This window comes from Pseudomonas sp. Irchel 3H7, assembly GCF_900187605.1.
Classification (GTDB): Bacteria; Pseudomonadota; Gammaproteobacteria; order Pseudomonadales; family Pseudomonadaceae; genus Aquipseudomonas.
In genome coordinates this window covers 57,672-115,342 of the sequence record NZ_FYEA01000015.1, presented here as the reverse complement: position 1 = coordinate 115,342, position 57,671 = coordinate 57,672, and the positions used below count along the sequence as shown (strand labels likewise).

General features: G+C 57.6%; 48 protein-coding genes, 3 tRNA genes, 1 other RNA gene and 1 pseudogene (2 of these 53 cut by a window edge). 15 read left to right on the top strand and 38 right to left on the bottom strand.

The annotated features are described in order from the left end of the window. The 3 genes from ampE to CKW38_RS25985 all read right to left on the bottom strand — a co-directional run. Positions 1-692, bottom strand: the 5' portion of a protein-coding gene (gene ampE / locus CKW38_RS25995; RefSeq protein WP_007915275.1) for a regulatory signaling modulator protein AmpE. The gene continues 148 nt to the left of window position 1, outside the view; only the first 692 of its 840 coding nucleotides appear in the window; the start codon lies at positions 690-692; the stop codon falls past the left edge of the window. After that, complete coding sequence (ampD, locus tag CKW38_RS25990; RefSeq protein ID WP_007915273.1) at positions 689-1,249, bottom strand: 1,6-anhydro-N-acetylmuramyl-L-alanine amidase AmpD; 561 nt, start codon at positions 1,247-1,249, stop codon at positions 689-691. The genes ampE and ampD overlap by 4 nt, the downstream gene beginning before the upstream one ends. A gap of 64 nt (positions 1,250-1,313) precedes the next feature. Beyond that, complete coding sequence (locus tag CKW38_RS25985) at positions 1,314-3,494, bottom strand: DUF1631 domain-containing protein (RefSeq protein WP_095114219.1); 2,181 nt, start codon at positions 3,492-3,494, stop codon at positions 1,314-1,316. A gap of 389 nt (positions 3,495-3,883) precedes the next feature. On the opposite strand from CKW38_RS25985, the gene nadC reads away from it, so the two are divergent. Continuing rightward, entirely contained in the window at positions 3,884-4,732 is an 849-nt protein-coding gene (gene nadC, locus CKW38_RS25980; protein WP_007915269.1) for a carboxylating nicotinate-nucleotide diphosphorylase, read from the top strand. Between the two features lie 51 nt (positions 4,733-4,783). Here nadC and CKW38_RS25975 read toward each other — a convergent pair whose 3' ends face one another. Further along, positions 4,784-5,083 (bottom strand): DUF6388 family protein, encoded by a 300-nt coding sequence (locus CKW38_RS25975; RefSeq protein ID WP_095114218.1) that lies wholly within the window; start codon positions 5,081-5,083, stop codon positions 4,784-4,786. Between the two features lie 275 nt (positions 5,084-5,358). Here CKW38_RS25975 and CKW38_RS25970 point away from each other — a divergent pair, with 275 nt between their 5' ends. Further along, positions 5,359-5,853: a hypothetical protein gene (locus CKW38_RS25970; protein ID WP_007915265.1), complete on the top strand. Its 495-nt coding sequence runs from the start codon at positions 5,359-5,361 to the stop codon at positions 5,851-5,853. Positions 5,854-5,994: 141 nt separating this feature from the next. Here CKW38_RS25970 and CKW38_RS25965 read toward each other — a convergent pair whose 3' ends face one another. The 17 genes from CKW38_RS25965 to rlmE all read right to left on the bottom strand — a co-directional run bounded on the left by CKW38_RS25965 (position 5,995) and on the right by rlmE (position 23,087). Continuing rightward, complete coding sequence (locus tag CKW38_RS25965; RefSeq protein WP_095114217.1) at positions 5,995-7,158, bottom strand: acyltransferase; 1,164 nt, start codon at positions 7,156-7,158, stop codon at positions 5,995-5,997. A 396-nt stretch (positions 7,159-7,554) separates the two neighbouring features. Further along, a tRNA-Thr gene (locus CKW38_RS25960) sits at positions 7,555-7,630 on the bottom strand. A 129-nt stretch (positions 7,631-7,759) separates the two neighbouring features. After that, entirely contained in the window at positions 7,760-9,865 is a 2,106-nt protein-coding gene (pnp, locus tag CKW38_RS25955; RefSeq protein WP_007915263.1) for a polyribonucleotide nucleotidyltransferase, read from the bottom strand. Between the two features lie 193 nt (positions 9,866-10,058). Continuing rightward, positions 10,059-10,328, bottom strand: a complete 270-nt coding sequence (gene rpsO / locus CKW38_RS25950) for a 30S ribosomal protein S15 (RefSeq protein ID WP_003177875.1) — start codon at positions 10,326-10,328, stop codon at positions 10,059-10,061. Positions 10,329-10,470: 142 nt separating this feature from the next. Next, on the bottom strand, positions 10,471-11,388 hold the full coding sequence (truB, locus tag CKW38_RS25945; protein ID WP_007915261.1) for a tRNA pseudouridine(55) synthase TruB: 918 nt from the start codon (positions 11,386-11,388) through the stop codon (positions 10,471-10,473). Positions 11,389-11,392: 4 nt separating this feature from the next. Continuing rightward, positions 11,393-11,794: a 30S ribosome-binding factor RbfA gene (gene rbfA, locus CKW38_RS25940; RefSeq protein WP_007915259.1), complete on the bottom strand. Its 402-nt coding sequence runs from the start codon at positions 11,792-11,794 to the stop codon at positions 11,393-11,395. 160 nt (positions 11,795-11,954) lie between these two features. Continuing rightward, positions 11,955-14,486, bottom strand: a complete 2,532-nt coding sequence (infB, locus tag CKW38_RS25935) for a translation initiation factor IF-2 (protein ID WP_007915253.1) — start codon at positions 14,484-14,486, stop codon at positions 11,955-11,957. Between the two features lie 27 nt (positions 14,487-14,513). Next, complete coding sequence (gene nusA, locus CKW38_RS25930; protein WP_007915252.1) at positions 14,514-15,995, bottom strand: transcription termination factor NusA; 1,482 nt, start codon at positions 15,993-15,995, stop codon at positions 14,514-14,516. A 47-nt stretch (positions 15,996-16,042) separates the two neighbouring features. After that, the gene (rimP, locus tag CKW38_RS25925; RefSeq protein WP_007915250.1) at positions 16,043-16,501 is read right to left on the bottom strand and encodes a ribosome maturation factor RimP; all 459 of its coding nucleotides are present in this window, start codon (positions 16,499-16,501) and stop codon (positions 16,043-16,045) included. Between the two features lie 139 nt (positions 16,502-16,640). Continuing rightward, a tRNA-Met gene (locus tag CKW38_RS25920) sits at positions 16,641-16,717 on the bottom strand. Positions 16,718-16,814: 97 nt separating this feature from the next. Beyond that, positions 16,815-16,900: transfer RNA gene (locus tag CKW38_RS25915), tRNA-Leu, on the bottom strand. Between the two features lie 21 nt (positions 16,901-16,921). Continuing rightward, positions 16,922-17,308 (bottom strand): preprotein translocase subunit SecG, encoded by a 387-nt coding sequence (secG, locus tag CKW38_RS25910; RefSeq protein WP_016986497.1) that lies wholly within the window; start codon positions 17,306-17,308, stop codon positions 16,922-16,924. Between the two features lie 4 nt (positions 17,309-17,312). Beyond that, a complete protein-coding gene (tpiA, locus tag CKW38_RS25905; RefSeq protein WP_007915248.1) occupies positions 17,313-18,068 on the bottom strand; it encodes a triose-phosphate isomerase in 756 nt (251 codons plus the stop codon). Positions 18,069-18,133: 65 nt separating this feature from the next. Beyond that, complete coding sequence (gene glmM, locus CKW38_RS25900; RefSeq protein WP_064119464.1) at positions 18,134-19,471, bottom strand: phosphoglucosamine mutase; 1,338 nt, start codon at positions 19,469-19,471, stop codon at positions 18,134-18,136. Positions 19,472-19,487: 16 nt separating this feature from the next. Then, positions 19,488-20,339, bottom strand: coding sequence for a dihydropteroate synthase (gene folP, locus CKW38_RS25895; RefSeq protein WP_095114216.1), 852 nt, complete (start codon positions 20,337-20,339; stop codon positions 19,488-19,490). Positions 20,340-20,347: 8 nt separating this feature from the next. Beyond that, on the bottom strand, positions 20,348-22,255 hold the full coding sequence (gene ftsH / locus CKW38_RS25890) for an ATP-dependent zinc metalloprotease FtsH (protein ID WP_016986501.1): 1,908 nt from the start codon (positions 22,253-22,255) through the stop codon (positions 20,348-20,350). Between the two features lie 202 nt (positions 22,256-22,457). Next, positions 22,458-23,087: a 23S rRNA (uridine(2552)-2'-O)-methyltransferase RlmE gene (gene rlmE, locus CKW38_RS25885; RefSeq protein WP_007915237.1), complete on the bottom strand. Its 630-nt coding sequence runs from the start codon at positions 23,085-23,087 to the stop codon at positions 22,458-22,460. Between the two features lie 101 nt (positions 23,088-23,188). On the opposite strand from rlmE, the gene CKW38_RS25880 reads away from it, so the two are divergent. Further along, the gene (locus tag CKW38_RS25880; protein ID WP_007915235.1) at positions 23,189-23,497 is read left to right on the top strand and encodes a YhbY family RNA-binding protein; all 309 of its coding nucleotides are present in this window, start codon (positions 23,189-23,191) and stop codon (positions 23,495-23,497) included. Positions 23,498-23,506: 9 nt separating this feature from the next. Here CKW38_RS25880 and CKW38_RS25875 read toward each other — a convergent pair whose 3' ends face one another. From CKW38_RS25875 to grpE, 8 genes are all read right to left on the bottom strand, one after another. Continuing rightward, positions 23,507-23,911 carry a hypothetical protein gene (locus CKW38_RS25875; RefSeq protein WP_007915233.1) on the bottom strand — a complete coding sequence of 135 codons (405 nt, stop codon included), beginning with the start codon at positions 23,909-23,911 and terminating at the stop codon, positions 23,507-23,509. A 28-nt stretch (positions 23,912-23,939) separates the two neighbouring features. After that, complete coding sequence (gene greA / locus CKW38_RS25870) at positions 23,940-24,416, bottom strand: transcription elongation factor GreA (RefSeq protein ID WP_003221530.1); 477 nt, start codon at positions 24,414-24,416, stop codon at positions 23,940-23,942. Next, entirely contained in the window at positions 24,413-27,634 is a 3,222-nt protein-coding gene (gene carB / locus CKW38_RS25865; protein ID WP_007915231.1) for a carbamoyl-phosphate synthase large subunit, read from the bottom strand. The genes greA and carB overlap by 4 nt, the downstream gene beginning before the upstream one ends. Positions 27,635-27,760: 126 nt before the next feature. After that, positions 27,761-28,897, bottom strand: a complete 1,137-nt coding sequence (carA, locus tag CKW38_RS25860; RefSeq protein ID WP_007915228.1) for a glutamine-hydrolyzing carbamoyl-phosphate synthase small subunit — start codon at positions 28,895-28,897, stop codon at positions 27,761-27,763. A gap of 257 nt (positions 28,898-29,154) precedes the next feature. Then, the gene (dapB, locus tag CKW38_RS25855; protein ID WP_007915223.1) at positions 29,155-29,961 is read right to left on the bottom strand and encodes a 4-hydroxy-tetrahydrodipicolinate reductase; all 807 of its coding nucleotides are present in this window, start codon (positions 29,959-29,961) and stop codon (positions 29,155-29,157) included. A gap of 9 nt (positions 29,962-29,970) precedes the next feature. Then, positions 29,971-31,095 (bottom strand): molecular chaperone DnaJ, encoded by a 1,125-nt coding sequence (gene dnaJ, locus CKW38_RS25850; protein ID WP_007915222.1) that lies wholly within the window; start codon positions 31,093-31,095, stop codon positions 29,971-29,973. Positions 31,096-31,392: 297 nt separating this feature from the next. Continuing rightward, the gene (gene dnaK, locus CKW38_RS25845) at positions 31,393-33,309 is read right to left on the bottom strand and encodes a molecular chaperone DnaK (RefSeq protein WP_007915221.1); all 1,917 of its coding nucleotides are present in this window, start codon (positions 33,307-33,309) and stop codon (positions 31,393-31,395) included. Between the two features lie 102 nt (positions 33,310-33,411). Beyond that, on the bottom strand, positions 33,412-33,978 hold the full coding sequence (grpE, locus tag CKW38_RS25840) for a nucleotide exchange factor GrpE (RefSeq protein ID WP_007915219.1): 567 nt from the start codon (positions 33,976-33,978) through the stop codon (positions 33,412-33,414). Positions 33,979-34,219: 241 nt separating this feature from the next. Between grpE and recN the strand changes: the two genes are divergently transcribed. Next, complete coding sequence (recN, locus tag CKW38_RS25835) at positions 34,220-35,893, top strand: DNA repair protein RecN (protein ID WP_007915217.1); 1,674 nt, start codon at positions 34,220-34,222, stop codon at positions 35,891-35,893. A 75-nt stretch (positions 35,894-35,968) separates the two neighbouring features. Here the strand turns inward: recN and fur are convergent, their stop codons facing one another. Next, positions 35,969-36,373 carry a ferric iron uptake transcriptional regulator gene (gene fur / locus CKW38_RS25830; protein ID WP_007915216.1) on the bottom strand — a complete coding sequence of 135 codons (405 nt, stop codon included), beginning with the start codon at positions 36,371-36,373 and terminating at the stop codon, positions 35,969-35,971. Positions 36,374-36,470: 97 nt separating this feature from the next. Between fur and CKW38_RS25825 the strand changes: the two genes are divergently transcribed. Then, the gene (locus CKW38_RS25825; RefSeq protein ID WP_007915215.1) at positions 36,471-36,998 is read left to right on the top strand and encodes an outer membrane protein assembly factor BamE; all 528 of its coding nucleotides are present in this window, start codon (positions 36,471-36,473) and stop codon (positions 36,996-36,998) included. Positions 36,999-37,058: 60 nt separating this feature from the next. Here the strand turns inward: CKW38_RS25825 and CKW38_RS25820 are convergent, their stop codons facing one another. From CKW38_RS25820 to CKW38_RS25810, 3 genes are read right to left on the bottom strand one after another with little or no spacing between them, the layout of a single operon-like run. Next, positions 37,059-37,373 (bottom strand): RnfH family protein, encoded by a 315-nt coding sequence (locus CKW38_RS25820; RefSeq protein ID WP_095114215.1) that lies wholly within the window; start codon positions 37,371-37,373, stop codon positions 37,059-37,061. Further along, on the bottom strand, positions 37,366-37,800 hold the full coding sequence (locus tag CKW38_RS25815) for a type II toxin-antitoxin system RatA family toxin (protein ID WP_007915213.1): 435 nt from the start codon (positions 37,798-37,800) through the stop codon (positions 37,366-37,368). Before CKW38_RS25815 ends, CKW38_RS25820 begins: the two co-directional genes overlap by 8 nt. Before the next feature lie 7 nt (positions 37,801-37,807). After that, positions 37,808-39,211, bottom strand: coding sequence for a sodium-dependent transporter (locus CKW38_RS25810; RefSeq protein ID WP_007915211.1), 1,404 nt, complete (start codon positions 39,209-39,211; stop codon positions 37,808-37,810). 119 nt (positions 39,212-39,330) lie between these two features. On the opposite strand from CKW38_RS25810, the gene smpB reads away from it, so the two are divergent. After that, entirely contained in the window at positions 39,331-39,813 is a 483-nt protein-coding gene (gene smpB, locus CKW38_RS25805) for an SsrA-binding protein SmpB (RefSeq protein ID WP_007915208.1), read from the top strand. A 120-nt stretch (positions 39,814-39,933) separates the two neighbouring features. Here the strand turns inward: smpB and CKW38_RS25800 are convergent, their stop codons facing one another. Then, positions 39,934-40,701: an FCD domain-containing protein gene (locus CKW38_RS25800; protein ID WP_095114214.1), complete on the bottom strand. Its 768-nt coding sequence runs from the start codon at positions 40,699-40,701 to the stop codon at positions 39,934-39,936. Positions 40,702-40,963: 262 nt separating this feature from the next. Between CKW38_RS25800 and CKW38_RS25795 the strand changes: the two genes are divergently transcribed. The 8 genes and pseudogenes from CKW38_RS25795 (at position 40,964) to CKW38_RS25760 (ending at position 50,899) form a co-directional block, all read left to right on the top strand. Further along, a complete protein-coding gene (locus tag CKW38_RS25795) occupies positions 40,964-42,658 on the top strand; it encodes a lactate permease LctP family transporter (protein WP_007915204.1) in 1,695 nt (564 codons plus the stop codon). A gap of 150 nt (positions 42,659-42,808) precedes the next feature. Beyond that, the gene (locus CKW38_RS25790; protein WP_095114213.1) at positions 42,809-43,633 is read left to right on the top strand and encodes a (Fe-S)-binding protein; all 825 of its coding nucleotides are present in this window, start codon (positions 42,809-42,811) and stop codon (positions 43,631-43,633) included. Continuing rightward, positions 43,630-45,084 (top strand): LutB/LldF family L-lactate oxidation iron-sulfur protein, encoded by a 1,455-nt coding sequence (locus tag CKW38_RS25785; RefSeq protein WP_007915200.1) that lies wholly within the window; start codon positions 43,630-43,632, stop codon positions 45,082-45,084. The genes CKW38_RS25790 and CKW38_RS25785 overlap by 4 nt, the downstream gene beginning before the upstream one ends. After that, positions 45,084-45,755, top strand: coding sequence for a lactate utilization protein (locus CKW38_RS25780; protein ID WP_095114212.1), 672 nt, complete (start codon positions 45,084-45,086; stop codon positions 45,753-45,755). Before CKW38_RS25785 ends, CKW38_RS25780 begins: the two co-directional genes overlap by 1 nt. Then, complete coding sequence (locus CKW38_RS25775; protein WP_095114211.1) at positions 45,752-48,562, top strand: FAD-binding and (Fe-S)-binding domain-containing protein; 2,811 nt, start codon at positions 45,752-45,754, stop codon at positions 48,560-48,562. The genes CKW38_RS25780 and CKW38_RS25775 overlap by 4 nt, the downstream gene beginning before the upstream one ends. A 130-nt stretch (positions 48,563-48,692) precedes the next feature. Beyond that, complete coding sequence (locus tag CKW38_RS25770; RefSeq protein ID WP_064387864.1) at positions 48,693-48,971, top strand: hypothetical protein; 279 nt, start codon at positions 48,693-48,695, stop codon at positions 48,969-48,971. A 96-nt stretch (positions 48,972-49,067) separates the two neighbouring features. Beyond that, positions 49,068-49,456, top strand: a transfer-messenger RNA (tmRNA) gene (gene ssrA, locus CKW38_RS25765). Between the two features lie 187 nt (positions 49,457-49,643). Next, a pseudogene (locus CKW38_RS25760) lies at positions 49,644-50,899 on the top strand (integrase domain-containing protein). 167 nt (positions 50,900-51,066) lie between these two features. On the opposite strand, the gene CKW38_RS30475 reads toward CKW38_RS25760, so the two are convergent. From CKW38_RS30475 to CKW38_RS25740, 4 genes are read right to left on the bottom strand one after another with little or no spacing between them, the layout of a single operon-like run. Next, the gene (locus tag CKW38_RS30475; protein WP_052965702.1) at positions 51,067-51,336 is read right to left on the bottom strand and encodes a hypothetical protein; all 270 of its coding nucleotides are present in this window, start codon (positions 51,334-51,336) and stop codon (positions 51,067-51,069) included. Then, positions 51,333-52,313, bottom strand: coding sequence for an integrase domain-containing protein (locus CKW38_RS25750; RefSeq protein WP_095114210.1), 981 nt, complete (start codon positions 52,311-52,313; stop codon positions 51,333-51,335). The genes CKW38_RS30475 and CKW38_RS25750 overlap by 4 nt, the downstream gene beginning before the upstream one ends. After that, a complete protein-coding gene (locus CKW38_RS25745) occupies positions 52,297-52,650 on the bottom strand; it encodes a hypothetical protein (protein ID WP_095114209.1) in 354 nt (117 codons plus the stop codon). The genes CKW38_RS25750 and CKW38_RS25745 overlap by 17 nt, the downstream gene beginning before the upstream one ends. Beyond that, the gene (locus CKW38_RS25740) at positions 52,634-54,043 is read right to left on the bottom strand and encodes a YfjI family protein (protein WP_095114208.1); all 1,410 of its coding nucleotides are present in this window, start codon (positions 54,041-54,043) and stop codon (positions 52,634-52,636) included. The genes CKW38_RS25745 and CKW38_RS25740 overlap by 17 nt, the downstream gene beginning before the upstream one ends. Positions 54,044-55,938: 1,895 nt before the next feature. On the opposite strand from CKW38_RS25740, the gene CKW38_RS25735 reads away from it, so the two are divergent. Beyond that, on the top strand, positions 55,939-57,671 hold the 5' portion of the coding sequence (locus tag CKW38_RS25735) for an NACHT domain-containing NTPase (RefSeq protein ID WP_256588450.1). It continues 2,821 nt past the right edge of the window; the window shows 1,733 of its 4,554 coding nt (coding positions 1-1,733); it begins with the start codon at positions 55,939-55,941; the stop codon falls past the right edge of the window.

Below are 57,671 nucleotides of genomic sequence, written 5' to 3'. Positions count from 1 at the left end.
TTGATCAGTTGCGCCGCGCTGATGTTCCAGTTGAGCAATTCATGCAGCATCACCCGACTGACCGCGACAAAGTTGCCGACCAGCGCCAGACTCGCGGCCAGCAAGCGTACCGGCAGCCAGTCAAAGGCATGCCGCAGTTGCGCGGCACGCTCGACCAATGCCGGGTTCTGCCCGTGTTCCTGCGCCAGCGCCAACAGGCGATACGCCAATGCCGCCACCGGGCCGAGCACGAAATACCAGAAGATCACCGCAAAAAAGCTCTGATAAGCCTGCCACAGCAGATGCCCCTGCACGCTTTCAAGCAACTGCTCGCCGCTGTCGGCGCAAATGTTCAGATCGCGTTTGGCCACATGTGCCGCCGCTTGCAGATCCTCGCGACGCCAGGCATCGCGAAACGGCCCAAGGCCGCCAAGCAAGTCGCCGCGCCCCAGGCTGTAAATCACCACCAGCAAATGCACCGGCAACGCCAGCAAGCCGTAGGCCACCGGTTCCAGCACCACTAGCAACAGCGCCAGCAACGCCACCGGAAACAGCACCAGAATCGTCAGCACCAGCCAGGGCTGTTTGGCCAGCCGCGCGCTGGTTTCGAGTTTGTTCAGTTCGCGGATCCATCCGCCATCGCGTTGAACCCGATGGCGCAGGGCCGAAAACTTCTCGATCCACAACGCCAGCAGTAACACCAGAAAACTCATTGTCCTTCCTCTTGTGCCAGGGCTGCGCGATAACGCGCCCAGTCGAATGCCGGGCCAGGATCGGTCTTACGCCCGGGTGCTATATCGCTGTGCCCACAAATGCGGGCGCCGGTGATGGCCGGAAATGCGCTTTGCAATTGGCGGGTCAACGCCGTCAACGCCTGATACTGCGCGTCGGTGAACGGTAGATCATCAGTGCCTTCGAGCTCGATGCCCACGGAAAAATCGTTACAGGTTTCCCGTCCTTCGAAGACCGACACGCCGGCATGCCACGCCCGCTCAAGACAGGAGACAAACTGGGTGACCTTGCCGTCACGTTCAATCAGAAAATGCGCCGAGACGCGCAGGTCAGCGATCCCTGCAAAGTAGGGGTGTTCGGTGACATCCAGACGATTCTGGAAAAACTCCTGCACCTTGCCCGTGGCAAACTGCGCCGGCGGCAGGCTGATGTTGTGAATGACCAACAGGGAAATTTCGCCCGCCGGGCGTTCATTGAAGTTGGGCGATGGGCAGACCTGCACCCCGTGACACCACCCGCTAGCGGGATCCAACTGCATACCGATTCCTTCAACGCCGACTGTGTAGGCGCCCAGTATGCCGCGATCAGCCCCCGGCGTGCGATCACTTGCCGCGATTGAGTCGCCGCAGATTGCCCAGCACCGACTCCAGCGCGCGGTCGAACAGCAAGGTGTCATCCAGCGCACGTACCGCGCCGCGCTCGAATTCCACGGCCAGCGCGCTGCGGCTGCGCTCCAGCACCTTCATGCCGGTGCGATCGACAAATACATACTTGCCGGTGGCTTCGATGATGGCCGCCAGTTTGCAGCGCAGACTGTGTTCATCGTCTTCCTGAAACGCCACCCAACTGCCCAGGCGCAGTTGCTCGACCTGGCGCAGACCGGCGGCATCGTGGGGCAAGCGTACCGACGTCAATGCCATGCTGCTGTCGTCGGCGGTTTGCAGCACGATCTGCTGCGACACCTCGATCATGGGCGCGGCCTGATCAGCCGCAACGGAACGCTCCAGCACCTGCACATGCAGGGCTTCCAGTTCACTGAAAAACTCGCTGGTGGCAAAGGGGTCAAACGCCGAACTGCTCAGACCATCACGCAGCGACTTGAGCAACCCCGGCACCAGTGCCAGCAAGCGCAAGCTGGATTCAGCGTCTTCATGACGCTGCACACTCCAGATCAATTGCGCCATGGTCTGCACATCGGCCTGCCATTCGGCTGACTGATCACCATGCTTGAGGCACGTCAACAGCAATACTTTGCTCCAGGCGTCCTGTACGAAGGTGACCACGGACGGTGGAAGTACTTTACCCAGCAGCGCTTGATTCAACGCCCGCTCGACCCGGCGCCGCGCCAGCTCGGTTTTCGCTCGCCCCTCTTCGGCGTCACGCAGGCGCTGTTCAAGCAACTCGCTGCGGCGGCGCTCATCGCTGGTGAAGGCGAGAAAATCAGCCAGTAACTCGGAGAAAATCGCCGGATCATCGACAAAATCGGTCAGCAGACGCTGCACCACTTGTTCGATACGCAGGTACAAGCTGTCGCGCGCCTCACCGTCGCAGCCGCCCCAGCCCATGGCCGCCTCGGCGATTTCGTTGAGCAGGCGCCGCGCCGGATGACTGCTGCGGCTGAAGAAACTCTTGTCGAGCACCGCGACCTTGAGCATCGGGATCTGCAACCGGGCGATCAGCGCCTTAAGCGAATCCGGCACATTGCGGTCTTCAAGAATGCAGTCGAAGACCATGGCAATCAGATTGATCACGTCTTCGTCCGCATCGCCCACGATCCGCGATTTGCCACTTCTGACGCTGACCCGGGTCAGCAGTTGTTCGAGCTGATTGCGCAGATCGAAGTCATCCTGAGCCGCCAGCGTCGGCACGTACTGTTGCAAGTGCGAGAGCAGGCGCAGCAGGTCGCGAGTGGAAATCGGCTGCGCCGCAACGCTGGATTCCAGCGTCGGCGCGACACTGCCACGGACGTGCGCGAGCAGTTGCTGCAGTGCGGCGAAAACCTCCTGCACGCCTTCGTCGACGGGCGGCGTGTCGTCGCTTTCATCGCTGTTCACATTGGCGATCGCACGATCAATCGCACGGCGCGCCGGGGCCGCTTTCAGCTCGGGCAACACTCCGGTGGCGAGCAGCAATTGATTGGCTTCGGCGTAAAGCTGCTCGGTGTCGGTCAAGACATAACGCTCGAAGAGTTTGAGCAGGATCAGCTTGACCTTGATCTCCACGCCCAGGTTTCGCCCGGCCAGCAGGAAAAACTCGCAAAGCATCGCCGGGCCAAGCGGGTTGTGTTGATCGTCGAGGGTGTTGCCGAGCAGCGCGTTAAGCCGCGCGGTCAGTTGATCGAGCGCGAAGCCGTCACGCTTGAGTACGCGACCGACCATGGTCTCGACCGCCACGCTGCGCTCCATGTCGTCGCTGCGGGGGGCCAACTCGTCGTATATCAAGGCATGGGGCAGCGTGTTGTGCGTGGGATCGTATTGCGTCAGACCGACGAAGGCTTCGAAGAATTGCTCAAGAAAGCCGCGCTCGATGTTTTTACGCTTGAGGCGCAGGTCGCGCATGGCTTCGAAAAAGATGTTCTGCTCAATGTCGTTGCGCGCCCGGTCGGCCATTTCAAACAGTGTGTCGTCGGCGTTATCGAACAGTTCCTGCAAACCGTGACGCAGTTGCTGGGCAGCCTTGTCGCGAACCTGAAGCAGAATCACAGGCAGGCGGGCGAGCGGCGAATGATTCGCCTGATCGGTAGCAGCCTTGTGCAAAGGCACTACTTTCCCGTCGTTGTGCATCCAAGCCTCCTGAAACGGTGATTCGTTCGGTCACTTTCAACATAAGCCTCCTGTGGGAGCGAGCTTGCTCGCGAAGGCGATCTGTCAGTGACATTGTTGGTGACTGACACTGCGCTTTCGCGAGCAAGCTCGCTCCCACAGGTCTCAACAACTTTGGCCGCTCTGCACGTCAAAGCTATGACGTCAAATGCAAGGCGAATTATCTTTCATAACTTGCACCCGGCGCCATAGCCGTCAGGGTTTCCCCTATACCGCCCCTTTCAGTGACCACGCCTGGCCGGTTTTGCTCAAAGAAAATCGACCGGATGCAGGCTGCCACGCGCGTTCTCGCCTTGGGTTGGCTCGCGCCATGCCCCTATAATCGAACCACTTTGTTTGTGGAGCCCGTTATGCCGAATCTACGTCTCGCCGATTTGACCGCCGAAATCGAAGCCAACGTGCGCCGTGCGTTGCTCGAAGACATCGGCAGCGGCGACATTACCGCGCAACTGATCCCGGCCGAACGCCTGGCCAAAGCCACCATCATCACTCGCGACGCGGCTGTCATCTGCGGCACCGCTTGGGTCGATGCAGTGTTTCGCCAGCTTGATCCGCGGGTCGCGGTGCACTGGCAAGTGATCGATGGCGAGCGGGTAAAGCCCAATCAACCGCTATTTCATCTGGAAGGCCCGGCCCGTTCGCTGCTGACCGGTGAACGCAGTGCGCTGAACTTCCTGCAACTGCTGTCCGGTGTGGCCACGCGCGCGCAGTACCTGGCCGATTTCGTCGGCACCACTCAGGTCAAGTTGCTCGACACCCGAAAAACCCTGCCAGGCCTGCGGCTGGCGCAGAAATACGCGGTGACCTGCGGTGGCTGCCACAACCATCGCATCGGTCTGTACGACGCGTTCCTGATCAAGGAAAACCACATCGCCGCCAGCGGTGGCATCCCGCAGGCCATTGCCGCCGCGCACAAGATTGCGCCGGGCAAACCGGTGGAAGTCGAAGTGGAAAGTCTGGAGGAGCTGAAAGAGGCACTGGCCGCCGGCGCCGACATCATCATGCTCGACGAACTGAGCCTGGATGACATGCGCGAAGCCGTGCGCCTGAACGGCGGCAAGGCGAAACTGGAAGCCAGCGGCGGCATCAACGAAAGCACACTGCTGCCGATCGCCGAAACCGGGGTGGACTACATCTCGATCGGCGCGATGACCAAGGATGTCAAAGCGGTGGACCTGTCGATGCGCTTGAGCCTCTGAAGGATTCACGCAATAAAAAACGCCAGCCCGGTTGAGGCTGGCGTTTTTGTTTCAGACCACCAGATTATTCATCTCGCAGTACTCGTCCCACTCGACACCCAGCACTTCGGCCGCCTCTTTGTGCAGCACAAGGCGCTGTGCCTCGAACTCCTGCGGCGTGCTCGTGTACTTGAGTGTCAGCTCCCACGGCTGCAGGCCCTGGGCTTCGGCTTCGTCTTCGAAGGCCCACTGAATCTGATCTTTCTGATCATCGGGACTGAGATCCTTGATCTCTTCCTTCAGGTCCGGTACGTCCAGAATGTACTTTTCCAGCGCTTGTTCGTGACGTTGCTCTTGAGTTAATTCGGTCATGGCGTTCTCGCTGATCGTAAGAATGGAGGATGGATCTGGATCATCAAGGATCTCTCTGACGCGGATTTGTCCGGCCTTCGGAACCATTCGGGATCATCTGAAAACTGCTGGGCGATGCTCATGCAGGCACCGAATATAGGACGTTTGCATGACGAATTACACGGCTCTTTACATCTCTCGCACAAAAAGTTGACCTGCGGAACATAAATGCGGATTTCGAGTCATAGCGATGTGCCACTTCGGCACGTCTCCGCTGTTCACAAGGAAAACCAGTGATGCGCAGCTTTTCGAAGATTCTCTCTGTTGTGCCCGCTACCGCGCTGATGGCTGTTCTGGCCCTGCCTGCAAACGCAATGGCTGTCGAGTTGAGCAGTAGCAGTTCCTCCTACGGCGACAAGGTTGCCCTGATTCACAACGATTACGGCAAAGATGTCGTCATCAGAAGCGACATCAGCGTCGACGAACTGCAAAAAATGCGCGACACGATCAGTGACCAGTCGCGGCAGATCGAAGAGCTCAAACGCAGCAACGGTTCGAACTCCAGCTCCAGCGGCAAGGAAATCGATGATCTGAAAAACAAGGTCAAAGACCAGGACCGTGAACTGGACACGCTAGGTCGTCAGGTCGAAGACCTCAAGCGCAACAGTGGCTCCAGTTCCAACTCGAACAGCAGCGAGATTTCGAATCTGAAGCAGAAAATCAACGATCAGGATCGGGCGATGGATCAGCTCAAACGTACCGTCGAGGATCTGAGCCGCAAGGTAAAGTAGAGAAAATGGTGTTGAGACAGGAACCTCAACCCAGACGGAAAACCCCAGCATCTATTGGATAAATAGCGCCAAGGGGCTTATTGATGAAGCAATGGCTCTCCACTGGAGAGCCATTGCGCAAAGAACACCGACTGTTAGAAATCAGCTCACATTCTGAAGTTGAGCTCCCTGCGTGGCGACTTCCTGTTCCTTTGGTTTCTTATTGGATCGCAGCAGACGCTGAGCTGGCTTCTCGATCATCAGGTAGCTGGCCGACGCCAAGAACAGCAACGCAGAAAAATACATAAGTGGGGTGACTTGCAAATCCTTTGAAAACGAGTAAGCGAACACCTTCAGTAAAACTTGATGAATCATGTAAATTGAAAAGCTGATTTCGCCGAGATAAACCAAAACCCGGTTACTAAGGATAGAGCCAACAACTCCACGACCAGAGGCTACCGCTCCAATCAGTATTGCAAACACCCAGGCTGAACCCATTGTATTTGCCATAAGTCTTGGAGATTCAAAGTCACCTAGATAGCTAATAGCATGTTCGGCACCGTAACAAATCCACCATGCTGCAAACAAGACAGCTACTATCTCGACTGCGCTCCAGACCAAATATGATGCCTCGTAGTTTCGGATGTATTTATCCCAAACCACCCAGAGCGACATGCCTAGAACAAACTCAACACCACGAAACAAAGGATTGGAGTAAGCCGCATAAAACATATTAATGCCGACTTCCTGACCTGTTTGCGTCTTGGAAAATGCGGTCATTGCAAAGACGAAAGCAGTTGAAATAAAAATGGCGACAAGAAGTTTGATTGCCCAGTTCTTTCTTATTCCGATTACAAGAAACGGAAACGCAAGATAGAAAAAAACTTCGGTTGAAATGCTCCACGACACGGCATTCCAGGAAAACATGATCTTGTCAAAGGGGAATATTGACTGCATCAGCGTCAGATTCAAGGCTAGCTGAACTGACTTAGCAAATAGCCCTTCCCCGTCGAAGGTAATTGCATCTGGACGCACGAACATCACGAGGAAACACAATGCGAATATATGGACCGGCCAGAGCCTGGCAAGGCGATCACGAATAAAGCCAAAGTATCCCGATGGCTTTTTTGATGTGTAAACGTGCGTCAGAATAAATCCTGACAGAACAAAAAAGAAACTAACTCCATGCGTCAGGAAGGATGGAACCCCTGCGAACCATGGGTAAAACATAACTGAGTGCCAAACGACAATCATGAATGCGGCGAAGAATCTTAAGCTCGTTAATGGCTTTAGGTTTTCTATTGGCTTGCGGTTGGTGGACATCATCTAATTTCTCTTTTTATCCGGCTCCGAAGAACCTCGTCACTGAGTGCGCGTCCAGCACACACACTTCCATGCGAAAAGCGAGCGGATAATATCTGCTCGCCATCATTACCGGTAGGAAAATTAGAAGCAATGCGACGGAATCGTCACGCTCCCTTGCGCCATCCCGTCGGGGTCACGCCCCTCCGCTACGTTCTTCGAGGCATCGACAGATATTCGAAAGCATTTGTTTGATTCCGGTTTCGTACGGAGCCGGCGCATGAGGACTGCTTTCTGCCTGGACAGCCCTCCGCAACAGGGCCTGCGCGGCACGCAACGAAAGAGCGAAAGAAAAAGGCCGCGTTGGACGGCCTGTTTTGGGCGGGTGTGAGAGTCGCCGAACGCCGACGAACGTTGATGTGGTGCCCGAGACAGGAATCGAACCTGCGACCTTCGCGTTACGAGTGCGCTGCTCTACCGGCTGAGCTACACGGGCGGTGGGCTAAACCTAGCACCGGTCTTGAAGTCCGGCAACTTCGCAGAATGTCCCGATATTTCGCAGACAAAAAAATGCCCCGCCGTTTTCACGGCGGGGCATTTTTATTGCGCTAACGCTTTGGGCTGATTAAACGCCCGAAGCCTTGGCCGCTGCCACGTCTTTGATGGACAGCTTGATACGGCCGCGGTTGTCCACGTCCAGTACCAGCACTTCCACTTCCTGGCCTTCTTTCAGGATGTCGGTCACTTTCTCTACGCGAGCGTCGCTCAGCATCGAGATGTGCACCAGACCGTCCTTGCCCGGCAGGATGTTGACGAATGCGCCGAAGTCGACGATGCGCTCAACCTTGCCCACGTAGATCTTGCCGATCTCGGCTTCAGCGGTGATACCCAGAACGCGCTGACGCGCAGCTTCAGCGGCTTCCTTGGTTTCGCCGAAGATCTTGATCGAACCGTCGTCTTCGATGTCGATCGAAGCCTTGGTTTCTTCGCAGATCGCACGGATGGTCGCGCCACCTTTACCGATAACGTCACGGATCTTGTCGGTGTCGATTTTCATCGCGATCATGGTCGGAGCGTTGGCCGACAGTTCGGTACGCGACTGGCCGATGATCTGGTTCATCTGACCGAGGATATTCAGGCGCGCTTCCAGGGCTTGGCCCAGAGCGATCTCCATGATTTCTTCGGTGATGCCCTTGATCTTGATGTCCATCTGCAGCGCAGTAACGCCTTTGGCGGTACCGGCTACTTTGAAGTCCATGTCGCCCAGGTGGTCTTCGTCACCGAGGATGTCGGTCAGGACGGCAAATTTCTCGCCTTCTTTAACCAGACCCATGGCGATACCGGCAACCGGCGCCTTCATCGGCACACCAGCGTCCATCAGGGCCAGGGAAGCGCCGCAAACGGAAGCCATCGAGCTCGAACCGTTGGATTCGGTGATTTCCGAAACCACGCGGATGGTGTACGGGAACACGTCAGCGGCTGGCAGCATGGCCGAAACCGAACGACGGGCCAGACGGCCGTGACCGATTTCACGACGACCAGCGCCACCCATGCGACCACACTCGCCCACCGAGAACGGAGGGAAGTTGTAGTGCAGCATGAACGGGTCTTTTTTCTCGCCTTCCAGGGTGTCCAGCAGCTGTGCGTCACGGGCGGTGCCCAGAGTCGCGACTACCAGAGCCTGGGTTTCACCACGGGTGAACAGCGCCGAACCGTGAGTCTTCGGCAGAACGCCGACTTCGATGTTCAGCGGACGTACGGTTTTGGTGTCGCGACCGTCGATACGTGGCTTGCCGTTAACGATGTTTTCGCGAACGGTGCGGTATTCGATTTCGCCGAAAGCGGCTTTGACTTCGCTGGAAGAAGGCTGGCCTTCTTCACCGGACAGCTTGGCAACGACTTGATCCTTCAGCTCGCCCAGACGCGCATAACGGTCGGCCTTGACGGTGATGGTGTAAGCCTGGGAGATCGCCTCGCCGAACTCGGCACGGATAGCGCCCAGCAGTTCGGTGGCTTCTGGCGCAGGAGCCCAGGTCCAGGTTGGCTTGGCAGCTTCGGCAGCCAGTTCTTTAACCGCGTTGATCACAACCTGGAACTCGTCGTGAGCAAACAGTACCGCGCCCAGCATCTGGTCTTCGGTCAGCTCTTTGGCTTCCGATTCAACCATCAGTACGGCGTCGGAAGTACCGGCAACGACCATGTCCAGGCTCGAAGCTGCTTGCTGCTCGTAAGTCGGGTTCAGCAGGTAGCCGGTGCTTTCGTGGAAAGCTACGCGAGCGGCGCCGATCGGGCCGTCAAACGGAATGCCCGAGATGGCCAGGGCAGCCGAGGTACCGATCATCGCAGCGATGTCCGGATCGGTCTTTTTGCTGGTGGAAACGACGGTGCAGACAACCTGCACTTCGTTCATGAAGCCTTCTGGGAACAGCGGACGGATCGGACGGTCGATCAGTCGGGAAGTCAGGGTTTCTTTCTCGGAAGGACGGCCTTCACGCTTGAAGAAACCGCCAGGGATCTTACCGGCAGCGTAAGTCTTTTCCTGGTAGTGAACCGACAGAGGGAAGAAGCCCTTGCCTGGATCGGCTTGTTTTGCACCGACTACAGTCACCAATACGCTGACGTCGTCGTCAACGGTGACCAATACTGCGCCGGAGGCCTGACGGGCGATACGGCCAGTCTCGAGGGTAACGGTCGATTGACCGAACTGGAATTTTTTGATTACCGGGTTCACGGTGTCCTACCTTCTTTGTGGCTCTTGGGGGAACTGGTTTCTTGCGAATTCTTGGGCAATGTCGGGAATCGGCCCAACGCCTGTCCAGGGTAAAACGTGTATCCAGATAAAACTTGAGGCTGGGAGCCTGCAAGCCGTCGGCGGTAAACCGCAGACGTCCGACAGACAACCAACCTCATAGCGCAATCGCTGATTAGCGACGCAGACCCAGGCGACCGATCAGAGTCTGATAACGACCCAGATCCTTGCCTTTCAGGTAGTCCAGCAGCTTGCGACGCTGGTTTACCATGCGGATCAGACCACGACGGGAGTGGTGATCTTTACCGTTGGCCTTGAAGTGACCTTGCAGCTTGTTGATGTTGTGGGTCAGCAGTGCAACTTGCACTTCTGGCGAACCAGTGTCACCAACAGCTTGCTGGTAGTCAGCAACGATTTGAGCTTTTTCTTGAACGTCGAGAGCCATGAGGCAATCCTTTTATCAGGAAGCTGTTTCAAAGAAACAACTTCAACAGGCCAGGGACAAATCCCTGTATCTATAAATGAGTAGTGACCGTGCCTGTTGACAGCCACCCTCGCCAGCCTGCTTTGACACAGACCGGTTTCGGTCATTCCGACCGAATCAGTCGACGTGGCGCAATGCGCCCGTCTTCGCTCACTTCACCGATACCGATGAAGCGACCATTGTGATCCTGTACCCGCACCATGCCGAACTTCGGAGCATCCGGGGCACGCACCGGCTGGCCGTTGAGCCAGTAGAACGCGCTCGCTTCCGAGAAGTGCAGCAGCGGCCAATCCTGCAGGCCGCTGTCCGATGGCATCAGGAAGCGATCAACCGCTTCGTTGCCGCCTTCGGCATGAACCGCCTCAAGCTCTTCGAGGGTCACGGTCTGCGCCAGGGTGAAAGGCCCGGCCTGGGTACGGCGCAATTCAGCGACGTACGCACCACAACCGAGTTGCTCACCGATATCCTCCACCAGGGTGCGAATATAGGTGCCTTTGCTGCAATCCACCGCAAGTCGCGCAGTATCGCCTTCGAAGGCCAGTAATTCCAAGCGCGCAATAGTAACAGAACGCGGTTCGCGCTCCACTACTTCGCCTGCACGCGCCAACTTGTACAGCGGCTGGCCATCACGCTTGAGCGCCGAGTACATCGGCGGTATCTGACTGATTTGCCCACGAAATTTCGGCAATGCTGCCTCGATATCGGTGCGACCAACGGTCACCGGGCGCTCCTGCAAAACTTCACCTTCGGCATCCGCCGTGGTGGTGGTCTTGCCCAGCTGCGCCAGGGTTTCATAAGCCTTGTCGGAATCGAGCAGGTACTGCGAGAACTTGGTGGCCTCACCAAAGCACAACGGCAAGACACCGGTGGCCAATGGATCGAGGCTGCCGGTGTGACCGGCCTTCTCGGCATTGAGCAGCCAGCGAACCTTCTGCAACGCGGCGTTGGAAGTGAACCCCAACGGCTTGTCGAGCAAGATGATACCGCTGACGTTACGACGGATACGTTTGACCTGAGCCACCGAATTACTCCTTGGTGTCTTCAGGTTCAGCAGCGACCGGATGCTGATTGTCTTCAGCCACGGCACGCTCGATCAGGGCCGACAGGTGCGCACCACGGACAACGGATTCGTCGTAGTGGAAGTGCAATTGCGGCACGCTGCGCAGTTTCATTTCACGGGCCAGTTGCATCCGCAGGAAACCTGCGGCGGCATTCAGCACCTTGATGCTTTGCGCGATATCTTCGGCGTTATCCTGGCCCATCACGGTGATGAAGATCTTCGCGTGACCGACGTCACGGCTGACTTCTACTGCGGTAATGGTGACCAGGCCGACGCGCGGGTCTTTGACTTCGCGACGGATCAGTTGAGCCAGCTCGCGCTGCATCTGATCGCCGATACGTTGGGTACGGCTGTATTCTTTTGCCATGATTTTGTTACCTGTTACTGCCCCGCGGCGAAACCCGCAAGGTCTGAAAGCGGCAAACGCCCGGCCTGACAAAAGCCAGACCGGGCGTTGCGTTTAGAGTCCGGGTGATGCGCCACACTGTTGAGTGCGGCCGACCATCACGGCTCCTGAAGTGCGCGAGTTAGAGGCTGCGAGCAACCTGAACCTTCTCGAAGACTTCGATCTTGTCGCCGACTTTGACGTCGTTGTAGCTCTTCACGCCGATACCGCATTCCATGCCGGCACGTACTTCGGAAGCGTCATCCTTGAAGCGGCGCAGGGATTCCAGCTCGCCTTCGAAGATAACGATGTCTTCACGCAGTACACGGATCGGACGGTTACGGTGCACAACACCTTCGATCACCATGCAACCAGCGATCGCGCCAAACTTCGGCGAACGGAACACGTCACGCACTTCGGCCACACCCAGGATGTTCTCGCGAACATCGCTGCCGAGCATGCCGGTCAGGGCTTTCTTGACGTCTTCGATGATGTCGTAGATCACGTTGTAGTAACGCATGTCCAGACCTTCCTGCTCGACGATCTTCCGTGCGCCAGCATCGGCACGCACGTTGAAGCCGAACAGTACAGCGTTGGAAGCCAGTGCCAGGTTAGCGTCGGACTCGGTGATACCACCAACGCCGCCGCCCACTACGCGCACTTGTACTTCGTCGTTGCCCAGGCCATTCAAGGCACCGTTCAACGCTTCCAGCGAACCACGGACGTCGGACTTGAGGACGATGTTGAGCGTCTTCTTCTCGGCCTGACCCATGTTTTCGAAGATGTTTTCCAGCTTGCCAGCATGAGCGCGAGCCAATTTGACTTCGCGAAACTTGCCTTGACGGAACAGAGCCACTTCACGGGCTTTCTTCTCGTCGGCAACCACGCTCATCTCGTCGCCAGCGTCCGGAGTACCGTCCAGGCCGAGGATCTCGACAGGGATGGAAGGACCGGCTTCCTTGATTGGCTTGCCGTTCTCGTCGAGCATGGCACGCACACGGCCATAGTTCGAACCGACCAGGACCATGTCGCCTTGGCGCAGGGTACCGTCTTGAACCAGAACGGTTGCAACCGGGCCACGACCTTTGTCGAGACGCGATTCAACCACAACGCCACGGCCAGGAGCCGATGGAGTTGCTTTCAGTTCGAGAACTTCAGCTTGCAGCAGAACGGCTTCAAGCAGCTCGTCCACGCCAGTACCGACTTTCGCCGACACCGGTACGAACGGCGTATCACCGCCCCACTCTTCGGAAGTCACGCCGTGAACCGACAGCTCGCTACGGATGCGATCAAGATCGGCGCCCGGCTTGTCGATTTTGTTCACTGCAACAACCAGTGGAACGCCAGCCGCTACTGCGTGCTGAACAGCTTCAATGGTCTGCGGCATCACGCCGTCGTCCGCTGCAACCACCAGAATCACGATGTCGGTCGCCTTGGCACCACGAGCACGCATTGCGGTAAACGCGGCGTGACCCGGGGTGTCGAGGAAGGTGACCATGCCGCGTTCGGTTTCAACGTGGTATGCACCGATGTGCTGGGTGATACCACCGGCTTCGCCAGCAGCTACCTTGGCACGACGGATGTAGTCGAGCAGGGAAGTTTTACCGTGGTCAACGTGGCCCATTACGGTCACGACTGGCGCACGGGAGAACGACTCACCTTCAAACTTCAGGGACTCGGCCAGGGAATCTTCCAGAGCGGTGTCGCTGACCAGGGTCACTTTGTGGCCCAGTTCTTCGGCTACCAGTTGAGCAGTTTCCTGATCAAGCACTTGGTTGATGGTCGCTGGAGTACCCAGTTTGAACATGAACTTGATGATTTCAGCAGCCTTGACCGACATCTGATTGGCGAGATCGCCAACAGTGATGGTCTCGCCGATCTGCACATCACGCACGACAGGGCCGGTTGGGCTCTGGAAACCGTGGGCGTTGCGCTTCTTCAGCTTGGCCTTGCCGCGACCACCGCGACGGAAGCCATCGCTTTCTTCGTCGGTAGTGCGTGGCGCCACACGTGGAGCCGGCGCTTTTTCTTTGACCGATGCGCGATGCGGAGCGTTTTTGCGCTCGCCATCACCACCACCGCTGCGACGATTGTTGTCGTCGGCACGCGGCTTGTCAGGACGGCGCTGTTCGTTCTGCTTGTTGCGAACATCAGCAGACGGAGCTGGAGCAGCGGCAACCACCGGCGCGCTTTCGCGAACAGGTTCGGCAGCTGCAGCCGGCGCCGCAACGGCGTCGCTGGTAGCGGTCTGCGCAGCAGCAGGCTGGCGGCGCGCTTCTTCTTCGGCGCGCTGCTTGGCTTCTTCTTCAGCCTTCTGACGAGCAGCATTTTCTACTGCGCGACGCTCATCCAGTTCACGCTTGCGTTCGGCTTCGATTTCTTCCGGGCTACGCTGTACGAAAACTTTCTTTTTGCGAACTTCTACGCTGATGCTTTTGCTACCAGCCACACGCAGGGTGCTGGTGGTTTTACGCTGCAGCGTGATCTTGCGTGGTTCTTCCACTTTCGCCTTGTGGCTGCTTTTCAAGTGAGTCAGCAGGGACTGCTTCTCACTGTCAGTCACATTTTCTTCGGCGGCGGTGTGCGGCAGACCTGCCTCACGCATCTGCTGCAACAGGCGCTCTACCGGTGTTTTGACCTCATCGGCCAGTTGTTTCACCGTGACTTGCGTCATGCACTTCTCTCCTCAGGCCGCGCCTAATTACTCGAACCAGTGGGCTCGGGCGGCCATGATCAACTTGCCGGCACGATCATCGTCAATGCCGTCGATGTCGAGCAGGTCGTCAATAGACTGCTCGGCCAGGTCTTCGCGGGTAATTACGCCGCGCACCGCCAGTTCCATCGCCAAATCCTTGTCCATACCCTCAAGCGAGAGCAGGTCTTCGGCCGGATGGGCGTCTGCCAGCTTTTCCTCAGTAGCGATGGCTTTGGTCAACAAACGATCCTTGGCACGAGCGCGAAGCTCGTTGACGGTATCTTCGTCAAAGCCGTCGATGTTGAGCATTTCTTCCAACGGTACGTAGGCAATCTCTTCCAGGCTGGTGAAGCCTTCATCTACCAGCACCTGTGCCAGGTCTTCGTCGACTTCCAGCTCGTCGATGAAGTTGCGCAGGATGTCGCCGGTTTCTGCTTGCTGCTTAGCCTGGATGTCCGATTCGGTCATCACGTTCAGGGTCCAGCCAGTCAATTGGCTGGCCAGACGCACGTTCTGACCACCGCGACCGATGGCCTGAGCCAGATTGTCTGCGCCAACGGCGATGTCCATTGCATGGGCATCCTCGTCAACGATAATTGCCGCAACCTCAGCCGGGGACATGGCGTTGATCACGAACTGAGCCGGGTTGTCATCCCAGAGGACGATATCAACACGCTCACCGCCCAACTCACCCGACACTGCCTGGACGCGCGAACCGCGCATACCGATGCAAGCGCCCTGCGGGTCGATGCGTTTGTCCTTGGAGCGGACGGCGATCTTGGCGCGCGAACCCGGATCACGGGACGCTGCCATTACTTCGATCAGGCCTTCGGCAATTTCCGGCACTTCGATGCGGAACAGCTCGATCAGCATTTCCGGCGCGGTACGCGACAGGATCAGCTGCGGGCCGCGGTTCTCGGTGCGGATTTCCTTGAGCAGCGCACGCAGACGCACGCCGACACGGAAAGTTTCGCGAGAAATGATGTCTTCACGGGCCAGCAACGCTTCAGCGTTGTTACCCAGATCGACGATCACGTTGTCGCGGGTGACTTTTTTCACGGTGCCGGAGATGATTTCTCCCAGGCGCTCGCGATAAGCGTCGACCACTTGAGCGCGCTCGGCTTCGCGAACTTTCTGCACGATGACTTGCTTTGCAGTCTGCGCAGCGATGCGGCCGAACTCGATGGATTCGATCTTTTCTTCAACGACGTCGCCAACCTTGGCACCTGGATGCGTTTCAGCAACCTTGGTTGGCCAGGTTTCGATGGCCGGATCGTCGAGATCATTCTCTTCGACGACCGTCCAGCGACGGAAAGTTTCGTAAGAACCTGTGTGGCGGTTAATTTCCACACGCAGGTCAACTTCGTCTTCAAAACGCTTTTTGGTAGCAGTGGCCAGAGCCAGCTCCAGCGCTTCAAAAATTACGCTCGCCGGTACGCCCTTTTCATTGGATACCGACTCAACAACCAGCAGTACTTCTTTGCTCATCGTACGCCTCGCCTTTCGCAAGCCATTGGATCCGCGGGATCCGCGTCTCAGTCAAAACTGGGAATAATGTTGGCCTTGTCGATCATATCGATCGGCAACAGGAACTCATGGTCATCTACCTGCACCACGACATCCTGTTCTTCTACACCGCGCAGAAGGCCCTGAAAGTTGCGTCGACCTTCAAAAGGCGAGCGCAGCTTGATCTTCACTTGTTCACCGGCAAATTTTGCAAACTGCTCAAGAGTGAACAGTGGGCGCTCCATGCCAGGCGAGGAAACTTCGAGGGTGTATTCAACGGAGATAGGATCTTCAACATCCAGTACACCGCTGATCTGACGGCTGACAATGGCGCAATCGTCCACCAGCACGCCGCCCTCTTTATCGATATAAACGCGCAACATCGAGTGACGACCCTGAGCCGAAAACTCGATACCCCAGCATTCATAGCCCAGGGCCACGACCACCGGGGCCAGCAAGGCCTGCAACTCTTCTAGCTTGCTCGACACCTGAACCCCCTAGTGCATGATATGTGCATGCTTTGCAAAATAAAAAAATGGGCGAAACGCCCATCCTTGAAACGCCGTCGAACAGCGGCGTTGAAAGTGTCCAGCTAACAAAAAGCCCCTTAAAAGGGGCTCCTTAAACTGGTTGCGGGGGCCGGATTTGAACCGACGACCTTCGGGTTATGAGCCCGACGAGCTACCAGACTGCTCCACCCCGCGACAAAGCTGGGGCGGAAGTATACGACCGATCCCTTATAGGGTCAATGTAACCTTCCACCTGCAAGAAAGCCCGCAACAGCGGGCTCTCCTGACTAATTGGTACCGAGAAGGGGACTCGAACCCCTACACCCTATGGGCACAACCACCTCAAGGTTGCGTGTCTACCAATTCCACCACCTCGGCAAAACTACGTTTGAAACCTTCTTACTTCTGCTCTTGAGCTGGAGGTACGTCAGTCGCTGGAGTAGCCGACTTTTGCTCTTGAAGCACCGGGACATCATCAGAAGCCGGTTGTTGTTGCTTAGGCACTTCCAACACTGCTGGATTTGGGAGACCTGCCTGAGTCAGCTGATGAGCCTTCTCTTTAGCAAAGTAACCTAACCCCAAGCTGGTTATGAAGAAACCGGCGGCAAGTATAGCAGTAAACTTACTAAGAAAGGTAGAGGAACCTTGGCTTCCGAACACAGTATTTGAAGCACCTGCTCCGAAAGACGCGCCAGCGTCCGCACCCTTACCCTGCTGCAGCAAAACCAGAGCAACTACGCCCAATGCACCCAGCAGATGAAAAACGACTACGACTGTTTCCAGCATTTTTTCAGTTTCCCGCGGCGCGACAGATCGCACCGAACTCATCTGCATTCAGGGAAGCTCCACCAATGAGCCCCCCATCGATATCCGGCATGCCGAACAGTTCGACCGCATTGGCCGCCTTCACGCTGCCGCCGTATAGAAGCCGCACACCTCGTGCGACTTCAGAATTCTCTGCCGCCAACTGCTCGCGAATGGCTTTATGCACATCCTGAGCCTGTTGCGGCGTTGCAGTCAGTCCGGTACCAATGGCCCAGACAGGCTCGTAAGCAATGACTGCCTTGGCAAAGGCACCTACACCCAGCTCCTCAATGATACTGCCCAGCTGACGCCCGACAACCTCAAGAGTTTTCCCGGCTTCGCGCTGCTCGAGAGTCTCCCCTACGCACAACACCGGAATCAAGCCGCATGCCTGTGCCGCTGCGAACTTGCGATTCAGCATACCGTCTCGCTCGCCCATTATCTGGCGGCGTTCGGAGTGCCCGACAAGTACCAGGGAACAACCTGCATCCACTAACTGACTCGGAGCAATTTCACCGGTCAATGCACCTTGCATGGCTTCCACCGCAGAATTCTGCGCACCGACCGAAATCGATTTGCCTTTCAAGCCATCAATCACTTGATTGATATACAAGCAAGGCGGAAATACCGCGACATCAACACCGCTTGGCAAGGCCAGATGACGAAGGCCGTTGATCAGCTCAGCGACGCTGGCGCGGGTACCGTGCATCTTCCAGTTACCAGCTACCATAGGGCGACGCATGCTGTACCTCGTCGGTCAAAGTGGGCGCAGATGTTACCCAACACAATCATGGCTTGCAAGCCGAATCAGGCAGAAACTTCAGTTACCAGTTTTGCCAGCTCTTCGGCATAGTTACGAACCTGAGTTTCGTCCTCGCCTTCGACCATTACGCGCACCAGAGGCTCTGTCCCGGACTTGCGCAAAAGCACGCGTCCGCGTCCTGCCATTGCCTGGGTGACGCGCGCACTGGCTTCCTTGACAGCCGGGTGTTCCAACGGACTTTCGCCACCACCGAAACGCACATTGATCAGTACCTGAGGACACTTGCGCAAAGCCTGACGTGTTTGCGCCAGTCCTTCATTGCGGGTCTTCAGCGCCATCAGCACTTGCAAAGCCGCGATGATCGCATCACCGGTTGTGGTGTGATTGAAGCAAACGATATGCCCCGAATTCTCGCCACCGACCAGCCAATTGCGCTCAAGCAGTTCGGCGATCACGTAGCGGTCGCCGACATTGGCACGAATGAACGGAATCGAAAGATCGGCCAGCGCCAACTCCAGACCCAGGTTGCTCATCAATGTACCGACCACGCCGCCCTGCAATTTGCCACGCTCATGCAGATCACGAGCGATGATGAACAACAATTCGTCGCCATCAACGATGGCGCCCGTGTGATCGACCATCAAAACCCGATCACCGTCGCCATCAAAAGCAATACCTAGATCAGCATGTTCAGCCAGTACCGCCGCCTGCAGCTGCCCCATATGGGTCGAGCCGCAATTCTCGTTGATGTTCAGACCGTTAGGCTGGGCCGACAGTACGACGACTTCTGCACCCAGCTCCCGGAAGACACTCGGAGCCACTTTATAGGTCGCGCCGTGCGCACAGTCGATGACTATTTTGAGGCCGGAAAAACTGGTACCGGTTGGCACACTGCTCTTGCAAAATTCGATGTAGCGACCCGATGCGTCGTTGATCCGAGAAACCTTGCCGATTTTGCTCGACTCGACCACGGTCATCGGAGTATCGAGCAATTCCTCGATCATCAACTCCAGCTCATCCGGCAGCTTTGTGCCCTTACCGGAGAAAAATTTGATGCCGTTATCGTCATGCGGGTTGTGCGAAGCACTGATCACGATACCGGCCTCAGCCTGGAAGGTGCGCGACAGATATGCGATAGCCGGCGTCGGCATAGGCCCCAGCAGCATCACATCAGCTCCCGCCGACGTCAGACCAGCCTCAAGTGCCGACTCAAACATATAACCGGAAATCCGCGTGTCCTTGCCGACCAGCACTTTGCAGGCGCCCATCTTGCGAAAGGCCATGCCGGCCGCCCAGCCGAGCTTGAGCATGAAGTCAGGAGTAATCGGGTATTCACCGACTCGACCACGAATGCCGTCAGTACCAAAGTATTTCTTGCTCATAAGTGCTCCATCATTCTTATTCGGCTGATTCCACGGCCGCGATCATCCGCACCACGTCTACCGTTTCCGCCACGTCATGGACACGCAAAATTCGCGCACCTTTTACCGATGCCAATGCCGCCAATGCCAATCCACCGTGCAGCCGTTCGCCCACAGGACGATTCAGGGCGTGGCCAATCATGCTTTTTCGAGAAACACCAACAAGCAGCGGCCGACCCAACGCATGCAGGGCTTCCATGTGCTTGAACAAGCTTAGATTGTGCTGCAGGGTTTTGGCGAAACCGAAACCCGGATCGAGGATGATGCGCTCGGCAGGAATACCTGCCGCCGCACACTGTGTCATGCGCTCAGCGAGAAACTCGCCCACCTCGCGCGTGACATCCTGATACTGCGGGTTGTCCTGCATATCACCTGGCTCACCGAGCATATGCATGAGGCACACCGGTAAACCGGTAGCTGCCGCCGCATCCAGCGCACCATCGCGCTGCAGCGAGCGCACGTCGTTGATCAGCCCGGCGCCCAACCGCGCAGTTTCGCGCATGACGGCAGGAGTAGACGTATCCACCGAGATGATCACATCAAGCTCGCGATTGATCAGCTCGACGATCGGCGCGACGCGCTCAAGCTCCTCAAGCGGAGAGACAGCTCGCGCACCGGGACGCGTGGATTCGCCACCGACATCAATCAGCGTCGCACCGGCTGCAACCATAGCTTCGGCGTGACGCAAGGCCGCATCCAGCTGACTGTATTGGCCGCCGTCGGAGAAAGAATCGGGGGTGACATTGAGAATGCCCATGACATGCGTCTGGGCCAAATCAAGAACCCGGTTGCCGCAAGGCAACCGGGTCAGGGACTGTACAGAAGTCATTTCAAACCTTAAACGTCAGCAGCCGGACCGCCAATCGGTGTTTCCGGACGCTCGTCCCGAACCACTGGTGGTGGCGGAGTACCTGTGCCACCCGACCAGTCGCGAGGCTCGCGAGGTGTACGACCTGCCATGATGTCATCGATCTGTTCAGCATCGATCGTTTCATACTTCATGAGGGCATCAGCCATGGCGTCGAGCTTGTCACGGTTATCCGTGAGGATCTGTTTGGCCGTGCCGTAGCACTGATCAATGATGCTGCGCACTTCGGAGTCGATCAGCTTGGCTGTCTCACCGGAGAAGCTGGCAGCCTGCCCACCACCGCCACGACCGAGGAATACTTCACCCTCTTCTTCGGCATACATCAACGGACCGAGTTTTTCCGACAAGCCCCACTTGGTCACCATGTTCCGCGCAATCTGACTGGCACGCATGATGTCGTTGGAAGCGCCGGTAGTCACACCGTCGAAGCCCAAGGTCATTTCTTCCGCAATACGGCCGCCGTACAGCGAGCAGATCTGACTGATCAGCGCGCGCTTGGACAGGCTGTAGCGATCTTCTTCCGGCAGGAACATCGTCACACCCAGCGCACGACCGCGCGGAATGATCGACACCTTGTAGACCGGATCATGCTCAGGGACGACGCGACCAACAATGGCATGGCCAGCTTCGTGATAAGCGGTGTTCTGCTTTTCTTTCTCGGACATGACCATCGATTTGCGCTCGGCGCCCATCATGATCTTGTCTTTGGCCAGTTCGAATTCTTTCATTTCAACGATGCGTTTGCCGCTGCGCGCAGCAAACAGCGACGCTTCGTTGACCAGGTTGGCCAGGTCAGCACCCGAGAAGCCCGGAGTACCACGCGCGATTACGGCCGGAGCGACGTCGTCTCCCATTGGCACCTTGCGCATGTGAACCTTGAGAATCTGCTCGCGACCACGGATATCCGGCAAACCGACCACGACCTGACGGTCGAAACGGCCCGGACGCAGCAGCGCAGGGTCGAGTACGTCTGGACGGTTGGTTGCAGCGATAACAATGATGCCGTCATTCATCTCGAAGCCGTCCATCTCAACCAGCAATTGGTTGAGGGTCTGCTCGCGCTCGTCGTGACCGCCACCCATGCCGGCGCCACGATGGCGACCGACGGCGTCGATTTCGTCGATGAAGATGATGCAAGGCGCGTGCTTCTTCGCCTGCTCGAACATGTCACGAACACGACTGGCACCGACACCGACGAACATTTCGACGAAGTCAGAACCGGAAATGGTGAAGAACGGAACCTTGGCTTCGCCGGCAATCGCCTTGGCCAGCAAGGTTTTACCGGTACCCGGAGGGCCGACCATCAGCACGCCACGAGGAATGCGGCCACCCAGACGCTGGAACTTGCCCGGATCACGCAGAAACTCAACGAGTTCGCCGACTTCCTCTTTGGCTTCGTCGCAACCAGCAACGTCAGCCAGAGTGGTTTTCACCTGATCTTCGGAGAGCAGGCGCGCCTTGCTCTTGCCGAAGCTCATCGGTCCGCCCTTGCCGCCGGCACCGCCCTGCATCTGGCGCATGAAGAACATGAACACCGCGATGATCACCAGGATCGGGAAGCTGGCTACCAGCAACTGGGTCCAGATGCTTTGCTGCTCTGGCTGCTTGCCTTCAACCACAACGTGGTTGTCGACCAGATCGCCGATCAGGCCATTGTCCTGGATTGCCGGACGAATGGTCTTGAAGCTGTCGCCGTCGTTGCGCTTGCCGGTAATCACATAACCATCAACGGCTACGCGCTCGACCTTGCCATCCTTGACCTGCTGGATGAAGTCGGAATAGTTGAGGGTCTGCGGCTCGTTAGGGCTGGAGAAGTTGTTCATCACCGTCACCAGGACAGCCGCGATGATCAACCACAGGATCAGATTCTTTGCCATATCGTTCAATTAACTACCCTCTGAAGCAAGCTCCGCTACTGGCGCGCGCTTCGCATGATATTCACCGGCCTAACTTACTACATTACCTACGACTCTGGCAGGCGCCGTCTGTAACCCTTTGTGAAACACTTTCTACACAATATTCGTTAATGCTAGCCGGGCGAAATACTAAAAACCTATCACCCCGCACAAAAACCTCGTTTTACTCGCTACGCCCGCGATAACCCCAAGCCAGCATGTATTGCTCGCGGGAGCTGCCACGAGAGGAGTCCGGCTTGATCATCTGGATCTTGTCGAACTTCTTGCGAGCATCCTTCAGGTAAACATCAAACCCTTCACCCTGAAAAATCTTGATCACGAAATTACCACCCGGCTTGAGTATCCGTTCAGCCAGATCAAGCGCCAACTCGCAAAGGAACATGGCTTTTGGCATATCCACTTCAGGCGTACCACTCATATTGGGGGCCATATCGGAAATCACAAGGTCCACCTGCGAATTACCCACAGCCTCAAGAATCCGCCCGAGCACTTCGTCCTCGGTGAAGTCTCCCTGAATGAAGGTCACGTCAGGGATACTGTCCATTTCCAGGATGTCCGAGGCGATCAGACGCCCCTGACCACCGATCAGCCGGCTGGTGACCTGCGACCAGCCACCGGGCGCTGCACCCAGGTCGACCACGCTCATGCCGGGACGGATCAGCTTGTATTTCTCCTGGATCTCCAGAAGCTTGTAACTCGCACGCGAGCGGTAGCCATCCTTCTGTGCTTGTTTCACATAAGGATCATTGACATGTCTTTTCAGCCAACCAAGGCTTGTCTTGGAACGCGCCATTGGGCACCTCGTTGATAAGGGTCGTGATTAATTGGGCGGATCCACGAGCCCTCGGGTAAAATGGCCGCCATTTTACAGAATCCAGACGAAAGGGTCAGATTATGCCGCTCACTCCAGAGCAGAAGAAACAGTACAAATCCATTGGCCACCACCTGAAACCGGTTTTGACGGTGGCTGACAACGGTTTGACTGAAGGTGTTTTAGCCGAACTTGAACGCGCCTTGGCGGATCACGAGCTGATCAAGATCAAGCTCAACATCCTCGATCGCGAGTCGCGCCTGGCGCACATCGCAGAACTGTGCAAGGTTGGCAAAGCGGACCTGGTGCAGGTCATCGGCAAGATGGCACTGATTTACCGCAAGAACTTCAGCGTCAACAAGCAGCTGTCGAACGTTCATCGCTTCAAGTGATGAAAGGGGTCAAGGGTGTGCCTGGCGCACCCTGCCACTCCATCCCGGCACAGGCTGCATCACCAGCACCAGCCCGGAAAACCCCAGAACCAGATAACTGAATACCTGCCAGCGCTGCGCATCCGGCCAGCCGACACGCACTGCGACAAACATCGCACACGCGTACATCGCCATCAACAGAACCTGTCCGCGAAAATCTCGCCATAGACTGGCAAGGCCCTCGGCCTGTACCAGCACCAAAGCCTGAAAAATAACGCATGCGGCGGAAAACCCCACCACCAGCACTTCAAATGCACTGGCGACTTCATCGATCAGCAACGGTGCCAGGCCAATCTGGCCCAGCGCCGGCTGCAAACCGAGATGAATCAGCCATAGACCGCCAACCCAGAGCATCTGAGTCAGCTGCCAAAGCATGGCGCCCGCATGCAGCGGGCGCCCTTTTTCAGATGTGACGGACTTCGACAATCTCGTACTCGATCACGCCGCTTGGCGTTTTCACGGCGACCACATCGCCCTCTTCCTTGCCGATCAAGGCACGGGCCAAAGGCGAGCCGACCGAAATCTTGCCGAGTTTGAAGTCAGCCTCATCCTCACCCACGATGTGGTAAGTGACGCTTTCATCGGTCTCGACGTTGGCGATTTCGACGGTGGTACCGAAAATCACTTTGCCGGTGTGCGGAATAGTTGTGACATCGATGATGACCTGATTCTGAATCCGGCCTTCGATGTCGCGAATCCGCGCCTCGACCATGCCTTGCTGTTCGCGGGCGGCATGGTATTCAGCGTTCTCTTTCAAGTCACCCAACTCGCGGGCCGTACCGATGTCCTGGCTAAGCTTCGGACGGACGACCTTGGTCAGGTGAGCGTGTTCTTCTTCCAGGGCTTTAGCGCCCTGGACGGTCATTGGGTATTTGATCATGCCTTCAATCCTGCGTGTAGATCCTGCAAGCGGCGCACGGTCTTTTCCGGACCGAACTTCAGCGCTTCACAGATAGCTTCGCCAGCAGCAATGGTGGTGGTGCAATAGATCTTGTGCTGCAAGGCATTACGACGAATGGAGTACGAATCAGCGATCGACTGACGACCTTCGGTGGTGTTGATGATCAGGGTGACTTCGTCATTCTTGATCATGTCGACCACGTGCGGACGCCCCTCGGTCACCTTGTTCACACGGCGCACTTTCAGGCCTGCGGCTTCGATCAGCTTGGCAGTACCGGCAGTGGCAACCACTTCGAAACCCAAGTTGATCAGATCGCGGGCTACGCCTGCAACCAGTGGCTTGTCGTCATCGCGCACGCTGATGAACGCAGTACCGCCGGTCGGCAGCACTTCGCTGGCGCCCATCTGGGCTTTGGCGAATGCTTCACCGAAGGTGTCGCCAACGCCCATCACTTCACCGGTCGACTTCATCTCTGGGCCAAGGATCGGGTCAACGCCAGGGAATTTGGCGAACGGGAACACCGCCTCTTTCACGCTGTAGAAGTTCGGGATGATTTCTTTGGTGAAGCCGATTTCTTTCAAAGTCTTACCGGCCATTACGCGGGCAGCGATCATCGCCAGGGAAACACCGATGCACTTCGATACGAACGGTACGGTACGGGAAGCACGCGGGTTGACTTCGATGACGTAGATGTCTTCGCCCTGCAAAGCCAGCTGCACGTTCATCAGGCCGACAACGCCCAGTTCCAAGGCCATTTTCTTGACCTGTTCGCGCATCTCGTCCTGGATATGCGCAGGCAGCGAGTACGGCGGCAGCGAGCACGCGGAGTCACCGGAGTGAACGCCAGCCTGTTCGATGTGCTGCATGATCGCGCCGATCACCACGTCTTTACCGTCGCAGACCGCATCCACGTCCATTTCGATGGCGCAGTTGAGGAAGTGGTCGAGCAGCACCGGGCTGTCGTTGGACACTTGCACTGCATCACGCAGGTAACGCTTGAGCTCGTCTTCCTTGTAAACGATTTCCATCGCGCGGCCGCCCAGTACATAGGACGGGCGCACCACCAGCGGATAACCGATTTTCGCGGCAGCGCGAACCGCTTCGTCTTCGCTACGCACGGTGGCGTTAGGCGGCTGACGCAGGTTCAGGCGCTCAACCATTTGCTGGAAGCGCTCACGGTCTTCAGCACGGTCGATGGCGTCAGGGCTGGTGCCGATGATTGGCACGCCAGCCGCCTCCAGAGCACGAGCCAGTTTCAGCGGAGTCTGGCCGCCGTACTGAACGATCACACCTTTCGGCTTCTCGACGCGGCAGATTTCCAGCACGTCTTCCAGGGTTACCGGCTCGAAGTACAGACGGTCGGAAGTGTCGTAGTCGGTGGAAACGGTTTCCGGGTTGCAGTTGACCATGATGGTTTCGTAGCCGTCTTCTCGCAGAGCGAGGGCAGCGTGGACGCAGCAATAGTCGAACTCGATGCCCTGGCCGATACGGTTCGGACCACCACCCAGAATCATGATCTTGTCGCGACCCGACGGTGCGGCTTCGCACTCTTCCTCGTAGGTCGAGTAGAGGTAAGCGGTATCGGTGGCGAACTCGGCGGCGCAGGTGTCAACGCGCTTGTAGACCGGGAACACTTCCAGCTTCTGGCGGTGCGTACGCAGGTTCTTCTCGGTCACACCCAGCAGCTTGGCCAGACGCTGATCGGAGAAGCCTTTGCGCTTGAGCTTGAACATCAGGTCGCGGTCGATAGCGGACAGACCGAGGGTCTTGACCTTCTCTTCTTCCTTGATCAGATCTTCGATCTGCACCAGGAACCACGGATCGATCATGTTCATGCCGAAGATGTCTTCGACCGACAGGCCAGCGCGGAAAGCATCCGCCACGTACCAGATACGCTCAGCGCCCGGCACGGTCAGTTCACGCTTGAGCACGCTCATGCTTTCCGGGTTGCTCAGGTCGAGCTTCTCGTCCAGACCGCAAACGCCCACTTCCAGACCGCGCAGAGCTTTCTGCAGGGATTCCTGGAAAGTACGGCCGATGGCCATGACTTCACCAACCGACTTCATTTGCGTGGTCAGGCGTGCGTCGGCCTTGGCGAATTTCTCGAAGGCAAAACGTGGCAGCTTGGTCACGACGTAGTCGATCGACGGCTCGAAGGACGCCGGGGTCTTGCCGCCGGTGATGTCGTTCGACAGTTCGTCGAGGGTGTAACCCACAGCCAGTTTGGCCGCGACTTTGGCGATCGGGAAACCGGTGGCTTTCGAAGCCAGTGCCGAAGAACGCGATACACGCGGGTTCATTTCGATCACGACCATGCGGCCAGTGTTCGGGCAGATACCGAATTGAACGTTGGAACCGCCCGTCTCGACGCCGATCTCGCGCAGTACCGCCAGGGAGGCGTTACGCAGGATCTGGTATTCCTTGTCGGTCAGGGTTTGCGCAGGAGCCACGGTGATCGAGTCACCGGTGTGCACGCCCATCGGGTCGAAGTTTTCGATCGAGCAGACGATGATGCAGTTGTCCTTTTTGTCGCGGACAACTTCCATTTCATATTCTTTCCAGCCGATCAGCGATTCGTCGATCAACAGCTCTTTGGTCGGCGACAGGTCCAGACCACGGGCGCAGATTTCTTCGAACTCTTCACGGTTATAAGCGATACCGCCACCGGTGCCACCCATGGTGAAGGACGGACGGATGATGCACGGGAAGCCGAGGGTTTCGAGAACCGCGTTGGCTTCTTCCATGCTGTGGGCGATACCGGAACGCGGGCACGCCAGGCCGATGGATTTCATCGCCTTGTCGAAACGCGAACGGTCTTCAGCCTTGTCGATGGTGTCGGCGTTGGCGCCGATCATTTCTACGCCGAACTTCTCCAGAACGCCTTCGCGCTCCAGGTCCAGGGCGCAGTTCAGAGCCGTCTGGCCGCCCATGGTTGGCAGCACCGCGTCCGGACGCTCTTTTTCGATGATCTTGGCAACGGTCTGCCACTTGATCGGCTCGATGTAGGTAGCGTCGGCCATGTCCGGGTCGGTCATGATGGTGGCCGGGTTGGAGTTCACCAGGATGACGCGGTAACCCTCTTCGCGCAGGGCTTTACAGGCCTGAGCGCCGGAGTAGTCGAATTCGCAGGCCTGGCCGATAACGATCGGGCCAGCGCCGAGAATCAGGATGCTTTTAATGTCTGTACGTTTTGGCATGGGTTTGTCACTCAAATCCGCAGGTCAGTCGGCAAGCCGTCTTGATCGATTTCTGAAGTCTCGAAGGGGCCGCCGGTGTCGGGGCCGCCCTCGAGGGGCTTCTCTCTACAGTCTCAAGGCGAACGCTTAGCGTCGCTTGGCCATCTCGTTGATGAAGCGGTCGAACAGTGGCGCGACGTCGTTCGGGCCCGGGCTCGCTTCAGGGTGACCCTGGAAGCTGAACGCGCTCTTGTCGGTGCGCTCGATGCCTTGCAGGGTGCCGTCGAACAGCGATTTGTGGATCGCACGCACGTTGGCTGGCAGGGTTTCTTCGTCTACCGCGAAACCGTGGTTCTGGCTGGTGATCATCACGACGCCAGTGTCCAGATCCTGCACCGGGTGGTTGGCACCATGGTGGCCGTGGCCCATTTTCAGGGTCTTGGCGCCGGAGGCCAGTGCCAGCAGTTGGTGACCGAGGCAGATGCCGAATACCGGAATTTCGGTTTCCAGGACTTCCTTGATCGCCTTGATCGCGTAGTCGCATGGCTCCGGATCACCAGGGCCGTTGGACAGGAACACGCCGTCCGGCTTCAGCGCCAGTACATCGGCAGCTGGAGTCTGGGCAGGCACCACGGTGACGCGGCAGCCGCGCTCGACCAGCATGCGCAGGATGTTGACCTTGACGCCGTAGTCGTAGGCAACCACGTGGTACGGCAGCTCGGAAGCGTCGATGGTCGCGTGGCTGTCGGTTTTCAGATCCCAGACAGTCGAACGCCATTCGTATTGAGTCTTGGTGCTGACGACTTTCGCCAGGTCCATGCCCTTCAGGCCCGGGAAGCCTTGCGCAGCGGCGATTGCCGCTTCTTCGGAGATGTTGTCGCCGGCCATGATGCAGCCGTTCTGTGCGCCTTTTTCACGCAGGATGCGGGTCAGGCGACGGGTGTCGATACCGGCGATTGCCACAACGTTGTTGGCTTTCAGGTAGTCGGACAGGGACATCGTGTTACGCCAGTTGCTCGCTACCAGCGGCAGGTCACGGATGACCAGGCCAGCGGACCAGACGCGATCGGACTCGGCGTCTTCCGGCGTGGTGCCGGTGTTGCCGATGTGCGGGTAAGTCAGGGTAACGATCTGTTGGGCGTAGGAAGGATCGGTAAGGATTTCCTGATAGCCGGTCATTGCGGTGTTGAACACCACCTCACCAACGGTTTGACCGTCGGCACCAATGGCTTCGCCGCGAAAAATGCTGCCATCAGCAAGGGCAAGTATGGCTGGCTTAGTCAAGAAGACCTCCCGTAAATAACGCATGAAAGGGCGATCGCAGGTTGTAAAAAAGCGGAGTGACGTATGGACACGTCACCCCGCTTCTTCACTGAATTATTCTGCGCGCTTTTAGTGGACACACTAAAGCTGTAGCTTACAGAAAAAGGCTTTTTTGGTCCACCGCTAAAGAGCCTAAAAGGCCGGAGAATGCGACAGGTCGTCGCCAAGCGGAGAAAACCCAGCGCAAACAGGGCGTTTGCGCTGGGTTCAGCAGTGTATCAACGCAGGTCGAGCACGTCTTGCATGTCATACAGGCCAGGCTCGCGACCATCCAGCCACACCGCCGCACGCACCGCGCCCTTGGCAAACGTCATGCGGCTCGACGCCTTGTGCGTGATCTCCAGACGCTCACCTTCGCAGGCGAACAGCACGGTGTGGTCACCCACCACATCACCACCACGCACGGTGGCGAAACCGATGGTTTCACGCTCACGAGCGCCGGTATGACCCTCACGACCGTAGACCGCGACTTTCTGCAGATCACGCTCCAGCGCACCGGCGATCACTTCACCCATGCGCAACGCCGTACCCGAAGGCGCATCGATCTTGTGACGGTGATGAGCTTCGATGATTTCGATGTCGGCATCATCACCCAGCACACGCGCTGCCATATCGAGCAACTTCAGCGACAGATTGACACCAACACTGAAGTTGGCCGCGAAGACGATAGGAATGTCCTTGCCCGCCTCGACCAGCAACTGCTTCTGTGCAGCGTCCAACCCAGTAGTGCCGATAACCATGGCCTTGCCTGCCTTGCGGCAGAACGCCAGATTTTTCAGCATCACTTCCGGCAGCGTGAAGTCGATCAATACGTCGAACTCTTCAGCCACAGCTTCGACATGCCCGGACAACGGCACGCCGATGCGACCCAGCGAGGCCAGCTCACCGGCATCGACGCCGATCAGCGTGCTGCCAGGACGAACCACCGCGGCGGTCAAACCGGTCAGCGGCGCACTCTGCTGCACGGCCTCGACCAGAATCTTACCCATGCGCCCAGCAGCGCCCATCACAGCTATACGTCGCATGCCGACTCCTTAGAGATCGCCGAAGAAGCGCTTCACACCATCGAACCAGCCAGTGGTTTTCGGCGAATGACTGTTGTCGTCTGCCAGCGAACTGCGGAACTCCTCCAGCAGCTCGCGCTGACGACGATTCAGATTGACCGGCGTCTCGACCGCCACACGGCACATCAAATCGCCCGCACCGCCGCCACGTACCGGCGCCACGCCTTTACCACGCACGCGGAACTGCTTGCCGGTCTGAGTACCCTCAGGGATTTTCAGTTTGACGCGACCGTCGAGGGTCGGGATTTCCAACTCACCACCCAGTGCTGCGTCAACGAAGCTGATCGGTACTTCGCAGAACAGATGCTTGCCATCGCGCTGGAAAATGTCGTGCTCGCGGACGTTGATGACTACATACAGGTCGCCCGTCGGACCACCTTGCGTACCCGCCTCGCCTTCGCCGGACAGACGAATGCGGTCGCCGGTATCGACGCCGGCCGGCACTTTGACCGACAGGGTTTTGTACTCTTCAACGCGACCGTCACCATGACAGGAATCGCACGGATCGGAAATGATCTTGCCTTGGCCATGGCAACGCGGGCAGGTCTGCTGCACCGAGAAGAAGCCCTGCTGCATGCGCACCTGACCGATGCCACCGCAGGTCGGGCACGTCGATGGCGACGAGCCTTTTTTCGCGCCGGAACCATCGCACGGTTTGCAATTGACCAGCGTCGGCACACGGATATTCACGGTGGTGCCGCGCACCGCTTCTTCCAGGTTCAGCTCCAGGGTGTAGCGCAAGTCGCTGCCACGCTGAGCGCCGCCACGGGAACCGCCGCGACCGCCACCGAAGAAGTCACTGAAGACATCACCAAAGATGTCCGAGAAGTTCTGACCACCGAAGCCGGCGCCACCACCACCCATGCTCGGGTCGACGCCGGCATGGCCGTACTGATCGTACGCCGCACGCTTGCTCGAGTCGGACAGCACTTCGTAGGCCTCATTGGCCTCTTTGAACATTTCTTCCGACGCTTTGTCATCGGGATTACGGTCCGGGTGGTGCTTCATCGCCAGACGACGGTAAGCCTTCTTCAGGTCCGCATCGCTTGAGCCGCGCTCAACACCCAACACTTCGTAATAGTCACGCTTTGCCATAAGTCTTCTGCACTCTTGAGGACGTTCGGCAAACCCCTCCTGAGGATGGCCAAACTCGTTGAGCCCCAATACAGGCCCGGACCCAACTCACGTCAATTCAACGATCCTGGTCTTTGTTTCTTGCGGTACTTTCGGCACGAAAAGCAGGAGCATTCCCGGCCATACCGCCAACATCCGAACCTTGTCGCATGCTGTAAAAATTCGCGTATTCCAGATACGCCAACGCGGGAGCTAGCTCCCGCGCGGCGACATCCTACCAGTCACTGCCTGAAGGCAGTCAACCGGCCGACCAACAACTTACTTGTGGTCTTTGACTTCTTCGAACTCTGCATCGACAACGTCGTCAGCCTTCTCAGCCGATTCGCCTTGCGGGGCCGCGCCATCAGCTGGCTGAGCCTGTTCGGCGTACATCTTCTGAGCAACCGGAGCGGAGACTTTCGACAGCTCCTCAACCTTGGCTTCGATAGCAGCTTTGTCGTCGCCTTTGACAGCGGCTTCCAGAGCAACCACAGCAGCTTCGATCGCAGTCTTCTCTTCAGCGGTGACTTTGTCGCCCGCGTCGGCAATCATCTTGCGAGTCGAGTGAACCAGTGCGTCACCCTGGTTACGGGCAGCGGCCAGCTCTTCGAACTTGCGGTCTTCCTCAGCGTTAGCTTCGGCGTCACGCACCATGCGCTCGATTTCTTCGTCGGACAGACCGGAGTTGGCCTTGATCACGATCGACTGGGTCTTGCCGGTCGCTTTGTCTTTCGCACCAACGTGCAGAATGCCGTTAGCGTCGATGTCGAAGGTCACTTCGATCTGCGGCACGCCACGTGGAGCTGGTGGAATGTCGGCCAGGTCGAACTTGCCCAGGGACTTGTTCTGAGTGGCTTGCTTACGCTCGCCCTGCAGCACGTGAATGGTCACAGCGCCCTGGTTGTCGTCAGCAGTCGAGAACACTTGCGATTTCTTGGTAGGAATCGTGGTGTTTTTCTCGATCAGCGCGGTCATCACGCCGCCCATGGTTTCGATACCCAGGGTCAGCGGGCTGACGTCGAGCAGCAGAACGTCTTTCACGTCACCGGCCAGAACGGCGCCCTGAATCGCAGCACCCATGGCAACAGCTTCGTCCGGGTTAACGTCTTTGCGAGCTTCTTTACCGAAGAAATCGGTAACCAGCTTCTGTACCAGCGGCATACGGGTCTGACCACCGACCAGAATCACGTCGTTGATCGCGCCAACGTCCAGACCGGCGTCTTTCATGGCGATGCGGCAAGGTTCGATGGTGCGCTGAACCAGGTCTTCAACCAGTGCTTCGAGCTTGGCACGCGAAATCTTCACGTTCAGGTGCTTAGGACCGGTCGCATCTGCAGTGATGTACGGCAGGTTGACGTCGGTCGACTGAGCGGAAGACAGCTCGATCTTGGCTTTCTCAGCAGCTTCTTTCAGGCGCTGCATGGCCAGCGGATCACCTTTGAGGTTCATGCCGCTTTCTTTCTTGAATTCGTCAACGAGGTAGTCGATCAGACGAATGTCAAAGTCTTCACCGCCGAGGAACGTGTCACCGTTGGTGGCCAGAACTTCGAACTGGTGCTCGCCATCAACTTCAGCGATCTCGATCACGGAAACGTCGAAAGTACCGCCACCCAGGTCATAAACGATCACGGTGTGATCGCCCTTGGCCTTGTCCATGCCGTAAGCCAGAGCGGCTGCGGTTGGTTCGTTGATGATACGTTTTACGTCCAGACCGGCGATGCGGCCGGCGTCTTTGGTCGCCTGACGCTGGCTGTCGTTGAAGTAGGCCGGAACGGTGATGACCGCTTCGGTCACGGTCTCGCCGAGATAGTCTTCGGCGGTTTTCTTCATCTTTTTCAGGATTTCAGCCGAGATTTGTGGCGGTGCCATTTTCTGGCCGTTCACTTCAACCCAGGCGTCGTTGTTGTCAGCCTTGACGATCTTGTAAGGGACCATCTGGATGTCTTTCTGCACAACTTCTTCGTCGAAACGACGACCGATCAGACGCTTTACCGCGTACAGAGTGTTGTGCGGGTTGGTCACAGCCTGACGCTTGGCCGACTGACCTACCAGGATTTCGCCATCGTTGGCGTAAGCGATGATCGACGGCGTGGTACGCGCGCCTTCAGCGTTTTCGATAACTTTTGCTTTGCCGTTTTCCAGCACGGAGACGCAGGAGTTGGTAGTCCCCAGGTCGATACCGATAATTTTGCCCATGTTAACTCTCCCGAAACTTTGGATTTTTTTGCCGCAGCAGTGGTGGCTGACTGCGGTAATACTTAAACGCTTGACTTCTAAATGGGGGCCTTGCGGCTAATTTCAAGCCTTCTCGTCAATCGAAGGCGAAATTGGCGCAGGCGCCTTGCTGACCACAACCATGGCCGGGCGCAACAGGCGACCGTTGAGTTGGTAGCCCTTCTGGAACACCTTCAGAACGCTGTTCGGTTCTACGTCGGCGCTTTCCTGCATGGCCATCGCCTGATGTTGAACGGCGTTGAACGGTTCGCCATGCGGATCGATCGCTTCCAACTGATAACGCTTGAGGGTGTCGTGGAACATTTTCAGCGTCAGCTCGATACCTTCGCGCATCGGGCGGATGCTTTCGTCGTCCGGGTTCGACAGCTCGAGGCCGCGCTCCAGGCTATCGACGATCGGCAGCAGGTCGCCGGCAAATTTTTCGAGGGCAAACTTGTGCGCCTTCTCGACGTCCTGTTCGGCACGGCGACGGACGTTCTGCAGATCGGCAGCAACACGCAGAGATTGATCCTGCGCGGCGGCCAATTGCTCTTCGAGCACTTGTACACGGGTCGCCAGGTCATCACCCGAACCTTCGGGCGCCTGATTGGCTTCTGGGTTTTGCGTATCTACTGTCTGTTCGTCAGCCATAGAATTCTCCTTTCAATTTCGTCCGCGAGCCTGACTCGCGCTTCTGCCCCGATATATGGGGCCGCAAAATCAGGCTTCAAGGGCCTGCAAACATTAACCCTACAAAAAAGTGTCGAATCTTCATTCCTCAATGCGCTAAGCAGATTTGACGTTCAAGCAAATCGAGCTAAGGACGGGCATTGTCAGCCTGAAACAAAACACTGTATAAATAACCAGACCTTTAGCTTGGGAGCGGCCTTTTATGCTGGTGCACCTGTCCGTACATAACTACGCCATCGTTGAACATCTCGATCTCGAACTTGATCGCGGGATGAGCGTGATCACGGGTGAAACCGGCGCCGGCAAGTCGATCATGCTCGACGCGCTGGGCCTGACTCTAGGTGATCGTGCCGACAGCGGCGTGGTTCGCCCCGGCGCCGACAAGGCCGACATCCTCGCGACCTTCGATCTGGCGGACATCCCTGAAGCCAGCGCATGGCTGGCCGAGCGCGACCTGGAAACGGATGGCCCGTGCATTCTGCGCCGGGTGATCACGTCGGAGGGTCGTTCGCGTGGCTACATCAACGGCACCCCTTGCCCACTCGGCGACCTCAAGTCGCTGGGCGAGTTGTTGATCGATATCCACAGCCAGCATGAACACCAGTCCCTGCTGAAAACCGATACTCATCGACGCCTGCTGGACGAGTACGCCGGCGCTACCGACCTGGCGCGCCAGGTTCAGCTCGCAGCCCAGCGCTGGCGTCAGACTCGTCAGGAGCTGGAGCGTCTCTCCAATTCCGGCGACGAACAACGCGCGCGCCACCAATTGCTGAGCTATCAACTCGAAGAGCTGGAAAATCTCGGTCTCGGCGATAACGAACTTGAGCAACTGGAGCAGGAACACAAAAACCTGACCAACGCCGAGACGCTGCTGGGCATTTGCCGGCAAGTGGTCGAGCAATGCAGCGAAAGCGATTCTGGCAATGTATTGAATGCACTGACCGCCAGCCTCAACCGCCTGTCGAGCGTGAATAACTCCGTCGGCGCACTGGGCGAAGCCAGCAGCCTGCTGACCAGTGCGCAGATCCAGGTCGAAGAGGCCGTTGGCGAACTCAATCGCTTCCTCGATAACTTCGATGCCGATCCGGCACGCCTGCAATATCTGGAAGAACGCCTCGACGCGATCTACACCCTGGCGCGCAAGCACCGGATCCAGCCGACCGAAGTGGGTGAGATGCAGCAGAAGTTGCTGGATGAAATCGAAACCCTCAACGCCAATGATGAATCCATCGAGCGCCTCGGTGAAGAGCTGGCCTCCTATGCCCGCCACTATCAAGAGAAGGCACGGGAACTGAGCGATTTGCGGCATCAGGCTGCCGGCAGTCTCGCCAGCGCGGTTGAGCAGGAGATTCAGCGACTGGGCATGCCTGGCGGCCGATTCACTATCGAATTGAAGGCTAACAGCAGCGATGAGTTGCTGCCCAACGGGCTGGAACAGGTCGAATTGCTGGTCAGCGCCAACCCGGGCCAGCCGCTGAAGGCACTGGCAAAAGTCGCTTCCGGTGGTGAGCTGTCACGGATCAGCCTGGCAATTCAGGTGATCACCGCACAGACCTCCCGCGTTCCGACACTGGTGTTCGACGAAGTGGACGTCGGCATCGGCGGCCCGACGGCTGAAATTGTCGGCCAACTGTTGCGCCGTCTCGGCGATCGCGGCCAGGTATTGACCGTGACGCACTTGCCACAAGTAGCAGCGCAGGGTCATCAGCATCTGTTCGTGCACAAGGTGCGCGGTGAAGAGGCAACGCACACCGCCGTCTCCAAACTGAGCAAGAACGACCGTATAGAAGAAGTGGCGCGCATGCTCGGCGGCATCGATCTGACCAAAGAGTCCTTGGCTCACGCGAAAAAAATGGTCGTTACCGCCAAGGTTTAGGAACGACAGAAAGCACGAAGGCGACCCTTGGGTCGCCTTCGTTCGTTTCGCGAATGTGAAATTCGCGCGACATGCTTACTTTTTCTTGCGGATGTACAGCACCAGATTGTGATCCACCAACTCGACACCGTGCTCCTCGGCAATTGCCTTCTGGAGCTTTTCGATTTCCGGGCTGACGAATTCGACAACCTCACCGGTTTCCACGTTAACCATGTGGTCGTGGTGACCACTGTCGGCCAACTCAAAAACCGCGTGGCCGCCGTCGAAGTTGTGACGGACCACGAGGCCAGCCGCTTCGAACTGGGTCAGAACACGGTAAACCGTGGCCAGACCGACGTCCTCGCCAGCTTCCATCAACGCCTTGTAGACGTCCTCGGCGCTCATGTGACGCTGCTCTGTAGAGTCGAGCATTTGCAGGATCTTGACCCGTGGCAGGGTCACTTTAAGGCCGGCTTTGCGTAGTTCGCTATTTTCAACCATGGTCAGCTTTCTCGCGATGCTGCTTCGCAGCTTCTCTTAATGCGGGTATGATCGGCGTTTACGTTGTCCCAGCCAAGATAGTGGAAGTCGCCCACCGATGCAAAACACCAAGCTCTTGCTAACCAGTTTCACCTTTGTGGGACTGCTCGCACTCGCCGGTTGTTCATTCCCCGGGGTTTACAAAATCGACATCCAGCAGGGCAATGTCGTCACGCAGGACATGATAGACCAGTTACGCCCGGGAATGACCCGGCCGCAAGTACGGTTTATCATGGGTAACCCTCTGCTTGTCGACACGTTCCATGCCGATCGCTGGGATTATCTGTACAGCCTGCAACCGGGTGGCGGTGAACGCCAACAGGAACGCATCAGCGTTATTTTCAACTCAAACGACCAGCTTGTCAGCCTGTCCGGTGACTTTATGCCGGGCGTAAGCCGTGACGAAGCCATTCTCGGCAAGGACAGTGGCACTACGGTGACCGCTCCTGCTGAAAACGCCGAGAAGCCAACACCGGAAAAACCGGTCAAGCCAGGTTCCTTGCTGGATCAGATCCAGAAGGACGTCGATGGGGTAGAAACCGTTCCGGTTCCAACACCAGAGCCGCTGGACACCTCGCCGCAATAATTTGCGACGCAATAAAAAACCCGGAAATTCCGGGTTTTTTATTGCCTGCAATTTGTCTTTTTACGCGTTTCGAGCCTTGGCTTCCGCAGCCTTGGCAGCACGCAAACGTCGAACTTCTTTGGGGTCGGCAAGCAATGGGCGGTAAATCTCGATGCGATCTCCCGCCTGAATTACCCGCGTATCCGGATCAGCCACTACTTTGCCGAAGATACCCAACGGGCACTCCGCCAGATTCAGCTCAGGGAATTCGCTACCGATACCTGACGCCAGAACCGCATCGCGAACCGTCGCGCCCTCGTTCACGCTGACAGTGCGTAAAACCTGACGGTCCACGGCGGCGTAAACGACCTCTATCTCAATCACCGGCTCAACCATGCATCTGCTTGGCGCGCTGACAGAACGCGTCCACCAGCGTGTTGGCAGCCTGATTGAACAGCGGCCCCAACGTCGCGCGTACCAGTGGCCCGGCGTAATCGAACGAAAGATCCAGACTGATCTTGCAGGCCTTCTCATTCAAGGCCTTGAACACCCAGACGCCGTGCAATTGATTGAACGGACCTTCTTCCAGGTTCATCTCGATCGACTGCCCCGGCACCAGCGTATTACGCGTCACGAAATGCTGGCTGAGACCGCCCTTGGCCACGCCAACGCTGGCGCGCATATGCTCCGGCGAACTTTCCAGCACTTCAGCGGCTGAGCACCACGGCAAAAATTCCGGGTAACGCGCCACGTCGTTGACCAGGTCGTAGAGGAATTGCGCCGGGTACGGCAGTAATGCCGATCGTTGAATATGTGTCGTCATGTGAGCGTTACTTCCAGAGCTGAGCGGCAAACACTACAAGAATGCCGATGGGCGCCACGTAGCGCATCAAAAACAAAGACAGGGCGAACAGTGCCGGATTGCGGATCGACAACTCGTCGCGTACCGCTTCACGCCCCATCACCCATCCGGCAAACAGCACAAAACACAGGCCACCGAGCGGCAACATGATCCGCGAGGTGAAGAAATCGATCACGCCAAAGAAGTCCAGACCGCTCTGCGCACCCCATTGGTAGAGGTGGAACATCCCGCCTTCGTTCACGAAAAATTTGGCTTCCTTCCAGATATTAAAGGAGAACACCGTGCCCAGACCGACGAACCAGCAGATGAACGCCAGCCAGAACGTCACCCACGCGCGACTGACTTTCGTGCGCTCAACCAAATAGGCAACCATCGGCTCCAGAAGCGAAATCGCCGAACTCCAGGCCGCAATCGCCACCAGCACAAAGAACACCACGCCCATCAGTTGCCCGAAAGCCACGTTACCAAAGGCAAATGGCAGGCTGACGAACATCAGGCCCGGGCCTTCGCTTGGGTTCAGGCCGCCGGCAAACACAATCGGGAACAGAGCTAGACCGGCGACCAGCGAAACAAAGGTATCGAGCAGGGCCACACCGACAACCGTGCCGGACAACGACGAACTCTTCGGCATGTAAGCGCCGTAGATCATGATCGAACCGACACCGACGCTCAGCGAGAAGAACGCATGCCCCATCGCTGGTAACAAGCCGTCGAGGACTTTTTCCGGGTGGAAATCGAACATGAAATGCACGCCTTCCATGAAATGCCCGGTGGTCATGCTGTAACCCAGCAACACCAGAATCATCACGAACAGCAGCGGCATCATGATGCGCAGGCTGCGCTCAAGCCCGGCGACCACGCCTTTGGCGATGACGAAGGCCGACAGCAGCATGAAAATCGTGTGCCAAAGTGTCAGGCGCCATGGATTGGAGATGACATTGCCGAAATAAGCGCCGACCTGGTCGGCCGTTGCGCCCTGGAAGTCGCCACGGCCCATGTCGACGATGTAGTCCAGCGACCAGCCGCCGACCACACTGTAGAAAGACAAGATCAGCAATGCCGTGATCATCCCGGCAAATGCCCCCCACGACCACTTGCCCGAGTGCCCGGCTTCCAGCGCCAGCACCTTCAAGGCGTTCGCCGGACTTTGCCGGGCGCGCCGGCCGATCAGGGTTTCAGCGAGCATGACCGGGATGCCGATCAGTGCGATGCACGCCAGAAACATCAGCACAAAGGCGCCGCCGCCGTAGACCCCGACCATGTAGGGGAACTTCCAGATGCTACCCAGTCCCACGGCCGAACCGGTCGCGGCGAGTATGAAAACCCAGCGGCTAGCCCAACTGCCGTGGACAGAAACCTTGTCTGTCGACATCGTTTATCACGCCCAAGCGTTAGAAAAAGAGGCCGCATTGTCCGGGATTCACTCAACCTGCTCAAGCACGCAGCATCACCGTAGCCGACAGCCGTTTATCTCCATATAATGCCGCCCCTATGGCTAAACAGAAGAAACACCCAACAGGGACCATCGCGCAGAACAAAAAGGCGCGACACGATTACTTCATCGAACACAAGTTCGAGGCTGGTCTGGTCCTGGCCGGCTGGGAAGTAAAAAGTCTGCGGGCAAGCAAGCTACAGCTGGTCGACAGCTATGTGCTGCTCAAGGATGGCGAAGCGTGGTTGCTCGGCAGCCACATCACGCCTCTGATGACCGCAAGCACCCACGTCATCGCCGACCCGGTGCGCACGCGCAAATTGCTGCTCAACCGCCGCGAGCTGGAAAAACTCGCCGCCGCTGTGCAGCAAAAGGGTTACGCCTGCGTCTGCCTGTCCTGGTACTGGAGCAAGCACATGGTCAAGTGCGAAATTGCTCTGGGCAAGGGCAAGAAGGAATACGACAAGCGTGATACCGAGCGCGAGCGCGATGCCGGTCGTGAACTGCAGCGTGCGGTGCGCAATAAGGGCAAGGAAGACTGATCTTCCGACCTTGAAAGCAAAGATCGTCCGATCGCGGCCCGAGCCTTCGGCAGCTCCTACACTGGGATTCGCATTTCCCTGTAGGAGTTGCCGCAGGCTGCGATCTTTTGCTTTAAAGAATCACATCCCCTTGCGCCGCTCCGCCCGAGCCATGCGCTGAACCTCCTGCCGCACCTCTTCCAGCACTTCCTGCACATACAAAATATGTCGACTGGAGACTTCCCGTGCCTGATCCGCGCGACCTTCAATAATCGCCAGATACAATTCCCGATGTTGAGTGATCAGCATGTCGCGGGTTTCCGTGCGCTGCTTGTACATGCCGCCGATGTTGGTAACCACGTTGCGCTTGAGCAGATCGAACAGCCCGCGAATGGTGTGCAGCAACACCGCGTTATGGCTGGCTTCGGCAATTGCCAGATGAAATTTCGCATCCGCCGCGCCCTCCTCCGCCCGGCTGACTTCATCGTGGCGCGAGTAGCAATCCTGCAACTCTTCGAAGGCTGCGGTGAGCCTTTCACGATCAACATCAGTTGCGCGCAATGCCGCGTAATAGGCGCACGATGCCTCCAGAGTGTGCCGAAACTCGAGCAAATCACGCTGTGCTTCGGGGTTGCTTTCAAGCAGTTGCAACAGCGGATCGCTGAACGTCGACCCGAGGCTTTCCACTACATAATTGCCGCCGCCCTGGCGACTGACCAGCAGCCCTTTCGCCGCCAGTTTCTGAATCGCTTCACGCAGAGATGGCCGTGATACGCCAAATTGTTCGGCCAGCGTGCGCTCCGCCGGCAGCCGTTCGCCGGACTTCAGCGTGCCCTCAAGGATCATCCCCTCAAGTCGCTCGACAATATCGTCAGACAAACGGCGCTGACGTATCTGATCAAACCCCATAACTCATTTCTCCACGATCCCGACCGCTCGCCGGGCTCTCTATTCTGGCCTATCGGCGCCTTCTCGACACCTACCAGACGCCAGTTGCCGAAACCGGATCAGATGCGATCTGCACCGCTTGTTCGACAAAAGTTTTAGGGCGGCAAATTGACACACCGCCATCAAGGCTTTTACCCTAGCCAACAGCGATTGTAAATTGGTCTTACCAATTATCCAAGAACGCTGACAGTGCCTGACCAACAACAATTAGGGGCCACCCCATATGCAAACCTGGCAACAGCTCTACAGCCCGCTCGGCAGTCTCGGCGTGTCCGCACTTGCGGCCGTCATTCCCATCGTTTTCTTCTTCCTCGCGCTGGCGGTGTTCCGCCTCAAAGGCCATGTGGCCGGGAGCATCACCCTCGCCCTGTCGATTGCCGTAGCAATCTTCGCGTTCCAAATGCCGGTCGACATGGCCTTTGCCGCCGCCGGGTATGGCTTTGCCTACGGTCTGTGGCCGATTGCCTGGATCATTGTCGCAGCGGTATTCCTCTACAAACTGACAGTGAAAAGTGGTCAGTTCGAGGTCATTCGCAGTTCGGTGTTATCGATTACTGACGACCAGCGCCTGCAAGTGCTGCTGATCGGTTTCTGCTTCGGTGCGTTCCTGGAAGGTGCCGCCGGTTTCGGCGCGCCCGTGGCGATTACTGCCGCGCTGCTGGTCGGCCTGGGCTTCAACCCGCTGTACGCCGCCGGCCTGTGCCTGATTGCCAACACCGCGCCGGTGGCGTTCGGCGCCTTGGGGATTCCGATCATTGTTGCCGGCCAAGTCACCGGCATCGACGCGTTCAAGATCGGCGCCATGACCGGTCGCCAACTGCCGCTGCTGTCGCTGTTCGTGCCGTTCTGGCTGGTATTCATGATGGACGGCCTGCGCGGCGTGCGTGAAACCTGGCCGGCTGCATTGGTCGCGGGCCTGAGCTTCGCCGTCACTCAGTACTTCACGTCCAACTTCATCGGCCCAGAGCTGCCGGACATCACTTCGGCACTGGCCAGCCTGATCTCGCTGACCCTGTTCCTGAAAGTCTGGCAGCCGAAACGCGCCGCCGGCCAACACATCGCCGGTGCCGTTTCCGCCTCGGTGGTGACTGCCAGCGTCGGCGGTTTCGGTCAAAAGCGCACTACCGTGGCGTCGCCTTACAGCCTCGGAGAAATTTTCAAAGCCTGGTCGCCGTTCCTGATTCTCACTGTGCTGGTGACCATCTGGACACTGAAGCCCTTCAAAGCGATGTTCGCCGCCGGCGGCTCGATGTACAGCTGGGTGTTCAACTTCGCGATCCCGCATCTTGACCAACTGGTGATCAAAACCGCACCGATCGTGGCTGCTCCAACAGCAATCCCCGCGGTGTTCAAACTCGACCCGATTTCCGCGACCGGCACGGCAATTTTCTTCTCCGCGCTGATCTCGATGCTGGTACTGAAGATCAATTTCAAAACTGGTCTTACCACTTTTAAAGAAACCTTCTACGAACTGCGCTGGCCAATCCTGTCGATCGGCATGGTGCTGGCGTTCGCCTTCGTCACCAACTACTCCGGCATGTCTTCGACCATGGCCCTGGTATTGGCCGGAACCGGCGCTGCGTTCCCATTCTTCTCGCCGTTCCTGGGCTGGCTCGGCGTGTTCCTCACCGGCTCGGATACTTCGTCCAACGCCCTGTTCAGTTCGCTGCAAGCGACCACCGCACACCAGATCGGCGTCAACGACACCCTGCTGGTGGCGGCGAACACCAGCGGCGGCGTGACCGGCAAGATGATCTCGCCACAATCGATCGCCGTGGCCTGCGCCGCGACCGGGCTGGTGGGCAAGGAATCGGATCTGTTCCGCTTCACTCTCAAGCACAGCCTATTCTTTGCAACGATTGTCGGTCTGATCACCTTGGCTCAGGCTTACTGGTTCACCGGCATGCTGGTGCACTAAACCTACAAGAAACACAGAAAAAACCGACGCCGGTTCGTGATGCCGGCGTCAGCAATTCACAACCCGGTCTGTAAGGCTGCTGAAAGCAACGCTCTCTATATTCAGCAGCCTCAGCGGACGGATAACCGGGACCACCCGGAGACACGCCTGATGAGCGAGCTTTTTTATAACGCCGTGCCAAACGCGACCCGCGTGGCACCGCCACTGCCCGAACCTCGGCAATATCCCAGCGAGAAACCGTCGCGGGTCTACCTGTTTGGCACGTGCGTGGTCGACCTGTTCTACCCCGAAGCCGGGATGGACGCGATCCACTTGCTGGAGCGTGAAGGGATCCGGGTCGAGTATCCGCAAGGGCAGAGTTGCTGCGGCCAGCCGGCCTACACCTCGGGTTACACCGAGCAGGCACGGACGGTAGCGCGCTCGCAACTGGCGCTGTTTGCCGGAGATTATCCGGTGGTGGTGCCGTCGGGTTCCTGCGCCGGCATGCTGCGCGAGCATTACGCCGACTTGTTCAAGGACGAGCCGGAGACGTTAAAACAGGTTCAGGCCCTCGCGGCCCGCACCTATGAACTGGCCGAATTTCTGCTGTTCGTCTGCAAGGTGCAGCTCAAGGACAGCGGCGAACCGGTCAAAGTCGCGCTGCACACTTCGTGTTCGGCACGTCGCGAAATGAACACCCACCTGCACGGTCGCGAGTTGTTGGCGCAGTTGAGCAACGTGGAACGGGTCAACCACGACCACGAAAGCGAATGCTGTGGCTTCGGTGGGACATTCAGCGTCCGTATGCCAGACATTTCCGGCGCGATGGTGGCTGACAAAACCAGAGCGTTGAAGGATTCCGGCGCGCACAAGGTGTTGAGCGCCGACTGTGGCTGTTTGATGAACATCAACGGCGCATTGGAGAAACAAAAAGAAGCGCTACGCGGGCAACATCTCGCCAGCTTCTTGTGGCAACGAACCGGAGGTGCGCAATGAGCACTTCCGCGATTATCCCTACGGTCGCCGTAGAAGAAGATTTCCGCACCCGGGCACACAATGCCTTGGGTGATCAGCAGCTGCGGAACAACTTCCGCACTGCCATGGACTCACTGATGGTCAAGCGGGCAGCCGCTTTCAGTGATGCCCACGAAAGAGAACATTTGCGCGCACTGGGCAATTCGATCAAGGCCCGCGCGCTCTCCAAGCTGCCCGACCTGCTCGAGCAACTGGAACAGAACCTGACCCGCAACGGTGTGACAGTGCACTGGGCGGAAACGGTGGACGAGGCCAATGGCATCGTCTTATCGATCATCCGCGCTCACGAGGCGCGGCAAGTGATCAAGGGCAAATCGATGGTCAGCGAAGAGATGGAGATGAACCATTTCCTCGAGGCTCGGGACATTGAATGTCTGGAGTCCGACATGGGGGAGTACATCGTCCAGCTCGACCACGAGAAGCCTTCACACATCATTATGCCGGCGATCCACAAGAATGCCGGTCAGGTCGCGTCCTTGTTCCACGACAAACTTGGCGTGGAATACACCAAGGACGTTGACCAACTCATTCAGATCGGTCGCAGAGTCCTGCGGCAGAAATTCTTCGAAGCGGACATCGGCGTCTCCGGTGTCAACTTCGCCGTCGCCGAGACCGGCACCCTGCTGCTGGTGGAAAACGAAGGCAACGGGCGCATGACCACCACCGTGCCGCCGGTGCACATCGCCGTCACCGGCATCGAAAAAGTCGTGGAAAACCTGCGTGACGTGGTGCCGCTGCTGTCACTGTTGACGCGTTCGGCGCTGGGTATTCCGATCACCACTTACGTCAACATGATCTCCGGCCCGCGCAAGGAACACGAACTCGACGGCCCGCAGGAAGTGCATCTGGTGCTGCTCGACAACGGTCGCAGCCAGGCGTTTGCCGACAGTGAATTGCGTCAGACGTTGAACTGCATCCGCTGCGGCGCCTGCATGAACCATTGCCCGGTCTACACCCGCGTCGGTGGCCACACCTATGGCGAGGTGTATCCCGGGCCGATCGGCAAAATCATCACCCCGCACATGGTTGGCTTGGCCAAGGTTCCGGATCACCCGAGTGCCTCTTCGCTGTGCGGTGCCTGCGGTGAAGTCTGCCCGGTAAAAATTCCGATTCCGGCGATCCTGCGGCGTCTGCGCGAAGAGAACGTCAAAGCCCCGGACAGCCCGAATCAAGTGATGCGCGGTCAGGGCAGCAAATATTCGCGCAAAGAACGCTTCATCTGGAACGCCTGGGCCAGGCTCAACAGCTCTCCAACGCTGTATCGATTGTTCGGTTTCTTCGCCACGCGCCTGCGTGCCCTGACCCCGAGTAACGTCGGCCCGTGGACGCAAAACCACAGCGCGCCGAAACCTGCCGCTCGCTCACTGCACGACATGGCCCGCGAGCATCTGGCCAAACAGGGAGATCGCTGATGAGCGCCAAGCAAAATATCCTCGGCAAACTGCGGAAAAGTCTGACGGGGACCACACCTATTGCCGACGACTTCGACGTCGATCTAGTGACGCAGCCTTACACCTACAGCGCCGAACAACGCATTCCGCAACTGCGCAAATTGATGGAAGCAGTGCACACCGAAATCCACCTGACCTCGGGCGAAGCATGGCCGGCGTTGCTTGCGCAATTACTGCGCGACCGTCAGTTGCCGAGCCTGTTGATTGCACCGACTACCGCGCACGGGCAGAAAATCACACAGCACTGGGCGAACAATCCTGATCTGCCAGCACTGAAATCCTACGACCGGCCGATGGAAGAGTGGAAAGCCGAGCTGTTCAACGACACTCCGGCGAGTCTGACCGGCACCCTCGGCGCGATCGCCGCTACCGGCAGCTTGATCATGTGGCCGACCCGCGAAGAACCGCGTTTGATGAGTCTGGTGCCACCGGTGCATTTTGCCCTGCTCAAGGCCAGTGAAATCCGCGACAACTTTTATCAGGTGCAGCAGGAATTCGAATGGGCGCAGGGCATGCCGACCAACGCGTTGCTGGTGTCCGGCCCGTCGAAAACCGCCGACATTGAACAGGTGCTGGCCTACGGCGCCCACGGCCCGAAAGACTTGGTGGTGCTGATCCTGGAGGACCAATGACGCTTCCGGCTAATTTTCTGCGTGATGCGCAACAACTGATTCCGGCGGAGCGCCGCTTTGATGATCCGTTATCGACTCTGGCCTTCGGCACCGACGCCAGTTTTTATCGACTGATTCCGCAACTGGTAATCCGCGTCGAATCGGAGGACGAAGTCGTGGCCCTGCTGAAACTGGCTCAGCGCGACCATGTTCCAGTGACCTTCCGTGCAGCGGGCACCAGTCTCTCTGGTCAGGCGATCAGCGATTCCGTTTTGATCGTGCTTGGGGATAACTGGAACGCGCGCGAGATTCGTGGCCAAGGCACGCAAATCCGCCTGCAACCTGGTGTGATCGGCGCACAGGCCAACGCATGGCTCGCACCGTTTGGCCGCAAGATCGGCCCTGATCCGGCGTCGATCAACGCCTGTAAAATTGGCGGCATTGTTGCAAACAACGCCAGCGGCATGTGCTGCGGCACGGCGCAAAACACCTACCACACGCTGGCCGGGATTCGTCTGGTACTCGCCGATGGCACGCGACTCGATACCGAAGATGCTGCCAGTGTTACAGCGTTTCGCAGCAGTCACGGCGATCTGCTCGAACGCTTGGCGACATTGGGCCGCGAGACCCGTGCCAACGCCGGACTGGCTGCACGAATCCGCCACAAATACCGTCTGAAAAATACCACCGGCCTGTCACTCAACGCCTTGGTGGATTTCGACGAGCCTGTGGATATCTTGAGCCACTTGCTGGTCGGCTCCGAAGGCACCCTCGGTTTCATCAGCGCGGTGACTTACGACACGGTGATCGATCACCCGAACAAGGCGTCGGCGCTGATCGTCTTCCCGGATGTGGAGACCTGCTGCAACGCCGTCACCGTACTGAAGAGCCAACCGGTATCCGCCGTAGAACTGCTGGATCGCCGCAGTTTGCGTTCGGTGCAGGACAAACCGGGCATGCCTGCTTTCGTACAGCAGCTGTCGAACAATGCCTGCGCGTTGCTCATCGAATCCCGCGCCGCGTCTTCTACTTTGTTGCAGGAACAACTGGCGCAAATCATGGCGTCGCTCAGTAGCTTCCCGGTGGAAAAGCAGGTCGACTTCACCGAAGACCCAGCCGAGAACGCCAAGCTCTGGGCCATCCGCAAGGACACCTTCCCCGCCGTCGGCGCGGTGCGCAAAACCGGCACCACGGTGATCATCGAAGACGTGACCTTCCCGGTCGACCAGTTGGCAATCGGCGTGAATCGCTTGATCGAGTTGTTCGACAAACATGCCTACGACGAAGCGATCCTTTTCGGACACGCGCTGGAAGGCAATCTGCACTTCGTCTTCACCCAAGGCTTCAACAACCCGGAAGAAGTCGCGCGCTATCAAGCGTTCATGGACGACGTCGCGCAACTGGTCGCGGTGGAATTCGGTGGCTCGCTGAAAGCCGAACACGGCACCGGGCGCAACATGGCGCCGTTCGTGGAACTGGAATGGGGCAGCGACGCCTATCAACTGATGTGGCAGCTCAAACGTCTGCTCGACCCGAACGGGATTCTCAACCCGGACGTGGTGCTCAGCGAAGATCCACAGATCCATCTCAAGCATCTGAAACCGCTGCCGGCGGCCGACGAGATTGTCGATAAGTGCATCGAATGCGGTTTCTGCGAACCGGTCTGCCCATCTAAAGGACTGACCCTGAGTCCGCGCCAGCGTATTGTGATCTGGCGCGATATTCAGGCGAAAAAGCGTGCGGGCGTCGACACCACAGAATTGGAAAAAGCTTACGAATACCAAGGCATCGAAACCTGCGCCGCCACTGGTCTGTGCGCGCAACGTTGCCCCGTAGGAATTAATACCGGCGAGCTGGTGAAAAAGCTGCGTGGCCGACACGCTACGCATCAGAAAACCGCTGACTGGATTGAAGGAAATTTCGCCAAGACTCTGCAAGGCGCCCGTTTTACCCTGCACGTGGCCAACGGTGCGCGGATGATGCTTGGCGCACCGCGTCTGGCGAAACTTTCTGCAACCATTACGCGCCTGTCCAAGGGCCAAGTGCCGTTGTGGACGAATGCGATGCCGCAGCCAGAGAAGGCCATTCGCTTCAGCCCCAGCGTCTCAGACGAACGTCCGCGTGTGGTGTATCTCGCAGCGTGTGTCTCGCGAGTCATGGGTCCGGCGGCGGGTGATAAAGAGCAAATGTCGCTCTACGACAAAACCCGTGGACTGCTGGAAAAGGCCGGCTACCAAGTGGTCTTCCCGGACAATCTGGACAACCTTTGCTGCGGTCAGCCCTTCGCCTCCAAGGGCTACGCCGAACAGGCCGAGCACAAGCGTCAGGAGTTGATCAGCGCCCTGTTGCACGCCAGTCGCGGCGGACTCGATCCGATCTATTGCGACACAAGCCCATGCACGTTGCGACTGGTTCAGGACGTAGGAGAAACCCGTCTGGATCTGTACGACCCGGTGCGCTTCATCCGTACGCACCTTCTCGAACGACTGGACTTCACTCCGCAAGACGCACCGATCGCGGTACACGTGACCTGCAGCACGCAACATCTGGGCGAAAGCCAGGCGTTGATCGATCTGGCGCGCAAGTGCAGCAATAACGTGGTGATCCCGGAAGGCATTCATTGCTGCGGGTTTGCCGGCGACAAAGGCTTCACCACGCCGGAGCTGAACAGCCACTCGCTGCGCACGCTAAAGGATGCGGTGCAGCATTGCAGCGAGGGGATTTCCACCAGTCGCACCTGTGAGATCGGCCTGACGCAACACGGCGGAATTGACTACCACGGGCTGGTCTATCTGGTGGATCGCGTGACCCGGGCGAAGGCCTGTTGAAGAAAAATAGAACCCTTGAGTTCGACTGTAGTCCACAGAATAACCCCGGCTGATCGGGGTTTTTCTTCCATACGGTTGCCCGTCCTGACGGCCAGCGAAGTCTGGACCCACTCGGTTCAAGGAGATACACATGAAACGTTCTGTACTGTTAGGTCTGTTCGTTACTGCATCGATGATGGCGTCCACTTCGTTCGCCGCTGACAAGCCTGCTGACCTGTGTGATGCGAATATTCAGACCATTCAAAGTGGCAAGGCGCAGTTGTCTGCGAACCCAGAACTGAGCCAGCGCGCTGAAGCCAGTGTGACCAGAGCCCAGTCGCTCAAGGCCGAGGGCAAGATCGATGACTGTGTAGCGGAAACCTCGCAAACCATCGTAGAACTGCGCAAAGCCACCGGCACCAACAACTGATCAGCGTCCCGGCCAACCTTCGGGTTGGCCTTGCGGGCTGATTGGCGTACACTGCGCAGGCTTGTTGCTCAAACAGATGTACTGAGCAATGAGTTCGGGGCCGTTTAGGATTCGACGCCGGTTGCGAAACTTTAGGTGCATGCCGACTTGGTAACAGAAGTCGTAAATCCACTGTTGCAACTACTTATAGTTGCCAATGACGACCAATACGGTGTTGCTCTCGCTGCTTAATTGCAGCTGACAATGCTCCTGGTACCTTCGGGTCCAGCAATCATCAGGGGATGTCTGTAAACCCAAAATGATTGTCATATAGAACAGAATCGCCGTGCAGTACGTTGTGGACGAAGCGGCTAAAACTTACACAACTCGCCCAAAGCACCCTGCCCTTCGGGTCGCTGAGGGTTAACTTAATAGAAACGGCTACGCATGTAGTACCGACAGCGGAGTACTGGCGGACGGGGGTTCAAATCCCCCCGGCTCCACCAAATAATCATCTAAAGACGTCCACGGACGTCTTTTTTTGTGCCTGAAATCCAGTGAATACGGGGGTTTCAGGGCTGCGGGAGGCTTTCCAGGTTTTTTGAGTTCCAGGCGGCTTGGTATTCCCAATGGTATTCCCGGCTACCCGGCGCTAATCTTGGGAATACCAAAAGGTGTCATGGAGTACTTCTCATGTGCGCTCAAACCACCCGCCTCTCCGACCGCCAGCTCAAGGCAGTCAAACCGAAAGACAAGGATTACGTCCTCACGGATGGCGACGGGCTCCAGCTGCGAGTCAGGGTCAATCGCTCGATGCAGTGGAATTTCAACTACCGGCATCCCGTCACCAAGAATCGAATCAACATGGCACTCGGCTCTTATCCCGAGGTTTCTCTTGCGCAAGCGAGGAAGAAACCGTTGAGGCCAGAGAGCTGCTTGCACAGGGCATCGACCCAAAAGCTCAGCGCAATGAGCTGCAGGAAGCCAAACGAGCGGAAACGGAACACACCTTCGAGAACGTGGCCACCGCCTGGTTCGAGCTGAAGAAGGATTCCGTCACGCCGGCGTATGCCGAAGACATTTGGCGCTCCCTCACACTGCATGTTTTTCCGAGCATGAAATCAACGCCTCTCTCGGAAGTCAGCGCCCCAATGGTCATCAAGCTCCTTCGTCCGATTGAGGCCAAAGGCAGCCTCGAGACAGTTAAGCGAGTGAGCCAGCGCCTTAACGAGATCATGACCTACGGGGTCAATTCCGGAATGATCTTTGCCAACCCTCTCAGCGGCATTCGGGCCGTGTTCAAGAAACCTAAGAAAGAGAACATGGCAGCGCTACCACCAGATGAGCTTCCGGAGCTCATGATGGAAATCGCGAACGCCAGCATCAAGCGGACGACCCGCTGCCTGATCGAATGGCAGCTACACACTATGACCCGCCCTGCCGAAGCGGCGACTACCCGATGGGCAGACATCGACTTCGACAAACGCATCTGGACCATCCCTCCGGAGCGAATGAAAAAGCGTCGTCCCCACACAATCCCGCTGACCGAACATGCACTCTCATTATTGGAGACGCTTAAGTCCCATAGCGGCCACAGGGATTATGTGTTCCCGTCAGATAGAAACCCGCGCACCCACGCGAATAGCCAGACAGCCAACATGGCGTTGAAACGAATGGGCTTTCAGGACCGCTTAGTCAGCCACGGCATGCGCTCCATGGCCAGCACAATTCTGAACGAGCATGGATGGGATCCGGAGCTAATCGAAGTCGCGCTGGCGCATGTCGATAAAGACGAAGTTCGAAGCGCCTACAACCGAGCGGATTACATCGAACGCCGGCGTCCGATGATGGCCTGGTGGAGTGAACATATCCAGAAGGCGGCCACCGGCAGCCTGTCGGCATCGGCCATCAATCAAACCAGGGACCGCAACGTCGTACCGATACGCTGAGCATCCAAAGGTTGGCGACGCCGGCGACAATCCGTGTCGTGCAGCAGGGCGACAGAAGTGACGACTGTCGCTAAATCTCTGGCATGCCTGCGCTTCTTCGGCCAAGCCCCTGAGTATGGGAAGGCTCCGCATTCCCATACTCAGGGGCTCACGCTTAAAAGCGTCTATCAGACAACCACGAGTTGCGCCTTTCTACGGCGGATCAATCCTGCTGTTAACTCATAGTAATAGACGGTCGCTGGCGCTGAGCAACGCAGGTAGTGCTCCAAAAACCATCTCACATGTTTTTCCCTCCAAGACCAGGGAGTCGCGCAACCCCAGCGCTCACGAATCACCTCGTGCATCCTTTCTGCTTGCCTGATGTGCCGCTGTCGCGTGGCATGCGCACCTTTGACCACGGGGCTCAGAAACAACGCCATATCGAACTCGGACTTCATCGCCGGCCTCCGATGTAGGCACTCACCACATCGATGCGGTTATGTCCCAACTCATGACTGATCTGCTCGCGTGCACGTTGATCGAGCTCTCGATCCTCTCGATGACCACGACCGCCATTAACGGGTGCTGAGAAGCCAGTCAGTTGTTCATAGCGCTCACAGGCGTACGCCGCCCGCAGCTCATGAAAGCCTTTCAAACCATTTTCATGCAAGAGATCCCGTGCCGGCCGCACGACTGCCTGCATGAAGTCTTTGTAGCTTTCATCGGGTGCTAACAGGTTCCGACTACCTTTGGGTGAGGCCTCGCTGGCCCTGTCGAGGGCATCGCGGACTTGATCCGTGACCGCGATCCAACGCGCCGCTGATGCGCCTGACCTACCGCCTTTGGTGCCATCTTGAATATTGACCTTGCCCAGTTGCCGAGCCTCACGCTGGAGCCGGGGCAGGTCCGCCAAGATAGCCTCACGCAAGCGCATGCCGGTCTCCCGAGCGAGGAGCACAATGGCAGCCACCCTCGATTGCTGTCGCTCTGACAGCGTTTGCGCAATCAGTCTGACTTGCACACGGTCTTGGCCTTGCGGTGCATCGCTACGCACGCTTAAACGCTGTAGGCCTAGCGCCTTGCTCGGACTCGGAATTTTGACGTACTGATCACCGCGCAGCGCAGCCATGGTTCGGTTCACGCTGGACAGGCGGTTCTGCGCGGAGGCAATGCCGACGTTGCCCTGATCAACCTGCTCACGCACGTAAGTGGCGTACCGCATGAGGATGTCACGGTCGATCTGTCGCGCGTCATTCAGCCTCGGCCCTTCCTCGGATCGACACCAATTCACAAAGGCCTGCCACCGATCGCTATGGGCTTTGACAGTAGCAAAATGACCGTCGCCAAACAGATCTTTCAAGGCTTGCGGTCCGGCATAGCTGAGCTGGCGACCGAAGCCGAAATTGCGCCCCGCTCGCTTACCGACGCGAGCCATTTTTCTGCTCCTGATCGACTGCCACGAGCTCATGGAAAAGGGCTCGCCAGTTCGCACTCACGATAGCGAACTGGGACCAATCAGTCGGGCGAAAACACAGCGTGTTGTCGGTGACGTAAAGATGCGCGCCCTCCTCGTTCAACCGCTGAATGATGGCTGTCGTCGAGGTGATAGTTTTCCGGAGGGTGGCGACATCGGCGACAGCGGCGACAACCCTTGTCCTGCCTGGGCTTGAGCGTGGCGACAAAGTGGCGACACTACCGGCGACAAACCGCACTTTCGGCTCCTTTTGGCGCTGAGCCAGATGGTTGCGCAGTGCTTCATCGAGATTGAACATGGCGCACCTCAAAGGTGTGGCCGTCGGTAATCAACCAATGATGATCAAGCAACTCGACCAGCAGCTTGGCGGTATGACGACTACTCTTGCGGGCGAAGCGGGGACCATTGCGGTTCAACTCACGAATACTGAAATGCTTCCAATCCTTGACCTGCAGCCAGCGCAGCAGCCGGTCCGCCTCTTCCTTTACCCGGCACACAGGCTCTTGTTCGGTCAGACGCTGGATCTCGGTGAGGTAGTAGCCGACTAAAGCGGAGGCCCGTTGGATATGATCGACTTCCACGGCGCTGCTCTCCTCCACGACTGCCAGAATGCCGGCGATGCGCAGCAGGTTGTCGGCGGCCTTCGATCCGCTAGGCCGCACGCTGGCCAGCTCGCCAAACTCACTCAACTGGGCTTCGATGGCGTCATGCAAATCAATCCAGCGACGACGGGACAATGGACTGAGGTTCAACGGTGATAGCTGAAGAGCACCGTCAGCGGAAAGTGACCAAGGCTGATGAAACAGGGCCGAAAGTCGGTGGCGATAGCGCTTTAGGGCAGCGTCTTTGGACAAGTCGACGGCTTGGTAACTGCGCTGTCCGGCCAGGCTACTAGGCCAAGTCATCAGGCAGCGACCGAGAATGCCTTGCCCCTGCAGCAACGGGTCACTGAGTAACTGCATGGCCAAGTACGGTTGCAGCATCAGATGCAGGCTCAAGCGTCGGTCATAGGCTCGCAAGCTTTCACCAACCATGGAGCGCGCGCGATCTATCGGGCTGCCATCCCAGAGTGACGACAAGGTCGTGACCGCTTTCAAACGGTTATCCCGACTCATGGTGCTGCTGCCGAGGAATTGTCCACCCTCATCACAGAACAGACCCATGCTAGGCAGGTCATGACAGAGCCCCTTGATCAGGGCCTCGATAGTCGGGTCCGTGGTGATCAGTCTAGGGGCTGAGGGCTCCGCTTCGAGCGACATTCCGTTCGCGGGCTCAGGATCGCCAGGCTTGATACGCTGCGCCTGTCGCTGTGCGGCACGGTACCGGGCAAGTTGTTCGCGATAGCGCTGCCACTGCTCACGCTCCCATTGCCGTGCAGACAGTAATGCACATCGATCGGCCGCCGTTTTGCGATCGCCGGACGCGGCCACCGTGATCAGGTACAGCGACAGCGGATAACTGCGTCCGTCGAGATGTAAGCCCGCATGGCCTTGTGTGGCCAGCGCCGAGGCAGCCAACACCGATTGCGCGGCCAGTGCTTGGGGCACGCCGATGACCTCGGCCATGCGCTCAACCGCAGGCCCAAGAATCCCACCCAGTGCCTGCACCGGATAAGGCTGGGCCACGGGATTCGACTCAATCAGCGGTCGAGGTGGTTGTGGTAGTTCAAGCTTCGGATCTAACTGCTGCATGGGCCCTCTCCTCATTCATTGCTGGTTGTCCTCACGTAGTCCCGCCACGGATGTTGAGTGTTATCAGGGATCAAGGCCCCTGCGGTCTGTGAGGTGTTCACTGACGCGGAACGGACGGCTCCTTACGACCGGGTGCAAGGGCATGAACCCATGAATCTGGCCTCCTTGACGCATCCGAAAATGCGGGCGGGTGGAGGCTGTGCCGACTGACGAGTTCGGCACCTGGATATCCTGGGTGGGAGAAAGCAAAGACCTCGACACCTGGGGCATGCCTGACTGTCAGTCAGGTGCAGCCCTTCCATAGGCTGCGGCACCGGTGCCTGTGTCGTTGCGGATGGCGACGAATCGGACTTGTCAGGCCGATTGTCACGAGGAGAGTTGCGGCAATGCCCTGTACGACGTGGCTTGCAGCAATGGTACGAGCGCCCGTCTCTTTCCTGGAGAAAGAGACGGGCGAGGTCTGGCGCAGCGAAGTGTGCCAAGAGGTGAGGTTGCTGCAATACAGCGAGGTAGGTCCATCGTCTGCCGCAGTGGGCAGATTGGTCGAGTAGGCATCCATCACTCTTGGGGAGTGACCGTGCGAGCCGCCGGACGCTAATCGCACTTGGGGAAGAACCACCACGCGAATGGCGTAGCCTTCAAGGTTCTGGCTACCTGGGCTGGTGCTGTCAACGACAGCGATCCGTGCGCCAATTTTTATACCCACTCGAAAAGGCGGTCAAGCGTCACGGCCAATGCGCTCAGAAAGTGGCGACTGTCGCCACTTTTGTCGCCATGCCCCAGGCCACGTTCTACGTGGATTGTCGCCGGTGTCGCCACCGTCGCCACCGTCGCCACACCGACACTGCTGCCCTATGAAGAGATCCGCACACACACTGAATGGCCCTGCGCTATGTAGAAATCACGGCGAATTACTGACGGGGGAAAGCAAGCGGGGCGCTAATCAAATTTGAAAATGGGAAAGTGTAACGAGCTGGCCTCGAGAAAAAGCGAGTGAACCCCCCGATCGGCGCGATCAAAGATCGCTTGATCGGAGGGTTTGGCGGGAAAAGCAAATCTCAAATATCAATTACAGGCTCAGGCATCAAAGCGGGTTGATTGGGAAGTGACGGCCTCGCGTCGCACAATCAGCGTCTGCGGTATGGCAGCCGCTTCTTTCGTACGCCCGATCAGCCTCTTCCGACACTGCCTAGGCGGCAATCACAACTGCAGGATTTGGTTACTAGGATCTGTCGATCAAGACCGGACGCCACCCGGTTCTTTCAGCGGATGTCACCAGTATTGGCCGGAAACTGCCCTCTGTGACAGGCAGCTATCGGCCAACACAGGGATGCCATTTCACGTGATCGTCAATGGCACGGTGCGATCGCGGAGCGTCTACCCTCGCGAGTCCGTCACCGAGGCAAAGGCTCGAGGCTTTCCCAAGAAACGCCCCTTGAGCCGGGGCATGGGTTGATTCCCTCACGTAACGAATAACCACGGTGCCCCCAGTTTGAATACACAATATGATGCACAACCACCGGCGCCCGATGACAGGAGTCGCACCTGCACATGGATCCTCAAAAATGACGGAAACTGCAATCACGGCCCCAGCAAGCCATGTTCCACCTTTTACCTCAGTTCGTACGGCCGCACAGACGTTGCCATTTAGTGAGCTACGCTGGGAGAACTTTGAAAAGCTGTGTTATCGATTGGCGGGGAAACAAGCTGATATCGAATCTCATAGCCTATATGGAAGGGCAGGACAAGCGCAGCAGGGCATAGACATTTTTGCTCGAAAGCGCAACGGCAGATACGACACCTGGCAAGCGAAATGCTACGCAAAGTACACCCCCAGAGACCTGAAGAAAGCCTGCGCGACGTTCCTCGCCGGAGGCTGGGTGGCAAGGACTGAAATGTTCTACATTGCCGTGCAATGTCCAGTGGATGACGTAGGTCTGCAGGATGAGATTGAAGTACAGGCCGAATTATTTCATGCCCAGGGAATAACCCTTAAGGTGCTTGGCGGTCATGACTTGTGCGGCGCATTGCGAAATTACCCAGATGTCGTATTGGAGTTTTTTGGGCGTGAGTGCGCGAAGGCATTTTTTGGGGACACTGTAAGCCAGGAGCTGCTGTTGCGGCTAGATGGTAGCGAGCTGCATAAGATCAGGACGCAACTCCATCGCGTCTATAAAGGAGGTTTCGAGCTTCTGGACCGAATTCTGGTGAATGCCCCAACGCCTTTTTCCGATCGGCCTCCGGCTCCCATTTCACTGCTTGACCGTTTCTCTGCACCTGACGTTCTGCTGAAGGAAACTGTCATGAGCCAGGCGGCGCCTGGCCAGGGTGAGGCATCAACTTCGCCCATGTCCGAACCGCAGCGAACTGACGCACATTCACCGGTGAAAAAAGAGGAAAGCCGTCAGGCGGAAAATTACCGTCGCACCCCCATCTTGGATTGGCTGGCAGAGTCCGATCAGATTGCTGTCGTGGGGCATGCTGGTAGTGGAAAAAGTACGGTGCTGCGGTGCCTAGCGCTTGATCTGCTCGGTGAACAGGGGCGATTTACTGACGTTGCGAAACGCTGGGGTCGCCATTTACCGTTGTTCATTTCTTTCGCCAAGTGGGTGCGCCTCAGTGAAGCCAATGCCGGAACTATAGGTATCAAAGAATTAATCCGTGCGACTTGGCAGCCTCAGTTAACTGGTGACCTCGTAGCATTGATTGATCAAGCCATTGATGAATCCCGGGTAGTGCTTCTTGTCGACGGGCTGGACGAATGGGCCAACGAGCAGGCAGCTCGCACGACCTTGCTCACAATGCTAACCATTGTGTCCGCACACAACATTCCGGTGGTCGTCAGTGCTCGACCCGGAGGGCTTTCAAAAATCGGGGGGATTCCCGACAGCTGGGCAGTGGGGCTGCTAGCACCGCTGTCAAAGGTGCAGCAGAGGGAAATCGCCACGACGTGGTTCTCGCGAAACGTGGGTTCTAGCAACGATCAATCTTCCAATGAAGAATCAATCACCTGGCAAACTCAGCGGTTCTTCAAAGAGCTTGATAAAGGGCGTGGGTTGGCCACGCTCGCGGAGACGCCGCTGTTATTGCTGGGATTGATCGCGTTGGCCGTTCGGCAGTTGGTGTTGCCGATCAACAAGGTGCAGGCGCTGAGCCAGTTGACTGACCTGCTGTTGGAGGTCCATCCGTCTAGCCGAGCCACGGCGGCAGGGGACGTCAGTCCTCGATTTTCCTCCGCAGCATCAATCGACGTTCGCAGGGAAGCGCTCGCAGCGCTTGCATTCGAGATTCGAATGGAGGGGGGAGACGCGGGGTATCCCCTTCAACTGGCTCGTAAATGCATAAAAACATTTCTCACTGACCCTGAGGGATATTGCTACACGACGCGCGAGGCTTCTGAAGTCGCCAACGAGATCCTTGCGGTTAACGCTGAGACGATGGGCCTGCTAGTTGAAAAAGGGCGCGAGGAGGTGGGTTTTGTGCATGCAAGCCTGGAGGAATATCTGGCATCCGTCCATATACACGGCTGGCCGATTGAGACGATCTTGAATTTTGTGCGGGCGAATGCAAGCAGTTTCCGTTGGAGAAGTGTGTTCGGCGATTTGATTGCGGGGAACACTAGGCGGTC

Coding starts and splice junctions, on each gene's coding strand:
- ampD (WP_007915273.1), bottom strand. CDS start 1,249: ATGCAGTTGGATCCCGCTAGCGGGTGGTGTCACGGGGTGCAGGTCTGC.
- CKW38_RS25985 (WP_095114219.1), bottom strand. CDS start 3,494: ATGCACAACGACGGGAAAGTAGTGCCTTTGCACAAGGCTGCTACCGAT.
- nadC (WP_007915269.1), top strand. CDS start 3,884: ATGCCGAATCTACGTCTCGCCGATTTGACCGCCGAAATCGAAGCCAAC.
- CKW38_RS25975 (WP_095114218.1), bottom strand. CDS start 5,083: ATGACCGAATTAACTCAAGAGCAACGTCACGAACAAGCGCTGGAAAAG.
- CKW38_RS25970 (WP_007915265.1), top strand. CDS start 5,359: ATGCGCAGCTTTTCGAAGATTCTCTCTGTTGTGCCCGCTACCGCGCTG.
- CKW38_RS25965 (WP_095114217.1), bottom strand. CDS start 7,158: ATGATGTCCACCAACCGCAAGCCAATAGAAAACCTAAAGCCATTAACG.
- rpsO (WP_003177875.1), bottom strand. CDS start 10,328: ATGGCTCTCGACGTTCAAGAAAAAGCTCAAATCGTTGCTGACTACCAG.
- rbfA (WP_007915259.1), bottom strand. CDS start 11,794: ATGGCAAAAGAATACAGCCGTACCCAACGTATCGGCGATCAGATGCAG.
- infB (WP_007915253.1), bottom strand. CDS start 14,486: ATGACGCAAGTCACGGTGAAACAACTGGCCGATGAGGTCAAAACACCG.
- nusA (WP_007915252.1), bottom strand. CDS start 15,995: ATGAGCAAAGAAGTACTGCTGGTTGTTGAGTCGGTATCCAATGAAAAG.
- secG (WP_016986497.1), bottom strand. CDS start 17,308: ATGCTGGAAACAGTCGTAGTCGTTTTTCATCTGCTGGGTGCATTGGGC.
- tpiA (WP_007915248.1), bottom strand. CDS start 18,068: ATGCGTCGCCCTATGGTAGCTGGTAACTGGAAGATGCACGGTACCCGC.
- glmM (WP_064119464.1), bottom strand. CDS start 19,471: ATGAGCAAGAAATACTTTGGTACTGACGGCATTCGTGGTCGAGTCGGT.
- folP (WP_095114216.1), bottom strand. CDS start 20,339: ATGACTTCTGTACAGTCCCTGACCCGGTTGCCTTGCGGCAACCGGGTT.
- ftsH (WP_016986501.1), bottom strand. CDS start 22,255: ATGGCAAAGAATCTGATCCTGTGGTTGATCATCGCGGCTGTCCTGGTG.
- rlmE (WP_007915237.1), bottom strand. CDS start 23,087: ATGGCGCGTTCCAAGACAAGCCTTGGTTGGCTGAAAAGACATGTCAAT.
- CKW38_RS25880 (WP_007915235.1), top strand. CDS start 23,189: ATGCCGCTCACTCCAGAGCAGAAGAAACAGTACAAATCCATTGGCCAC.
- CKW38_RS25875 (WP_007915233.1), bottom strand. CDS start 23,911: ATGCTTTGGCAGCTGACTCAGATGCTCTGGGTTGGCGGTCTATGGCTG.
- greA (WP_003221530.1), bottom strand. CDS start 24,416: ATGATCAAATACCCAATGACCGTCCAGGGCGCTAAAGCCCTGGAAGAA.
- carB (WP_007915231.1), bottom strand. CDS start 27,634: ATGCCAAAACGTACAGACATTAAAAGCATCCTGATTCTCGGCGCTGGC.
- dapB (WP_007915223.1), bottom strand. CDS start 29,961: ATGCGACGTATAGCTGTGATGGGCGCTGCTGGGCGCATGGGTAAGATT.
- dnaJ (WP_007915222.1), bottom strand. CDS start 31,095: ATGGCAAAGCGTGACTATTACGAAGTGTTGGGTGTTGAGCGCGGCTCA.
- dnaK (WP_007915221.1), bottom strand. CDS start 33,309: ATGGGCAAAATTATCGGTATCGACCTGGGGACTACCAACTCCTGCGTC.
- grpE (WP_007915219.1), bottom strand. CDS start 33,978: ATGGCTGACGAACAGACAGTAGATACGCAAAACCCAGAAGCCAATCAG.
- recN (WP_007915217.1), top strand. CDS start 34,220: ATGCTGGTGCACCTGTCCGTACATAACTACGCCATCGTTGAACATCTC.
- fur (WP_007915216.1), bottom strand. CDS start 36,373: ATGGTTGAAAATAGCGAACTACGCAAAGCCGGCCTTAAAGTGACCCTG.
- CKW38_RS25825 (WP_007915215.1), top strand. CDS start 36,471: ATGCAAAACACCAAGCTCTTGCTAACCAGTTTCACCTTTGTGGGACTG.
- CKW38_RS25820 (WP_095114215.1), bottom strand. CDS start 37,373: ATGGTTGAGCCGGTGATTGAGATAGAGGTCGTTTACGCCGCCGTGGAC.
- CKW38_RS25815 (WP_007915213.1), bottom strand. CDS start 37,800: ATGACGACACATATTCAACGATCGGCATTACTGCCGTACCCGGCGCAA.
- CKW38_RS25810 (WP_007915211.1), bottom strand. CDS start 39,211: ATGTCGACAGACAAGGTTTCTGTCCACGGCAGTTGGGCTAGCCGCTGG.
- smpB (WP_007915208.1), top strand. CDS start 39,331: ATGGCTAAACAGAAGAAACACCCAACAGGGACCATCGCGCAGAACAAA.
- CKW38_RS25800 (WP_095114214.1), bottom strand. CDS start 40,701: ATGGGGTTTGATCAGATACGTCAGCGCCGTTTGTCTGACGATATTGTC.
- CKW38_RS25795 (WP_007915204.1), top strand. CDS start 40,964: ATGCAAACCTGGCAACAGCTCTACAGCCCGCTCGGCAGTCTCGGCGTG.
- CKW38_RS25790 (WP_095114213.1), top strand. CDS start 42,809: ATGAGCGAGCTTTTTTATAACGCCGTGCCAAACGCGACCCGCGTGGCA.
- CKW38_RS25785 (WP_007915200.1), top strand. CDS start 43,630: ATGAGCACTTCCGCGATTATCCCTACGGTCGCCGTAGAAGAAGATTTC.
- CKW38_RS25780 (WP_095114212.1), top strand. CDS start 45,084: ATGAGCGCCAAGCAAAATATCCTCGGCAAACTGCGGAAAAGTCTGACG.
- CKW38_RS25775 (WP_095114211.1), top strand. CDS start 45,752: ATGACGCTTCCGGCTAATTTTCTGCGTGATGCGCAACAACTGATTCCG.
- CKW38_RS25770 (WP_064387864.1), top strand. CDS start 48,693: ATGAAACGTTCTGTACTGTTAGGTCTGTTCGTTACTGCATCGATGATG.
- CKW38_RS30475 (WP_052965702.1), bottom strand. CDS start 51,336: ATGAAGTCCGAGTTCGATATGGCGTTGTTTCTGAGCCCCGTGGTCAAA.
- CKW38_RS25750 (WP_095114210.1), bottom strand. CDS start 52,313: ATGGCTCGCGTCGGTAAGCGAGCGGGGCGCAATTTCGGCTTCGGTCGC.
- CKW38_RS25745 (WP_095114209.1), bottom strand. CDS start 52,650: ATGTTCAATCTCGATGAAGCACTGCGCAACCATCTGGCTCAGCGCCAA.
- CKW38_RS25740 (WP_095114208.1), bottom strand. CDS start 54,043: ATGCAGCAGTTAGATCCGAAGCTTGAACTACCACAACCACCTCGACCG.